Genomic DNA, 44,108 nt, shown 5'->3' on the forward strand with positions numbered 1-44,108 from the left:
CTGGCCATTGCTGGCCAGGGTGATGCTGTCGCGAGCAGCAAGGCTTTTGCGGTTTTTCAGCTCGCCTTTGGTTTTAGCCTTGAGCGTGGTGCCGGCGTAGACCGGCCCGTTCGCGTCGAGGCTGGCGGCCTTGATATCCACCGCGCCGCTGGCAGCCGCCTGGGCCATGCTCAAGTGGCCGTTGGCATCCAGTTGAATATCGCCGCCACTGGCCGCCAGCGTTCCGTCGAGCTTTACGCCCACACCGGCTTCGGTGCCCACCAGCTTGATGGCGCCCGCGTACATGCCGCCAAGCGCCGAGGAGTCGATAGCCAGTTCAGGTTTGGCGCTGCCGTCATCGGCACGTGCGGTGGTTTTAAGGCTTTGCGCATCGACGTCGTTACGACCGGCAATCACGGTGAGTTCGCGTGCGTTGATCTGCGCGTTGATCTTGGCCGAACGGGTGATGATCTCGAAACGGTCGACGTTGCTGGCGTTCAGGCCTTTGCCGTCGATGGTCACGGCGCCGCCATCCACCTGGTAATGATCCAGGCGACCGACTTTATCGATCACCGGTTTGCCGGTAGTCAGCGTGACGTTGGGGGTGTTGATAAACCCGCAGCCGTTGCAACTGATGCCATAAGGGTTCGCCACGATGACCTTGGCCGATTGCCCCGCCACTTCGGTGTAGCCACGCAACTGGCTGGGGCTGCCGCCGTTGACTTCGTTGAGGATGACGTTCGCCGCGCCGCCCTTGAGGTTCGGGTTGCCGACGATGATCCCACCCAGTTGAGTGTTCTGCAGCACACCCGTGGCGTTGTTGAGGATCACGCCATTGGGGCCGACGTTGTAGTCCTTGAATTGGTTATGGGACAAGCCGCTGCCATTGGGCGTGGCGATGTTCACCACCGGTACGCCGTTGCCCGCCTGGCCGACGCTGGTGCCCGGGCCGCTGACCACGATGCCGTCAGCATTGGCCAGCAGCGGCTGCCAGAACAGCGCGTTGGCCAGGACCAGCGCAAGGCCGCGTTGGGACAGGCTTTTCAGGGCAGAAGCAGGGCGAACATCCATATTCTTAAATCTCAAGGCAGCGGCGTTGAATTACAGGAAGAAATCCAGGCGGAAATAGATCGGCGCTTCGCGCTCGGTCACCACGCCAGGTCGCTCCAGGGAATGGGCAAAGGTCACACTGGTGCTGACGTATTTGCCGCGGGCGAACAGCTCGACGGAATTACTCGATACGCGCCCATGCTCGTCATCGTTGTAGCGATCGTTGCGAATCACGCCCTGGTCATAACCGACACTGGCGCCGTATTCGGCGAAGGCCGGACGCATCCAGTCCAGGGTGACCGGTCGCGCCCAGCGCACTTCGTTGCGCCAGTAGCCACCGCTGTCGCCGTTCAGTTGCTGGTCCTTGAAACCGCGCACCGAGTAGGACCCTCCCAGGCTCATGCGTTGCGGTGAATACAGGACGTCTTCACTGCGTTGCCCGGTGGCGAGGCTGGAAAAACTCAACGACTCACCCCACAACGTAAAGGGTTGCAGGTAGCTCATCGTGGCGGTGTATTTGCGATAGCGCGGCGTCGCCGTGAGGTTGCCCTGGGCGTCCCGTTCTTGCCGATTGCTTTGCGCGTCAAAGGCGCCGATACCGTTTTGCATGCCCACGTCCAAGTTGACGAAGGCACTGCCGATACGCCGGCCGTGGGTGAGGCCGACCTGGAGCTCGCTGAGACGGTTGCTGCTGGTCGGCAGGCGTGCGTCGAGCACGTAGTTGTTGGTGCGCAGGTGCGTCAGGCCGACGTTGACCGAGGTCTTGCTCACATCGTCACGATGGATCACGCGTTCGGCGCGCAGTTGGTGGTTCTGGCTGTCGCCGTTCTGCTTGAACTTGAAGTCATCGACCCTGCCGAAGGTGCGGTATTCACTCTCGCTGTAGCTGTAGCTGAAGTTCCACCAGCCCCACGGCAGGTTGTAATAGAGCATGCTGCTTTTCGAGGTTTTCTGGTGGTCGCTGAGGGCGTCGTGGCCGCCACGCAGAATCAGCTGATCGGCCAGGCCTAACGGGCTGTCCCATTCCAGGCCCGCGCCCCATTGCTGTTCGCCGGTACTTTTCTGGCCGTCGTTGTTGCGTGACAGGCTGGCACGCCAGGGCTTTTGTGGCGTGTTTTTGACCCGCACTTCACTGCCGCCGACCTGGCTGCCAGGGGTCAATTCCATCTGCGCCTGCTTGGAGGGTAAGCGACTGAGCTGGTCCACCAGTTGCTCGACTTCCCGCAGGTTCAGCGCCTCGCCGACCTTGCCGGGAAATGCCATCGCCAGTTCGCGATCAGTCACATTGCTGCCCTGTGCGCCCTTCAAACCTTCGAGTTTGCCTTCGACCACCAGCACCTGGAGATGACCGCTGGAGAGGTCTTGTTGCGGCAGGTAGGCACGGCTGGTGACCCAGCCCTTGGCGATGTAGTAGTCAGTGATGACTTTGAGCAATTCATTGAGCTGTGCAACGCCCAAGCACTGGCCGACATAGGGTTTGAGCAGCAGTCTGCGGTCGCCGCCGGACAGGCTGTCCGCGCCCTTGAGTTCGATGTCCTGGATGGGAAAGCAACGGGTGTCCGCCGGCAGCGCCGGGGCCTGGGGCTGGGTGCCTTTGCCGGGCAGGTCTTGCAGCTCTTCCAGGCGCCGGCGCTGCTCTTCGAGGAGGCGGTTCTGGCGGTCGCGGATCAGGTCCTGATCCCCAGGCGTAGGAGCGGCCGTGGCGCTGTTCAGGCTCAAATAGGCGAGCAGGAAAGTGCACAGCAGATACCGAGTCCGTGGCAGTAACAAAGACATGTTCGATCCATCGAAAATCAAGGGCCGGCAAACTAACATCGAACTTGCGCCAACTCAAAAACAAGAGTTAGTTGCACATTCGTACTAGTTAATCATGCAAGTTGTTGATTAATAACAACTAAAAATAATCAAAGAGATACATGGCCTGTCACTGGAATTATTATTCCGACAAGCGGCAGCACTATTGATCGCGATTCGTCGGACAACTTATAAATTGCCATTAGTTGGCCATCAAGTTATTGCCGAGATAGGTTAGTACCGGAAAAAGCAGAAAAGTTCGCGGAGGTTTTGTGAATTGGATCCCATTTGTCGGGATTAAACCGGATCGTTCCCACCTTGCGTGGGAACGATCTTCCTGCGTGTTTCTTAGCCAGCGTCTTTGTTCTGGTCCTTGCCAGGCACCAGGGTCAGCCCGGGCTTTTCCACATCACGGGAAACATGGGATTTGACCTGCGCCACACCACCGTCCTCATCGTTGTGGATCACCAGTACCCCAGGCCGACGCAGTTGCTCCAGGTCACCTTCGCCCAGACTGAAGCTCTCGCTCAGGTTCTTATCGGTGAGCGCCTTGGCCTCGGCGCGACGCTGGGCAAACTTGCGCCCTTTGCGTTGCTGGTAGCGCGCCCAGGTGACCAGGATCACGGCGTTGAACAATGCAATCCACAGGTACACCTGCAAGGTATTGAGCGCGGCAAAAATCGGCGCGTCGATACGCGGGCCATCGTGAGTCTCCAACATCGAGCTGATCCCACGTGCCAGCAACCAAATCAGGCCGGCCCAGGCCATCAGGGTCAACAGCACGTCGATGATCCACATCACCAGCCGTTGGCGAGTTCTGACCAGTTTCATGATCACGCCTCCTCTTCAGTGGGTTTGATGCCGCGATCCGGGCTGACCCAGCGCGCACGCTTCTGATGCTGGTTGAACAACACCTTGGGAAAACTGACCAGGGTGGTAAACAGGCTGACCAGCCAGAACACCATCGGGTACCACACGGTCCAGAACAGGGTTTTCCACAAGTCCTTCTCGTAGCGGCGGTCGATGATGATGCTCACGGCAAACTGCAGCAGACACACCATGGCCAATACCAGGCCGGTGAACGCCGGAGGCATCAGGGAGTCGACCGCAATCGCTTGAGGCAGCGGGATAAATTTACCCACGCCCCAGAAGATCACCGACAACAGGAAGGTGAACGCCCAACCGGTGGACAGGCAGTATTCGAACAACAGCGGCCACAGGTAGCGATGACGCCATTGCCAGATGCCACGGATATTCTTGAACAGCACCTCGGCGCCGCCCTGGGCCCAGCGCAGGCGTTGTTTCCACAGGCCGCCGACGGTTTCGGGCATCAGAATCCAGCACAGGGCGCGGGGCTCGTAGAAGATGCTCCAGTGATCGAGCTGCAGCTTCCAACTGACATCGATGTCCTCGGTGATCATGTCGGTGCTCCAGTAGTCGATGCGGTCCAGCGCCTTTTTACGGAACGCGACCACTACACCCGACACCGTGAAGATCCGGCCAAATACCCGTTGCGTGCGCTTGATCAAACCGATGATCGAAGAGAACTCACCGACCTGCACGCGGCCGATCAAGGTCGAGCGTGTGCGGATGCGCGGGTTGCCGGTCACAGCACCCAGGCGCGGGTTATCCAGCATGGGCGCCACCATGTAGGCCGCCGCGTTTTTATCCAGCAACGCGTCGCCATCGATGCACACCAGGAACTCGCTGCGCGCCGCCACGGCGCCCATGCGCAAGGCCACGGCCTTGCCTTGGTTCTGCGCCAGGTGCAGCACGCGCAGGCGCGGGTTCTCCAGCGCCAGGGCGTCGAGTACGGCGGCGGTGTTGTCCTTGGAACCGTCGTTTACCGCGATCACTTCGATGTTCGGGTAGAGCTGACCCAGTGCCGCATGGATGGTGTCGGCGGCGTTATCCCCTTCGTTGTAGCAAGGGATGATGATCGAGATCAGCGGGTTGCCGGCCAAGGTCGGCGCCGGGGTGTCTTCTTTCCAGGGCCAGTGGCGCTCCCAGTGCAGCCAGAAATACAGGCCGCCTGCGATCCACAACGCCGACATGAACAGCGGGTAGAAAAACACAAAGTCCATCAGGAACTGCCCGGTGACCAGGAAGATCAGGCCCAGGGGCACACCCAATACCAATGCCAGCACGAATAAAGCCAAGAGTCTGTCGAACATGGTCAAGGGTTCCATTGGTTGGAAAGGGCCGGACGCACAGTCTTCAGGTCCGGGGAGTTTTCCAGGAAGTTGTCCGGGTAGTAGCCAAAACTCGTGACACCCTGGCGCTTGAGTACACCCATCCATTCAGCCATTTGCTTGGCGTTGATGTCCGGTGCGGCCTGGGTGCGCCAGTCTTTGGCTTGCAGTTCGAACACGGTGCGCTCCATGGCACCGGGGCGTGCCTTGACCGTGGCGACCAGCTTCTCCAGCCAGGCATTGGAGTTGCTGTACTCCTGGCCTTCCATCAGCGGCATGGCCATGGGCGCGGTCCAGTCATAGGTCTGCAGGAAATCATCCAGGTTCTGCGCAAACCAGGCTTCGCTGCCGGGGTTGAGCATCGGCTCGGCGAAGATATTGCGCGCGGTCAGTATTTGCGGCCCACCGATGGCGCGGACCTTGGCAGTCAGCTCCTTGGTGAAGTCGATCAGGTAGCGGCTCTTGAAGCGGGTCCAACGCTGCATCACGGCCGTATCGGCACGCAGCGCCTCAATGGTGTCCGGCAGGCCCGCAGCGGCATAGGCCTTGAGCGCGGCGGGGCTGGCATCTTCGAAATCGTTGAACACCGCATCGTCGTGGTACAGCACGCCGTCGATGGCGTTGTTGCGCGCCAGGTCCTCGTAGATCTCACCGATGATCTTGCGCACCTGCGGGTCGAACGGCGACAGGCGTTTGTACTGGTCCGGGTCGAGGCCGACCTGGCCGGTTTTCGGGTCCCAGCGCGTTACGCGGGGCAGCTTGGGGTCGAGGGCGAAGCTGAGAACCGGCATCCACGCATACACGCTGGCATGGGCACGGGTGTGCAACTGCCAGGAGACGCGGTTGAACAGGTCGGCGCGTACCGGCAAGTGGCGGTTGGGGAAGTACACCGAATGCACCAGGCCGTCACCCTTGGGATCGGCGAAGGCTTGCAGGAACACGGTGCCCGCGCCCATGTCCACCACCCGTTGCACAAGCTGGTCGAGGTTGCGCGCCTGTTGGGCCGGGTCCGGGTCGTAGACGTTATCCAGGTCCACATGCAACACGCGCATCGGCGCCTTGGTTTGCACCGCGACCATGCTGTTGGCGAAATGCTCGCCATCCGGGTCGGAGGCGACCAGGAAGCGTGGGCTGTTCATCAGGTCACTGGAGCTGTCGAGGCCATCTTCCAGGGTCAGGGCCATCTGGTAGCCCTGCTCGCCAATGATCGCCAGCGAGGTGCCTTTGGCGGCACCGTAAGGCCACACCCACACCCGTGGTTTCTTGCCGGTGACGCTTTGGATCTTGTTGGAGATCGCCACCACATCAGCACGCATCCGCGCATCGAATTGCGCCTGGCTTTCATAGCGCCCGGTGGCCGGATCAAAACGCAGCGAGGTCGCCGCCGGCTCCAGGTTGCCCTGGGGGTTGGCCAGGATGCCCTTGTGGTTGTTGTCGGTGTGCGCGGCGATTTCCACCAGGCCCGATTGGGAGACTTCGCGGATCTGCTGCCAGGTCAGGAACTCGCCACGCGGCCGTGGCTGGCCAGCGAAGTCCACCGGTTGGTTCATCGGCGTGTCGATCCAGTAGCCCACCGGCGCCAGCAGAGCCGGCCAGCGATAGGCCCGCAGGATCGGCATCACACGGGTGTAGAAGCTCGAATAGCCATCGTCAAAGCTGAGCATGATCGCTTTGGGCGGCAACTCAGGCCCACCGTTGCGGGCCGCCAGGATCTGGTCGACGCTGACCGCCTTGTAGCCGTTCTCGCGCAGCCAGGCCAACTGTTCGATCAAACGCTCGGTGCGCACCGCCACCACCGCCTGATCGGGGTCGCGATCTTCGACGTCATGGTAGGCAATGCCCAGGAAATGGTTTTTCGGCCACGGCGCTTCGTTGGCCGGGGTCGGCCGCTCGGCGGGTGGAGTGAAAGGCGCGGGTTGCTGGGCACAGGCACTGGCCAGCATTACGCCCAGAATCAACAAGCAACGGCTGAGGACGGTCATGGTCAGGCTCTTCTAGAAACGGTAAGTGAGGTCGACGAGCAGACGCAGATCGCGTTCGCGATCACCGTCGTAAGGTCGGCTGATCAGGCTCAGGTTGGCGCCGGCTTCCAGCACATCGTTCCAGCGATAGCGTTGGCCGTAGCCCACCAGACCGATGCCACCGGTGGAATAATCCTGCTGGCTATACGTACCCGCACCGACCTGGAACTGCTGACTCCACTGGGTCTCGTAGCGGTGATAGAGCACATGATTGATGTTGAGGACAGGCAACACGGTGAAGTCTGACTTCGGGTTGAAGTAGATCGTGTCCTCCTTGCTGTTGCGGCTGGCACCCACTTCCAGGCCCAGGTCCACTTGCACCTTGGGCGAGCTGTAGAGGCCTTCGCGGCCGCTGAGCAAGGCTTCGAAGCGGTCGTTGCCGTCGCTGAAATGGGACGGGCTGAGGGTCAGTTTCCACTCGCGGCTTTCATTGGCGCGCCAGCGGATAAAACCGCTGCCGCCGTTGGCCGTGATCCCTTCATTCAACGCCCGCAGCGGCGTGGTGGACAGCAGGTAGCCGAGGCTGCCGCCGTATTGCCAGTTGTCGTTGATGTCGCGGGCAATCGACACGGCAGCGCCTTGTTTGGAGCCATCGCCGTAGGAGTGGTTGGAGACCTCGGCTTCAATGGTCATGTCGCGGGTCCGGCGCTCTACGCCGACCACTTGCCAACGGTGATGGCCAGTGCCCTCTTCAAAGTCGGCAGTGGCATAGCCGGCACCGGCGAACACGCGCCAATCTTCATCGATGGGCGGCGTGTAGATGCGGCTTTCAATGCCCCAGTCTCGACTACCCGAGACGGCACCGGCATCGCCGTTGTTGCCACCACCAAAGCTTTTCCCGGTGTAGGCCTCGACCCGCAGCTCGGCCATGTCGTGGACATCGCGCAGGCGTTGCAGGCGCTGCACCTGGCGGTTGTCCGGGTTACGGGCCACCACGTCGTCGGTAAGAATATCGAGCTGACGCCATTCCTGAAGGTCCAACGCCGTGAAGCCCTGGGACATCTCCAGACCGATGTCACGCGGGCTTTGCGCTTCGGTTTCCTTGAGTGAACGCTCGGCGCGGCGTGGCCAATCGCGGGCGCGGTACATCTCGGCTTGCGCCAGGCGCAGACCGATGCTGCCTGGGGCCTTGCCGACCAGTTCTTCAAGCGCCTTCTCACTGGACGGCAGATCGGAACCATAGGTGCCGGCCTGGGCGGCCAATTGTTGGGCGTCCATCCATTCATCGTTAGGGTTGCCGATCGGCAGCCCCTTCAGTTCAACACGCGGTTTCTGGTTGTCGGCCAGGTTCTTGGCAACCGCCCGCGCTTCATCCACCTGGTCGTTTTCGAGCAAGGCGTAGAACAAAGCGGTGCTGTCTTCAACACGATCGCCCACGTCCGCATCGGGCGCGCTCAGTGCTTGGCGATACAACGGCGCCGCCTTTTCCGGCAGGCGCTGGTCGAGGTAGGACGCAGCCACCCAACGCACTGCATAGGTGGGCAACTGCACACCTTCGGCCTGGAGGGTTTCGTACTCGCGGATCACCTCGGCGGTGCGTGCCCGCGCCTTGAGCGCACCCAGGCGGTCGATGCGCCAGCGCACCACGTCGTCTTTGGCCGTGGGGTCCGGGGTCCAGCGGGTGAGGAGCTGGTCATAACCCTGCAACGCGCGATCGGCGATGACATAGCGTTCTTTCTCGGTACGCGTGGCGAACTCGGCCATGCGCACGCGCTCGGCGGCCAGGTCACCTTCCAGGCGACGCTGGGTCACCGGATCGACAAGGCCGGGACGCTGGGCGGACAGGCGCAGTGCAGGCTCGGGCAGACGCGCCTTTTGCAGGGCGACCACGTATTCGCGGGCTACTTCTGGTTTGTCACCGGCGCGGATAAACGCCTGGTCGAATTCAAACAACGCGTCGTACTGCAAGCCCGCACGGGTCAGCGCGTAACCCAGGGCCATGCGCCGGTTGGGGTCATCGGGCTTGGCGGCTACCAGCGCACGGGTGCGTTGTACGGCTTCGCTGGCCTGGCCGCCGTCGGCCTGGGTAAGGGCCATGCCCAGCTGCAGGTCGATATTGTTCGGCTCCCGCAGCAACGCCTTACGATAGACCGCCTCGGCCTGCGCCCACTGCTTCTGGTTGCGATAGGTGCGCGCGACCGTGGCCAGCGCCTGGGCGGTCAAGTTGCGATTCTGACCCTGTGCCTCATACACCTTGAGCACTTCGGCATCCTGGCCGGCCCAACCGGCGATCACCAGGTGGTCGCTGATCTGGCCTGGCGTCTGGCGCTCGGCAGGCAGTTGGCGCAGTTGAGTCAAGGCGGGTGTGAAATTGCCGTTGCGCGCCTGGATGATCAGGGCGTCATAAGCCGGGTCGGCCATGGCGAAGGTGGGCATCAGCAACTGGCTGCACAAGGTTACCCCGATGAGCAGCCGTAACCGGCCTGAGGCACTGAGTGGGAGGTTTCGCAGCATATCGTGAGCTTCCTTACACACGGAAAGCTGTAACGATAGGTGGTCCTGAGCAATTTGCATCAGGGTGTCGGCGTCTCGTGACCCGACCTAGCTTTCCTGTATGAACTATCCCCGACGCCTGTATGAAAAAGGACAATTCATAACAATTGTTCAGAATTGCCCTACAAATCTGAAAAGCCAATGGGGGAGCGGGCTTGCCTGCGATGAAGGGTGGCTAATCGACATGAGTGCCGGCCTTTTGACCCTTATCGCGGACAACCCCGCTCCCCCATTAATTATTTCTGGGCGATGGCGAAATCTTTACTGCGCGCCGCCGACCGCACCGACCTTGGACATCACGAAACCGATGAACTGCTCGACGGTCATCTTCTGGCCGTTGAAGGTCACTTCATTGTTGGCGTAATGCAACTTGGACACCACGTCGCTGCCGACCAGGGTTGCCAGCTGTGTGCCGACCGCCATGCCGCTGACCATCTCGCTGGCCATCTGGGATTGCTGCTCGATGGCTTTAGGGTCGGTCACACCACCGACCTGTGCTTGCAGGGCGGCAACGTCGGCGATCATTGGCTTGGACAGGGTCAGGTTGGCGTCCAGCAGCGAGACCATTTGCTTGCCCAGTTCAACCGGTGGCAGCTCCATGGAGGTCGGTTTGGCCAGGTCCAGCACCAGGTTGAATTTGCTTTCGCCGTGGGTGGTTTTCAGCGACAGGTTTTCCAGCGCCAGGTGCGGCTTGGCGGCCAGCAATTGGTTGACGTTGGCTTCTGCCAGGGTCTGCTCGGCTTCGGTCAGTTGCAGCTCAGGCACCGGTTGACCGGCGGCGGCAGCGGCCTGCACCGGCTGCATTTTGTCTTGATACAGCTTGGTCAGCACCAGGCCGGACGGCACGTCGATGTTCTTCAAGCTCAGGGCCATGGCGGCAGAGCCGACCGGTTTACCCTGATAGCCAATCTCGTCGATCTTGTAGTCGACGCGACCGGACATGTTGTTGTCCTTGATTTCGCTGGTGTCTTTTTGCTCGAAGCCCTTGAGGGTCAGCACGGCTTTCTGCGGGCCGAAGGTAAGCTTGGTATCGCTCAGTTCTACGGTGTTCTGTCCGGTGTAGAAGCCGAAGGTGGATTTTTCCAGGTTGCTGGCCACGGTCAGGCCGGCGAGCTCGGCGTTGAACGGCGCGCCATTGGCGTCGACTACATCCAGCTTGAGGCTGTTCATGTAGCCATCCACCTTGACCTTCTTGCCCTCGGCGGTGCTGTCGAAGTCCAGGTTCAGGCCGGAGAAGCTCACCGAGGAGGTCTCGTCCTTGAATTCCAGCGGCAGCAATTCGAGGTTGCCGGTGACCGAGCGGCTGTAGCCGATATTGGCCACGCCTTTGAGCGGCGACACGTCCTTGGCGGCGGCGAACCATTTGTCGGTGGTGGCGTTTTTTTCCAGCTCATAGTGACTGGTGGCCATGACCGGCAGCCACTTCAGCGACACCAGGCGCGAGAACGGCAACGGGCCGTGTTCGATATGGTCGACAAACAGCAGCTCAGGGTTCGGGTTCTGCTCGCCGAAGAACGAGCCCTGGCCCTTGAGGCGGTAGTGCGCGGTGCTGCTGAACAGGCCACGGTCCAGGGACACCAGCTCCAGGGCAACGGTGCCGTCGACGCCAGCCATGGAACGTTGCAGTTCCTTGTTGGCGTCCTGCACCGCCGTTTGCAGCACAGGCTCCAGCTGCTTGCCGGTGTACCAGGCACCGCCTGCACTGACGACGCCGACGGCGACAACGAAACCCAAAAGAACAACGGCTGGCTTATTCATGAAGTGACCTGATCAAATCCTGTGAGAAGTGGGCTGTCTTCCTTGAACCCCGTGGGGGATTGGCTCAAGCCCGCCGAAAACGGGGGAAGATTAGCACTGGCGGCCGCGAACGGCCCAGCTTTTCAGAGGGATCAGATCAGCACTAGTTCAGGAATACTCCAGCTCAATTTCATCCAACTGGTGGTCGAAACTCTTCAGGCGTGCCGTCCAGGTGTACACCAGCACCTCAAACTCGCGGTGTATCACGGCATTGCCGGGGGTGTCGGCCTTGGGGTCGCAGAAGTCCAGTTGGTAGCGCTCACGGGCCATTTGCGTGGCCACGTCGGACAATTCCCGCGCGTTATTCAGCCAGTGCCTACCGTCCGCGACTTGCTGATCGAGAGCCACGCACTGTTTCTTCAGGACTTCGAGGCTTTTTTCCAGGGGCGTGCCGGTCAGGTCGCCCATGACTTCCTGAAAGGTGCGCCCCGGTTGCCAGTAGCTGCCCCAGAAGTAGCGGTCGAACACGGTCTCAACGCGGCGCAACGCGACCTTGGTGTCCCAGATCGCCACGCGGGTCTTGCCTTGTTCGAGGAGTTTTTTCTTCACCCGTTGGTTCTGGTAGGAGGCCCAGGCCACGACGCCGATGGACAGGGTGCCGATCACCAGGCAGGCGCTGTCGAGAAACACCATCGCCTTGTCGAGTTGGTGAGCCAGCATGACGCCGTAGAAATAAGCAGCCGATAACAGCACCAGTGCGAAGAGCACGCACCAGAAAGCGGGAGCATAAGGGTTTTTCATTATTGGAATCCCCATGAGCAAACGCGAGCAGTGTCAGGCGAATCGTCACGGCGATCCGCCTGTCAAAGCATAGCTATTTGCTCAGGGTTTGCTGGCCGGCGCAGGTTGCGTTCGTCCGCTTTCCCAGCCGCCGCCCAGGGCCAGGAACAGGTCGATCTGGCTCATGGCAACCTGGGTGTTGGCGGCGGCCAGTTGCGCGCGCATGCTGGTGTGGGTGCCGGTGGCTTGAAGATCGGCCAGGAACGACGCGCGGCCGGCCTGGTAGAAGCGGTGCGTCTGGTCGGCAGCTTCTTCCGACGAGGCTTCGGCTTCGGCCAGCGCATCGCGCCGTTGCAGCAACGCGGTGTATTGCGCCAGCCCGGTCTGCGTTTCGCGAATGGCGTTGAGCACCACACCATCGAAGTGCGCCAGGGCGCCCTGGGTCGCGGCTTCGGCTTCATGGATACGGGCACGGGCGCCGTTGGTCGGCACCGTCCAACTGATCAGCGGGCCAAAGCCCCAGCGGTTGGTAGCGGGTTCGCCAAGGTTGTCGAGGATACCGACCGTACCCACCGTGGCGCCGATGCTGATGTCCGGGTACAACGCGCCGGTGGCCACGCCGATCCGCGCCGTAGCGGCGGCCAGTTGGCGCTCGGCCTGGCGCACATCGGGACGGCGCTTGAGCATGGCGGCGCCATCCCCCACCGGCAACAGTTGGGCGATGTGCGGTAACTCGGCGCAGCTGCTGGTGCCGGCGGGCAATTGATCCACCGGCTTGGCCAGCAACATCGACAAGCGAAACAGCCCGGCCTGGCGCGCGGCGTCATAACGCGGCATATCGGCGCGCAACGACTTGAATTGGGTTTGCGAACGGGTGACCTGGGTTTCGTCGCCACGGCCGGCGTCGCGCAGGCGCTGGGTCAGGCGTGTGCCTTCGGCTTGCAGGTCGAGCGAATGCTGGGCGATGGCCTTTTCTTCATTGGCGGCGCACACCTGGGTGTAGGAACGCACCACGTCGGCCACCAGGGTGATACGCGCGATATCCGCCGCAGCTTGCGCGGCGTCAGCACTGGCCTGGGCGCTTTCGATGCCGCGTTGCAGGGTGCCGAACAGGTCGAACTGATACGAGGTGCTGATACCCACGCTGCCGATATTGGCGACCGGCACTTTATCCGCGAGCAAGAACGCTTCGCCCGACTCCTGCAAACGCTGGGCCTCAGCCTTGGCGCCGGCGCTCCAACCGCCTGCGGATTCAGCTTCCTGGGTCTGGAAGCGCGCGCGTTGCAGATTGGCGGCGGCGACGCGCAGATCCGTGTTGGAGGCCATCGCCTGGCGCACCAGCTCATCCAGGCGCGGGTCCTTGTACAACCGCCACCAATCCGCCGGCACCGGTGCCGACACCACGTTGTTGCCTTCACCGGCGATCGTCCCTTGCAGGTCGCCACGATTGACCGCGGCTTTATCCGGCAGCGAGTAATCCGGACCCACCGCCTGGCAGGCCGACAGCAACACACCCAGCGCGGCGGTGGCCAACAGCTGCTTCATGGCTGGTCTCCGTCTTTGACCTTATCGCCGATGATCGAGACGGTGGCCGTACGCCCGGCGATCATGCGGAAGTCCGCCGGCACATCATCAAAGGCAATGCGCACCGGAATCCGCTGGGCCAGGCGCACCCAACTGAACGCCGGGTTGACGTTGGGCAACAGGTTGGAGCCGCTGCTGCGGTCGCGGTCTTCGATACCGGCAACGATGCTCTGCACATGGCCACGCAGGCGAGCGTTGTCACCTATCACGCGAATGTCCACCGCCATGCCGACGTGGATGCCGTCGAGCTTGGTCTCTTCGAAATAACCATCGATATGGAAGGAATTGCTGTCCACCACCGACAACACCGGGCGCCCGGCGGTGACGAACTCCTGGGTACGCGGCGCCCGGTCGTTGACGTAGCCGTCCACAGGGCTGCGGATCACCGAGCGGTCGAGGTTGAGCTGGGCGGAATCCACCGTCACCTGGGCTTCGGCCAGGGCCGATTGGGCACGGGCTACACGGGACTGGCTTTCTTCCAGTTGCTCGCTGGGCACCAGGTTGCCGAGACCGCGGTTACGTTTGTACTCGCGCTGGGCCTGGGCCAGGGTTTCCTGGCGGTCGGCCACGGCGGCCTGGGCTTGGCGCAACGCCAGCTTGAAGCGGTCCTGGTCGACGGCAAAGAGCACTTGGCCCTTGGTCACCAACTGGTTGTCGCGCACGTCCACGCGCTGGATCAGCCCGGACACGTCCGGCGCGATCTGCACGATGTCGGCACGGATGTGGCCGTCACGGGTCCAGGGGGCAAACATGTAGTACATGACCATGCGCCACACCACGACGACCGCAAACGTCACGATCAACAGCGTGAGGACTACACGGCCGATGGTCAAAAAAGGTTTTTTCATGTCATCAGGTATCGACTGAGTGAGTCCACCGCGCCCAGCAACAGCGCGTAGAGCCCCACATTGAACAATGCCCGGTGCCAGACCAGGCGATAGAAGTGGAGACGGGTCAACAACCCGTGCACCACCAGGAACAACACGTACGTAATGCCCATCAGCACCAGCAGCGTGGGCAGGAACACCCCGCTGATATCCAGATCACCGATCATAAAGGCGCTCCATCAGGCAGCGGCGCTTCCATCTCGGTGCCGCCAATAAATTCCACGCCCGGCAGCAGCGACAGGCGCAAGCCCGCCAGCGCATGCAGCAGATGCAGGCGGGTGTCGTCTTCGTCTTGCAGGCCCTGGCCGTTGAGGGCGCGGCGCGTGCGGTCCAGGGTCATCAGCAGACCGCTCGGCGCGGGCAAGCGTTCACCGGCCTTGAGGCACGCCTTGAAGTAACCGCCCACACCTTCGACGACCTGGTTGAGCAGCACCCGTGGCACGCCGAGAATGCGCGGCGAATAGGCGAGCAGATCAAGCAGGTTCAGCGCCACGCGCAAATCGCGCAGGGCGGTGCCGGTGTCCTGGTTGATCAGGGCCAGGCGCGGCAGGTGCTGCATCAGGCGGTCAAGCATCTGCGCGGCCATGTGCCGGTGTTCGGCCAGGGTCGCAGGCTCGGTGAGGCTGACGATGTCGCGCCAGCTGAAACGCGTCAGGCGCTTGGCCGCCAGCTCAGCGCCAAAGGGCCGTGCGATCAGTGTCCACACAAAGGCGAACAGCAAACCCACCGGCCCCGCCAGGTTGACGTTGGCGAAGTTGAGGAAGTCGGCGTCATAGGCGCCCTGGATGCTGATGAACGACGAGGTGTTCACCAACGTCAGCAACATGCCCAGGTAAAAACGCGGCTGCACGGTGAGCGTGCCGATGCAGATAAACGGTACGGCGAACGCCAGCACCAGCATCGGAAAATCATGCAGGTTGGGCAGCACCAAAAACAGGTAGAGACTGGCGAACAGCACCGACATGGCGGTCCAGAAAAAGAACCGGTAGATCTGCGGCGCCGGGTCGTCCATCGAGGCAAAGAAGCTGCAGGCGACGGCGGCCAGGATCACGGCGCTGCCGCCGTCGGTCCAACCGAGCAGGATCCACAGCACCGAGGCAACGATGATCGCGGTGACCGTCGAAAACGCCGAGTAGAACATCAGCCCACGGTCGAGGAACGGCGTGAGCCGGCCCAGGCGCCAATGGCGGTACACAGCGCGCCAGGTGTCCTGGCTTTCGCACTGGATGGCGGCTTGCAGGCTGCGGCAGTCTTGCCACAGGTCGATCCACTCTGCGAGGCGGTAGAGCGCGTTGGAGAACAGCAGCGTGTGCCGGTCATCCAGCGCTTCGCCCTGGGGTTGAGCGGCGTCGACCTTGTCGCGTAGCACGCGCCAGCGTTCCAGGGGTGCTTGCTCGGTAGTGCTTTCCAGCCAGGCGTTGGCTTCTTCCAACAAAGGCTTGAGCTGATCAAGAAACTCCGATGCGCGATGCTCGATGGCGTACACGGCATCATCCAGCGCATCGATGACCGGCAACAGGTGAATCATGCGCCCGCGCAGTTCCTTGGTGTTGCGCACCGTCTGCGGCCGGGCGCCTTCGTGGGGCAACTGGCCGATCATCAATTCGAGGGTGTTGAAGGTAGTGACCATGCCGCCGCGCAGGGTGCTGATTTCTTCAGGCTCAACGTTGCGCGTCAGAAAGCGTTGGCTGTAGACCTGAGCGTCGGCAAACCACTTGGCCACCGAGCCATCGAACACCGGCATCAGGCGGCGCGGCCAGAACATCGCGCCGACCACCGCTGCCACGGCGATACCCAGGAAGATTTCTTCGGTGCGCGCCTCGGCCACATCCCACACCGCCAGCGGGTTATCCACCACCGGCAAGGCGATCAGCGGCAAGGTGTAGCCGGCCAGCATCAGCGCGTAGTTGTTGGCGGTGCGCAGGTGCATGGACAGAAACAACAACGTGCCGGTCCACAAGGCAATCACCACCACCAGCAGGTAGGGCGATTGCACGAACATCGGCACAAAAATCACCGCCGCCGCCGCGCCCATGAACGTGCCGATGGCGCGGTACAACGCCTTGGAACTGGTTGGGCCGACAAACGGGCTGGAAACGATATACACCGTGGCCATCGCCCAGTACGGACGCGGCATTTGCATGAGCATGGCGATGTACAACGCGATCATCGAGGCTGCAAAGGTGCGCACCCCGTAGAACCAATCACGGGCGGGCGGGAAACCGGTAAAAAATCCGTTCAAAGCGACGCCGCCTCGAAGGCGCGCAGCACTCGCAGCGCGGCTTCCATATCGCCGTGGGGAATGTCGGCCAACACTTCCTTACGCAGGCGCACAAGCTGCACTTCCACCGCTTGCACCAGCTCGCGGCCACGCTCGGTCAGGCTCAAGGCCTTGGCGCGACGGTCATGCACGTCTTCGGTGCGGCACACATAACCGTCGGTGCACAGGCGGTCGAGCAGGCGCACCAGCGACGGGCTTTCCATCCCCGACGCCTGGGCGACCTTGACCTGATGCACGCCATCGCCCAAGCGGCCGATCATCAACAACGGCACGGCGCAGGCTTCGGAGATGCCATAGCTCACCAGCGTGGTCTGGCAGATTTTGCGCCAGTTACGGGCACCCACCACCATGCTGCTGCTGAGGTTCATCTGGAGTTGTTCGAGGGATTGAGGCACTGGATAGTTCGCATACAGTTAGTTTGCTAACTATCAATATGGTGGATGGATCCAAATGCGTCAAGTTTTGAAACAATTTAGCGGATGGGTGGTGGGGGGTTGGGGTAAGTAAAGCGGGTTTGGGCGCGGGTGCCGGATTTTGATGAGAAGCGACGAGGGTGCAATCGGCCGAATTGCTCTAAACCGTTAGTCGCCTCCTGCCTGACCTCACTTCTATTGGTAATTACGATGTATATACTTTGTACATACCATTTCGAGACCTCAACTGTGACCAAATTAGCCGTCTTCACTATGAAACTGGAATCAGAGTTGCGCGACCAATTCATGGCAGAGTGCGAAGCCTCGCATCGCCCGGCGTCGCAAATCGTGCGCGAAATGATGCGTCAGTTTGTGCAGTCTCAACAGGAGACACGGGAATATGACGAATTCTTACAACGCAAAGTAGATGCCTCGCGCGCGTCCATTCGGGCAGGCCGAGAGATTTCCAACGAAGACCTGGAGGCCGAATTTGCAGCGAGGCGCGCTCAAGTAGATAACCTGGAGTGAGGGTTACCTGGACGCCCGAGACCGGGCAGGATCGTCGAGAAATCTGGGATTTTCTATTCGATAAAAACCCGCAGGCCGCTGCCGACATGGACCGGCGTTTTAGCATCGCAGCAGCTGGCTTGGCCCAAAACCCGGAAATTGGCCCCTCAGGTCGAATCTCTGGAACGCGCGAGGTCACTCCCCATCCGAGTTACCGGCTCGTTTATCAACTTGAGCCAGACGTGGTGAGGATTGTGGCTCTGGTGCATACCGCTCGCCAGTGGCCTCCAGAAAGTGGCGTACCCCATTGATTCCTCAAGCGAACGGAGGCTGAGCACTTTCATCCTCGTTTACCCGCCCCGCCTCCTCCTCAATAAACTCAAACACCTCCTCCGCCACGCTGTACTGAAACTGCTTGCGCCGATGTTTCGAAACCTTGCCCTCGTTGTCCAGGCACATCATCACCAGCTTCGACAAATCACTGCCGCGCACGTCATAACGCTGGTTCACGGCTTTGATCACGCGGTCGTAGCGGTCGAGGAATTCGGTTTCTTCACGCAGTTCCACTTCCAATGCCCGTCGAGCCATTTGCAGAGTGAATTCGACACAGCGGGTGGCGTCCCAGTAGCGGTAAATCGACGGGTGGCCGATGAACTCAAAAGCCATTTCATCGCCATCCAGCCACGTGACGTTCCAGAATTCCCGCGTGGGTTGGGAGAACGCCTTGAGCGCTTCCAGATAGGCCGCCTCTTCGTGTTTCATCGCAACGGAAACAGGCAACAACAGCCCGTTCTCCAGTGCGCCGTAGTGGCAGAGTGTCTGGTGGATCAGGAAGCGGGACAGCCGCCCGTTACCGTCCATGAATGGATGCAGGAACACAAAGCCGAAAGCCGTGACGGCAGCCGCCACCAATGGGTCAACCTCTCTGACAGGCTGATTGGCGAATGCCATCAACTCTTCCATCAGTTCCTGACAGAGTGCCGCAGCAGGCGGCACATAGCTGACACCCGCTGCGCCACGTAAGCCGTTGTGCAGGTGGTTTTGTTCATGGCGGAATGCGACGGCTTTGTCGAACGGATTGGAAACGGTGCTGTTTTGCAGCTCGACCAAGTAGTCCTCGGTCAGCAGGCGCCCTTCGTGAGCCTGGCGCAAAAGTTGGACGAATCGACGGGACTTTTCTTCGCTGGGTTGTTCTTTTTCGATGGCGAACGAATCGCGGGTTTCGTGGAGATAGGCCCACTGGATCGCGCGGTCCATCATTTCGGGTGGGAGCGTGGCCATGAAGGATTTGGCGCGACCCAAGATGTCGAGACTCAGTAGAGCGTCAATTTCAGGTGTACGCTCGACCGTCGCACAATACGACAGGGAACCCAGGCCATTGAAGTCGATACGCCATCGGGAGTTTCGCGTCGAAGGTCCTGTCACGTAGCGCTGCGGGTCAAACAACGGAGCAACACGACTGTTGATCGCCTTGCTGTAATCCAGGCGTTGGAGGGTCAGCCCCTCCCAGAGGTAGCAGACTTTTCGGATGAACACGCCGTTGGGGGCTTTTTCAAGCTCTCGCATCAATTGGTCTGCTGTAACGACTTCAAGCGCCTGAGCCAGGATGCCAAGATTGATGCCTTCGTGCTTTAGGGCAAAAAGAATATGGTCGAGTACTGAGTCCGCGGAAGGCGCAACGGCGTGAGGAACCGCCAGGCAACCGCCGATCATCGAGATGCGGGTGACTGGCTTTATCATCGCGATACGGCCAGGCGCAATAGCTTTCAATCCGAGGGATTGGTGCAGATGGGCATAACCAACCAGAGACATCGCGCAACCTCAGAAAAAGTTCACTCACGCGATTAAAGCCTAGTTTTTTTCAACCCTCATCAGATTTTTTCAAGTTTTGCCATTTTTACTAAGTTTTTTACACGCCCCGCCCACCCCGCAACATCAAATTCAACTCATCCACCACTTCCGCCCAATCCGCATCCTCCAGAATCTCCTCGCGTAAAAACGCCTTCTGGCTGTCCGTCCAGAAAAACGCATCCGCCAGTTTCAGCTCCGGCTTGAGCGGTGAGTGAACCGCCACAAACTTCTCGATACTCACCGGGTCATCCGGCAAACCCAGCTGTTTGAACAATGACGGCAAGCTATGCACGGGCGATTCCATGGCGGGCTCCTGATAGAAAAGTATCAACCCAGTCTAGCGGCAGCCCTCGGGTTGTGCCGACGGTACGTTGCACAGCACGAACAACCGCGCCCGCGCGCCGCCGCCATCCTGGCGACTGAGTTCGCGCCAGCCTTCGGGCAGCGGGGCGAAGTCGTCGGGGGCTTCGTTGCTGCTGATCAGCCATACACGGCGGGTCTCTGCGGGCAGTGCCGACAGGTGGTCGAGGTAGATGCGCCCGCCGTCTTGGTCCACCAACGTGCCAAAGCCGTAGGCATTCGGCCGCGTGGGCGTGCCGTCGGGTTTGGGCGGAGTGTAGAGCTGCAACTGGGCGTCGGTCTGGTCGTAATACACGTAGCTGAGGTACCACATCATGTCGCTGAGGACGATGCGGTCGTCCTCCTGATAGTTGCGGTTGACGAATTCCACCGGCACGTTGAATTGGTCGTGTTCATCTACCGTGAAGTTATTCTTCAACCCCACCAGTTCCACGCCGACAAACAGCACGAACAGCGCCGCCCCCAGCAGTGAAAACCGCGATGGCAGACGATCGATGGCCATCGCCAGCAAGATCGGCAAACCCAGGGCATACACCGTCAGGTAACGTTCGATAAACACCGGGGAAATAAATGACACCCCGTAGACCAACAGCAGTGGCAACAGGAAAAACAGCGCCAACAGGCTGGCCGGCCGATAACGCTCACGGTCACACCAAGCGGTGGCAACGACGACAGCCACCAGCAGCAACGGGAACAGCCAGAACAGCGGCGACCAGAAACCGACACCTTCATCTTGAAGCACAAACTGCCAGATCATCGACGGCAGGGAGAACAGGCTGACCGGCTCTTCCCAGCCAATATCACCGCCCACCTTGAGCTGTTCGACATGCTGCACCAGGTCCAGCAGGTTCGGCAGCCACGGCAGGTACAGCAACACAATCGCGGCGTTGGCCACCCACCAGGCCGGGCGTGTGATAAGCCGCTGGTCACGCGGCATCGTGCCAGCCAGCACACTCAGATAGGCCCAGTGCACCAACACGCACAGTGCAGTGAAATAATGGGTGTAGAAACCGGCCGTCATCAAGACGACATACGCCGCCAGATACCGCGTGCGCTCGGGTTGGCGAACCCAGTACACCAGCGCCAGCGTGGCGCCCAGCAACCACACGCCCAGCAGCGAATACATGCGCACTTCCTGGCTGTAGCGCACCGCCGTCGGCAACAGCGCCAGCAGGATCCCCGCCAGCACCGCCGCACGGCGGGTGGACAGTTGCCGCGTGAGCCAGATGCCCAGACCCACGGCCACCACGCCGGGAATGGCACTCATGCCGCGAATCGACCAGATGCTGTCGCCGAACAGTTCGATCCAGCCGCGCAGCAGGAAGAAATACAGCGGCGGGTGCACATCATGCGCCGCGTGGAACCACAAGTCGCCCAAGGCGTATTCGCTGAGCAACAAGCTTGAACCCTCGTCGCCCCAAATCGCCGCCGACGTCAGGTTGTAAAAACGCAGGGCCATGGCCAGCGCCAGGATCGGCACCCACCAGAGACGACTGATCCAGCCGACACCTTCCCAACTGAGGCGACTGAGCGCGGGTAACGTCCCGACCTTTTCGTTTTGCTCTACCACAGACCGACGCACCTCGATTCCCCTGATTGCCCAAGCGCAAACACCGCCACTCTAGGACAAAAGATCCAGGCTGGCTGCTGGAATCAGACAAATCAGCAATTTGTGCAGGGCTTCTCCGAAGCAACCGTAGGAACACGCTATTATTGCCCCCCTCCAAGGACTCAGGATCAAGGACACGTCATGCGCATCGGTTTTCTGTCACCTCTGGCACTGGCACTGCTTGCCGGCATCACCCAACAGGCCCAGGCCAGCTCTGACGACTCGTGTTACCCCGATTGGCGTGTCTCGCGTGACAGCCTCGATTCCTGCAGCAACCTGCCCTTCCTGAGCCCCGGCAACGACAGTCGCGTCAACCTGCGCCTGCTGCTGGCGGACAAAAAGGCCGAACCGCTCACGCCCAACGCCCTGAGCGAAGACGATCTGTCCCAAGGCTTCGGCCTGGTGCCCTTCCCGGTCTATCGCCTGGCGCCTATTCCCGCGACAAACGATGAGCCCGACAACAAGCCGGACGACTCGCGCACCGCCGAACTCGACACGCTGCTCAAGCCCCTGGGCATCCAGCGCGACGAGTACAAGACCGCAGGCGAAGCGTTCCTGACTGGCGAAGGCAGCCGTTGCCGCAGCAACGATGATGACAGCGCCACGGCCTTCATCAGCCAGGTGATCAAGGCCGACATGCCGGCAGCCGAGCGTGAGTTGCTGGTAAAGGCGCGCTTGCAACTGCTCACGGCCTGTTCGTGGGAAGGCCAGGTGGTGGACGCCCAGCAGATCCAGTCCCACGACGGCCAACTGTTCCGTACCTACCTGCAAGCCGCCGCCGACTTCTACAGCGGCCGCTTCGGTGACGCTGAGCGCGGTTTTGCCGCCGCCAGCACCAGCCAGGTGCCTTGGCTGAAGGAAACCGCGCTGTACATGACCGCACGTACCTCCTTGAACCAGGCCCAGGCTGAAGCCTTTGACGAGTACGGCATGCCGCAGCTTGAGCATGTGGATAAGTCCGCCCTGAGTGATGCCGAAGAAGGCTTCCTCGGTTACCTGAAAACTTATCCACAGGGCGACTACCTGGCCTCCGCCCGTGGCCTGTTGCGTCGCGTCTACTGGTTGGCCGGTGACAACACCAAACTCGCCGAGGCCTTCGGCTGGGCGATGACCGAAGCGACTGACGCGCAGCGCAATGTGTCGCTGGATGATCTGGTGGAGGAAGCCGACCTCAAGCTGTTGATGGTCAATAGCGAGACCGTCACCACGCCGATGATCCAGTTTGTCAGTGACCTGATGGTGATGCGCGGTGGCAACCAGCCCGCCCTCTCTCGCGCCGACCTGGAAAAGCAGAAAGCGGCGTTCGCCGGCGCGCCGCAGCTGTATGACTACTTGCTCGCGGTGTCTGCGCTGTATACCGAGCATCAGCCGGACGCCGCGCTGAAACAATTGCCCCAGAGCGTTCCGTCGAGCCTGAATTACTTCGCCTTCAGCCAGCAGACCCTGCGCGCCCTGGCCCTGGAAGCCAAGCAAGACTGGAAAGGCGCCGAAGCGCTCTGGCTGCAACTGCTGCCACTGGCAAAACTGCCGTTGCAACGCGACCAGCTTGAGCTGGCGTTGGCCCTGAACTACGAGCGTAGCGGCCAGTTGGCCAAGGTGTTTGCCGCCGATTCACCGATCAGCGCCAAACCGGTGCGCTACATCCTGCTGCGCAACGTCGCCGGTCCTGAATTGCTGCGCCAGCAGATCGCCGGGGCCAGCGACCCGCTGGAGCGCCAGACCGCGCAATTCGTGTTGCTCTACAAAGACCTGCTGCGCGGCCAGTACGCCACCTTCGCCGACGACCTCAAGCAACTGCCAGCCGCTGCCCCGGACGACAAACTGGGCACCAGCCTGGGTTATGTCTACAGCGCCAGCCAGACCTTGAAGCTGTTCCAGTGGAACGGTGACAAAGCCGAGTCCGGCTACGCCTGCCCGAGTATTACGCAAATCGCCGCGACCTTGCAGGCCGATGCCAAGAACCCACAGGGCCTGAACTGCCTGGGGGAATTCATCCTGCGTAACGGCCTGGACGGCATGCCGCTGGAGCAGGCACGCGCCGCCGGCAGCCTGGGCAGCAGCGCATCGGACTTCAAGGGTGAAACCTTCTCGCGCCTGGACGGCTACAAACAGGTGATCGGCAACGCCAAGGCCCCCAAGAACGACAAGGCCTACGCCCTGTTCCGCGCCATCAACTGCTACGGACCTTCGGGCTACAACAGTTGCGGCGGCGTCGACGTGCAGCCGGCCGTGCGCAAAGCCTGGTTCCGCCAGCTGAAAACCAGCTACGCCGACACCCAGTGGGGCAAATCGCTGCAGTACTACTGGTGAGGCAGCTGTGGCTCGGCTTGCTGTTGCTGGCAAGTCCGGCCTTCGGCGCCGTCGACGCCCGCGACTATGACGCTTTCTGGCTGTGGAGCGGCGTCACGCCACAGCCGGTGCTCAAGCAGGCGAAAAGCCTGTACATCCTCCAGGGCCAGATCAACTCCACGCGCCGCGCGCCAGGGCGCGGTGTGCAGATGATCGCCCAAGGCATCAGCGTGCCACGCCTGACCCAGGGCGACATCTGGATCGTCTACCGCGCCCACACCCTGCACTGGCCCGAGCCGGTCTACCGCCAACTGTTCGGCCAAGTGCAACGCTGGCGCGACGCAGGCAACCCGGTGGTCGGCATTCAGATCGACTTCGACGCCCGTACCCAGTACCTGCACGAATACGCCGACTTCCTGCGCGACCTGCGCCAGCGCCTGCCCGCTGACCTGCGCCTGAGCATCACGGGCCTGATGGACTGGAGCAGCAACGCTGACCCGGCTGCCATCGCCCAGCTAAAGGGCGTGGTGGATGAAGTGGTGGTGCAGACGTACCAGGGGCGCCACAGCATCCCGGATTACGCGGCGTATTTGCCACGGATGAACCGGTTGGGGTTGCCGTTCAAGATCGGCTTGATTCAAGGCGGGACGTGGGAGGAACCGAAGTATTTGCAAACGAGCGAGTGGTTTCAAGGGTATGTGGTGTTTTTACAAAACCCTTGAAATGCCGTTCCCTTATCCGGCGCCCCAGACGGTAACAAGCAAGCCCCATCCCAGTAGCCCGACACCTACTCCCAGCCATTCGGCGCGTGTCAGGCGTGCGTTTCCCTCTCCCTCGGGATCCTGCTCCAAGTGATTGATCGCGCACTGCAGTTGCAACGCCAACGCCACCTGCAACACGGCGATGCAGGCAACGACAGCCAATGCGGCAAACGGTGACAACAGCCACAGCACGGTGAACGGCAAGCACCCTCCCAGAAAGATCGCCGCCGCCAGGCAGCGAGGCCACCAGTAAAAGGCCGACTCGCCCTGCTCCAGTTCTCGCATCACGCTGAGGATCAGCGAACAGAAGTAGCACGCCGGAAACATCACCCGAACCCACGGCCACAGCGTCTTGCCGCTGGCTTGCTGATACAGCGTCCATTGCTGGTAGAGCCAGTAGGCAAAGTAGCCGCCCAGGGTCAGCAGCACCAAGACGAGGAGTTTGCGCGGGGCGACCACGAGGAATACGGGTTCGCGAACCGGCATCCAGCTCAGGCGGGAACGTGGTGGGGCATAGGGATCTTCAGCGACAGACATAGGCCGTATCTCGCGAGGGTAGCCAGCCGAAAGCTAACGCTCGCGAGACGTTTAAAGTTCACACCCGACTCAATCAGGACGTGTCCTACAACCGACTGCATACCAGTCGTAGGTCAGGCTCGACACCACCGTACGCCCTTCGCCGTAGTAGCAATCCAGGTCACTGGCGCACTGCGACACATAGGTCTTGTTGGTGAGGTTCTGCACGTTCACCACCCGTTTCACACCTTGATTTTCAGCGGGTACACCGATTCCCACCCTCCACCCAACGCCTTGTACAACCCAACCATCGCCAGCGAAACGCCCGTCGAGCTTTCCACCCACTGCTCCTGCGTGGCCAGCAGCGCGCTTTGCACGGTGAGTACGTTGACGAAATCCACCACGCCTTCAACGTACTGCTGCTGCGCGGTGCGCAGGGCAATCTGGTTCTGGCGCACGGCTTCGGCAAGGCTGTCGCGGCGCAGTTGGCTGGCGTTGTAGCGAGTCAGTTGGTCATCGATTTCATGCCAGGCGCGCAGCACGGTTTGTTGGTACGCCAGCGCTGCCTCTTGTTGCTGGGCTTCACGCAGGTTCAACATGCCTTGCAGGCGCCCGCCATTGAACAGCGGCAAGCTGAACTGCGGGCCGAAGGCAAAGGCGCGGGATCCCCAGGAACCGAAATCCGAGAGCTGCATGGCCTGGGAGCCGAGGCTGCCGGACAAGGTAATGCGTGGGTAGAAATCGCCCTTGGCCACACCGATGCTCGCAGTGGCGGCGTGCAAGCGCGCCTCGGCCTGGCGGATATCCGGACGGCGCTCAGCCAGCTCCGAAGGCAGGCCAATCGCGACTTGGCGCTGGGTTTGCGGCAGCGCGGCGTCTTTGGACAACTGCGCGTGCAGCGCTTGTGGCGGCTCGCCCATCAACAGGCTGAGGGCATTGATGAGCTGGTCCTGGCGCTGTTGAAGATCCGGCAAGCGCGCCTCGATGGCGGCGACTTGAGCGGCGGCTTCGGCGACGTCCAGGTCCGTCGCCACGCCGTCCGCCAAGCGCAACTGCGACAGCTTGAGGCTGTGGCGGGCAACGTCGAGGTTCTGCTCGGTGACGGCGCGGGTGTTTTGCACGCCGCGCAGTTGGATGTAGTCCTGGGCGGTCTCGGCCAGTACCGACAACAGCACCGCGCGACGATCGTTTTCGGCCACTTGCAAGGTGGCGTCGGCGGCTTCGGTTTCGCGTTTGACGCGGCCCCAGAAATCCAGCTCCCAAGAGGCCGAGAAGCCCATGTCCCACTGGTTGAATGCCGAACGGCCATTGTTGCCGGACGGGTCGCTCAAGCCTTTGCCGCTGTTGCGTTGGCGCAGGTAATCACCGTTGGCATTGACGTTCGGATAACGCTCGGCGGTGGTCACTTGGCGTACCGCGCGGCTTTGTTGCAGGCGACTGCTGGCGAGTTTCAGGTCGAGGTTATCGGTGAGCGCACGACGTGTGAGCGCCGAGAGTTGCGCGTCGTGGAACACGTCCCACCAGCGTTCCTGCAACGGCTCACTGACCGCACGGCTGGCGGCCTGGCGGCCTTGGGGCGCGCCCCATTGGGTCACTTGCGGGTTCTGAGGCGTGTGGAAGTCCGGACCGACCGTGCAGGCGCTCAGGCTGATGAGGCTCAAGGTGAGCCAGGCCACTCGTTTCATTGCTGGGCCACCTCGCGCTGCTGCGCGGCCGGCGAGGTGTCGACGCTGGCTTCCACCGACATGCCGACCCGCAGACGCTCAATGTGCGCCTGGTTGGGTTCGAGGACGATCTTCACCGGAATGCGCTGCACCACTTTGGTGAAGTTGCCGGTGGCGTTGTCGGGTTTGACCGAGGCAAACGTCACGCCCGTCGCAGGCGCGAGGCTCTCCAGATGACCGTTGAGCAATTCACCGTCGAGGCTGTCGACACGCACCTGCACGGCTTGGCCGGCATGCATATGGGAGAGCTGGGTTTCCTGGAAGTTGGCGACCACGTAGGCCTCTTCCAGCGGCACGACCGCGAGGATCTTGCTGCCCGGCGTCACATAGGCGCCCACCCGCACTGCACGCTCGCCGACCATGCCATCCACCGGCGCGACGATGCGCGTGTACGACAGTTGAAAACTGGCCAGTTCCAGCGCGGCTTGGGCGCGTTTGAGCCCTCCTTCGGCGGCATCACGCTGGGCGGTGAGGATTTCCACCTGCTTGCGTTCCGCCGCCAGCACGGCCGTGGCATTGGCCAGGCGCGCGGTGGCCTGGTCGATGCGGGTCTTGGCTTGCTGAGCGTTCTGTACAGTGCCGGCGCCGACTCCGGCGAGGTGGTTGTAGCGATTGAGTTCGTGTTCGGCGAAGGCCATTTCGGCGCGATCCGCCGCGACGGTGGCCTGGGCCTGGGCGATGACCGAACTTTGCCGCTCCAGGGTCGCCGTGGCGTTTTTCAGTTGGGCCTGGGCGACCAAGGTATCGGCGTCGGCCGCCTGGGCGGCAGCGCGGAAATCGCGGTCGTCGATCAGCGCCAGCAGTTGCCCGGCCTTGACGCGCTGGTTGTCTTCCACCAGCACCTCCTTGATAAAGCCAGCCACGCGCGGCGCGACCAGGGTGAAGTCAGCGGCGACGAAGGCGTCGTTGGTGGTCTGGCGCTTGCTGCCCAGCACGCCCGGCGCGACCAGGTACACCAACACGCCGACCGCAAATACGGCGATGACGGAGACGGCAATTTTGTCTTTGCGTTTCATGAACAGTCCTTTCTATCAAGTCGGTGCGCGGGGCGGAAAGATCCGCGTGGGCATCCAGAAAATCAGCAGGATCAACGCCACTGCGACCGCAGCCATGACGTAATACAGATCCGAAGAAGTCAGCACCACGGCCTGCTCGTGCAGGCGGTGCGCCAGGCCCGGCGCGTCGCCTTCAGCCAGGGGTGAGTTACCCAGGCGGTCCACCAACATCGTCGAGTGGAAGTGCAGGCGTTGGGTGGTGAGCGTGTCGAGCACGCCAGTAGCAATCACGGCGGCCAGGCCCTTGATGGTGTTGAACCAGGCGGACGCGAACGGCCCGTCCATGGGCTGGATGCTGCCGGTAGAAAGCATCAGCAGCGGCAACACGGCCATCGGCTGCCCGAAGATCTGCAGCAGGTACAGGCCGTAGAAATCGTCACGAATCCACTCTGAGGTCAGGTGCGCACTGCCCACACAGCACAGCACCAGCATGCCCAGGCCGATCCCCAGCACCCAGCGGCAATCAACCCAGCGCAGGTTGCACAGTGCCGCCACCAGCGGCAGCGCGATCAACTGTGGGATCGCCATCAGCAGCATCACCGGCGCGGTTTGCAGCGGGCGGTAACCCTGGACCTGGGCCAGGAAGCTCGACGGGATGATGATCACCGAGGTCAGCACCATCAGCACGCCCGCCAGCACGATCAGGGCGAATGACAGGTTGCGCAGGCCGAGCATCTGCAATTTGAAGAACGGTATCGGCTGCGACCATTCATTCACCATGAACAGCACCAGCAATAGGCTGCCGCCACACAGCAGGAAGGTGATCAGGCCCGACTCGAACCAGTCCAGCCGATTGCCTTGCAGGATGCCGATGACCAGCATGCAGATCGCCGGGAAGCCCAGCAGCAAGCCACGCCAGTTGAACTGCTGGAATCGCTCCAGGCGCAGCGGATCCTGCGGCAGGCCGTAGGCCACGGCAACCATGGCCAGCAGGCACGGCGCGACGATCTGCCAGAACGCCCACTGCCAGCCGACGTACTCGGTCCACAGCGCCGCCAACGGCGTGCCGAGGCTCGGGCCGAAGGTGGCCGTGAGCGCGTAGCCGGCCAAGCCGTACAGCTTGACGTTGGCCGGCAGGAAACGCAGGGCCACGGTCATCAGCATCGGCGGCAACGCGCCACCGGCCAGGCCTTGCACGGTGCGCAGCACCAGGAGGCTTTCGTAGTTGGGCGCGAACGGACACAAGATGCCGAGCACAGTGAACAGGCCGATGGCGCACAACGTGAAGCGACGCAGCGAAAAGGTCACCGAACACCAGGGCGCAAACGCCATGGCCGCCACGGAAGTCGCGGTGTAAGCCGCGACCAGCCAGGTGCCTTCGTCAAAACCGATGTACAGCGCACCACGGATATCCGCGAGGGCCACCTTGGTGACCATCTCGTTGAGGCCAGAGACCAGCACCGCCAGCAACACGCCGACCAGCCCGACGATGATGCGCGGGCCGAATACGGGTGGGGTCATGGCAGTGGGTGTGGCTGCGGCCGCAAGGGTGGGGGCAGCGAGGGAGGTCATGAACAGGTAACTCGGAATGTTAAATACCTGAGCAGTTTAATCAGGCACACACATGACAAAAAGTTACTTGTTGGAAGGATATAAGTGCGTCAGGCGCAATGATCAGACTGGCTGCGCTTCAAGCCAGGTGGCGTGGCAACTCTCGCGCATGGTCTCGCGCAGCCATTTGTGGGCAGGGTCTTTGTCGAATCGCGGGTGCCAGGATTGGGCCAAGACCAGCGTCGGCAGCGAGATCGGCAACGCGAACGAGCGCAGGGGCAGTTTCAGGCGATTGGCGCTCAACAGCGCTTCCTTGGGCACCGGCAGCAGCAGGTCGGAATCGGGCAGCATGAACATCGCACCGTGAAAGCCAGGGGCGATCATCGCCACGCGGCGCTCCAGGCCCTGGGCATTCAGCGCGGTGTCGATCGGCCCACGGGCAATGCCGCGCCGCGAGATGCTGATATGGGAATAGCTGGCGAAGCGTGCAGCGGTAATTTCTTCATCGAACAACGGGTGGTCTTCCCGCGCCAGACCGACAAAGGTGGTGGAGAACAGGTTCTGCACCTTCACTTCTGGGGTGACCGGCATTGTGTTGCTCACGCGCAAATCCAGGCGGCCTTCACGCAGGGCTTCGTCGTCGGTGTCGCCCTCGGGCACGAAGCACAGCTCGCACAGCGGTGCCATGCGCTCCATGGTGTCGAACAGGCGACCGCCATACACGCCGATGAAAAAGTCATTGGCGCGTACGCTGAAGCGACGGCGCAATGTACTCAAATCCACTTGGTCCGCCGAACGGAACAGCAGCGCCGCCTGCTCCACCACGTTGCGTACCTGGCCTTGCAACTGCAGGGCCTTGGGCGTCGGCACCAGGCCGCGACCGGCGCGCACCAGGATCGGGTCACCCACCGCTTCCCGGATCCGCGTAAGGGTGCGGCTCATGGCCGCCGGGCTGAGGTTCATGCGGCGCGCGGCGCCGACCACGCTGCCTTCGTCGAGCAAGGCGTCGAGGGCGACCAGCAGGTTCATGTCCGGTAGTTGCATGCCAAGCACTCGTGATCAACAGGGCGTGAATCGAGCGCAATCGTAGCAGGCTTTACAGGTAGCGCCTGAGGTTACTGGGCAGGTATTTCGCGTAGGTGGATTTGGGGTGAGCCTGGCACTTGCGCACGATGTCCGGCAAGGCGTTTTCCAGCTCGTCGGCTCGGATCAGGCCTTCGTTGTAGTCGCTTTTACCGCTTAACGCCGGAAACATCACTGCTACGCGGGTGATGGCAAAACTCTTCATTTGTACGAGCGGGCGGGAGGGATGATCGCGGCGGAACGCACTGAATTCTTCGTTCAGTGCGCTGCAGGATTGATAGGTCGTTTCCATGAACGAAAGCTGAGAGCTTTTTGTTCTGAGCGCTTCAGGCGTAAAGATCATTTCATTCAGCGCGTTGATCACTGCTGGCTGGTCGGCATTCACTGTCCAGGGTTTGAAGCGCCATTGCTTGGCCGCCTCCACGCCGGCTGTGCCGAACTCAGGCTGGGTGGCGCTAAGCGCTTTTACATCGCTGACCGAACCGTCACTGTGGATGTTCAAGTTGATGCGTGCGTGCCCCGGGAGGCTGATCAAGTACGAGGGGTAGGTGGGCTTGGGCATGGACACCGCTTCGGGGACGAACTCCGCCAACACCGAGGTCGATAACAACAAAGCCGCAGCCAAGACAAAAAAACGCATAGTCGTAAATCCCTTTACCAAACCGGTTCGACGCCATCGCGGCGCCGAATTCTGGCGGGATTATCGAAGCCGGACAGGGCTAAGAGCAACCATTCCTATTTAAAAACGGCGGCTCTTCCAACTTCATGCAGTCAGCGCTGCATCCCCCAGCGCTTCACCGTCAGCCGCTCAAAGGTGTCAAACACCAGGTTTTCCACGAGCAAGCCGATCAGGATCACCACCGCCAGCCCGGCAAACACCTTATCCGTGTACAGCTCGTTGCGGTTCTGGAAGATGTACCACCCCAGGCCGCCCTTGCCGCTGGTGGCACCGAACACCAACTCGGCGGCGATCAGCGTGCGCCAGGCAAATGCCCAGCCGATCTTGAGCCCCGCCAGGATCGACGGCAGCGCCGCCGGAATCAGGATGAACAGCACAAACCGCATGCCCTTGAGGCCATAGTTGCGACCGGCCATGCGCAGGGTTTCGGACACGCCGAGGAACCCGGAATAGGTGTTGAGCGCCAGCGCCCACAACACCGAGTGCACCAGCACAAAGATCAGGCTGTTCTGCCCCAGGCCGAACCACAGCAGCGCCAGCGGCAACAACGCGATGGCCGGCAGCGGGTTGAACATCGAGGTCAGGGTGCTCAACAGATCGCGGCCCAGTTGGGTCGACACCGCCAAGGTGGTCAGGGCGAACGCCAGCACGATGCCAATCAGGTAACCCTTGATCAGCACCACCAGCGAAATGCTTACCTTGCTCAGCAGTTCGCCGCTGAGCAGGCCGTCATAAAGTGCGGCCGATGTCTGCAAGAAGCTCGGCAACAGCAGGTCATTGTTCTGATAACGCGCAACCGCTTCCCACAGGACCGCAAGCACAATCAGGATCAGGCCCTTGCGCAGCCAGCCTTGTTGCCACAGACGTTGGCGCAGGGGCAGCTCGCGTTCCACGGGGACGCTGAGCAGTGGTTCGAGCGTGATTTCATATTCCTGGCGCATGGATATTCCCCTTAATACGCGATGCGGATATCAGCGAAACCCAACTCACGTTCGGCCTCTGGCGCTTCATCGAACAACAGGCGATGAATGCGTCGCGCCGACGCCTGGAACTCCACTCCACCGAGGCTGTGCAGGTCGTATTGATGGCTGTGGATTTCCGCGCGTACGCGCCCAGGATGGGGCGACAGCAACAGGATACGGTTGCCCACTACCAGCGCCTCTTCGATGGAGTGAGTCACGAACAACAGGGTGAAACGCACTTCGTCCCAAAGCAGCAGCAGTTCTTCCTGCATCTTGCGCCGGGTCAGGGCGTCGAGGGCGGCGAAGGGCTCATCCATCAACAGGATTTTAGGCTGCATGGCCAAGGCACGGGCGATGGCGACACGGGCCTTCATTCCGCCGGAAAGCGTGTGGGGATAGGCATCGGCAAACGCCGTGAGGCCAACTTTGTCGAGGTAGTGCAGCGCGCGCTCTTCAGCTTCGGCGCGCTTCAAGGTTTTCGAGGCCAGCAGCGGAAACATCACGTTCTGTTTGACGGTTTTCCACGGCGGCAACTGGTCGAACTCCTGAAACACCACGATGCGGTCCGGGCCCGGTTGCTCGACCTTTTGCCCCAGCAGACGGATCTCACCTTCGCAGGGCTTGATAAACCCGGCGATGGACTTGAGCAAGGTGGATTTGCCGCAGCCCGACGGACCGAGCAGGACATAGCGGTCGGCGGGATCGATCTCGAAACTCACCTGATGGGTGGCCCGCACCACGCGCTCGGGGGTGCGGTATTCCAGGCTGACGTTATCCACCGCCAGTAACGGCAAGGCGGTGTTCAGGTTGCTGGCCGTGTGGCCTTGCAAGGGCGCGTTCATCTCAACTTCCTTGCAGGGGCTTGGCATCCTGGAAGAAGTAGTCCTTCCACGATTCAGGCTTGTTCTTGATAGCGCCGACGCGGTAGAGGAATTCCGCCAGCGGATAAGTATTCTTGGGCGTGACGCTGAATTCGAACTGCGGGTTGTCGATGATTTTCAGCAGTTCGGCACGGTCAATCTTGGCCTTGGTCACGCGGATATAGGTGTCGGCCGCAGCCCCTTTGTCGTTCTGGGCGAACTGCGCGGCTTCGGTCAACGCCTCAATGAATGCCTTGTAGGTTTTCGGATTGTCATTGCGGAATTTCTCAGTGGCGAACAGCACCGTCGGCGAGTTCGGGCCGAGCAGATCGTAGGTGTTCAGCACCACATGCACGTTGGGGTTGGCCAGGGCCTGGTCCTGGAACGGCGGGTTGGAAAAATGCCCGGTCAGCTCGGTGCCGCCAGCGATCAGGGCGGCGGTTGCATCCGGGTGCGGGACGGCAACGGTGTATTTGTCGAGGCGATTGAACTCCTTGTCGCCCCACTGTTTGGCGGCGGCGTATTGCAGGAAGCGCGACTGCACAGAAACGCCGACCGCAGGCACCGCGATGCGGTCCTTCTCAGTGAAATCGGCGATGGTCTTGACCTTGGGATTGTTGCTCACCAGGTAGTACGGGAAGTTACCCAGGGACGCGACGGCCTTGACGTTCTGCTTGCCGTGGGTGCGGTCCCAGATGGTCAGCAGCGGGCCAACGCCAGCACCGGCAATGTCGATGGAACCGGAGAGCAGCGCGTCATTGACGGCGGCGCCGCCGGACAGCTGAGTCCAGTCGACCTTGATGTCGATACCTTCCTGCTTGCCGTATTTTTCGATCAGGTTCTGATCGCGCACCACGTTGAGCAATAGGTAAACGATGCCAAACTGTTCGGCGATACGGATCTCACCTTCGGCCTGCGCGGCTGTCGGTGTAACAAGGCTGCCAGCCAGCAGGCTGACGCCCAGGCCGACGGTTGCGGCCAGCCGTGCGAATGGAATTTTCCTGGACATGGTCGTGCTCCGAATCAGAAAGGCGCGTCGCCCTGAATGGTGGTGCGAAACAGCTTGCGGCGCAGATGGCTCGGGCAACCGGCGGCCAGGTGGATCAGCGAGCGGTTGTCCCAGAACACCAGGTCGTGGGGCTGCCATGGGTGGCGGTAGATGTTTTGCGGCAACACGCTGTGGGCGTAAAGCTGGGCCAGCAGGTCGCGACTTTCGTCTTCCGGCAGACCGACGATGCGTGTGGTGAAACCCTCGCTGACGAACAGCGCCTTGCGGCCGTTTTCCGGGTGGGTACGCACGACGGGGTGCACCACTTGCGCAACCTGGGCAAGCTGCTCGGGGGTCAGTGTGGGGCGCCAATTGCCTTCGAATTTGGTTTCGCTGTAGCGCGCGGTGTAGGAATGCGCGGCGCTGCGGCCTTCAACGGCGGTGCGCAGATGCGCGGGCAGTTGGTCCCAGGCTTTGTGCATGTCGGCGAACAGGGTGTCGCCACCTTCAGAGGGCAGCTCTTGGGCGTGAAGCATCGAGCCCAGGCTCGGCAGTTCTTTATAGGACAGGTCCGAATGCCAGAATTTGCCGGCGTCTCCCAGGCCGATGGATTGACCGTTTTCGATGATGTTGGAGACGATCAGAATTTCCGGGTGGTTGGCCAGCAGGAATTGCTTGAGCACGTGGATCTGCAGCACACCGAAGCGGCGGCTGAAAGCGATCTGCTGTTCGGGGGTGATGCGCTGGTCGCGGAACACCACGACGTGATGGTCCAGGTGCGCGCGGTGGATACGTGCAAAATCCTGGTCGTTGACCGGTCTCGACAAGTCCAAGCCTATGATCTCGGCGCCGACGCTGCCGGGCAATGGACGAATCTCGAAGGTTTGGGCGGTAGCGTTCGCTGTTGGAACAGTAGAGGTGGCGGACATGAGGTCACTCCCGGTCAGACAGGAGATTGACTTTATAGATATAAGAACGGCTATTTAAATACCGTTAATGAATATCGATATGCGGGAATGTTCCGGCTCAACCTCATGCTGCTTGGCCCTGGGGAATAAATTACAGCAGTAAAGTGTTCAGTCCATAACACCTGATGCTGCAATTGTCGGCGCTTGAAGCAGGCTGGATGAACGTGGATGCGTAAGGCGCCTTAAGTGCTGGCTGTGGGCGCTGGGAGCGCTATGTTGAAACGCTTACAAGCCGAAACTGTGCCCGTTTGACAAGCTTACGGACAGTCTCTAGTGTGCATTGGATCCAATTAGCCACGTCCATTCGAATAAGGAGGATAGCGTAACCGTGACGCAGAAGCCGACCCCTTTGAACAGCATCAAGATCAGCGGACCTATTCCCGCCCATCTCGCGCGTTCCGTAATTGAAGAAACCTTGCGCAACGCCATCCTGGATGGTCGATTGCCCTGTGGTACTGCCATGCGCCAACAGGAGTTGGCCAGCCTGTTCGGGGTCAGCCGCATGCCGGTGCGTGAAGCCTTACGCCAGCTGGAAGCCCAGTCACTGCTGCATGTAGTGACGCACAAGGGCGCCGTTGTTGCTCCGTTGATCGAAGACAACTCGGCCGAGACCTATGAACTGCGGATGTTGCTGGAGTCTGAAGCGTTGCGCCTGTCGATTCCTTTGCTCACAGACACCGATATCGTCGAAGCGGAGGCCTTTATTTGTGCCCTCGAACAAGAAAAAGACTACTCAGAGATAGGACGCCTCAATCGCCTGTTTCACATGGCACTTTATGGCAAGGCCCCGAACCAACGGCTGCTCAAATTGGTGGAGCACGGTTTGAACGAAGAGGAGCGTTTCCTGCGTTACAACCTTGAGGCCATGGGGCTGGGCGAGACATCCCAGGAAGATCACCGCGAACTACTGAACCTCGTGGCGCAGAAAAAAACCCAGGAAAGCATCCTGACCCTGCGCAACCACTTGATGCGAGGCATGGAGGTGATCACGGCATACCTCAATGGCTTGGATGCCCCCGCCAAGAAAGGCACGTACTAAGGCGTCATCCCCTGCTGCGGGGCGAACTAAGTAACGGTTGGCGCCCCGCCCCGGAAGAAACTTCCCACTGCCAACAAAGCAACCAGCTTACAGCAAATACTATTTAGAAAAATTTCTAACACATTTGTATGCCCGCCAAGTTGTTTAATCCGCTTATTATCTTTTATTACTAAACCAGACACTTCGCTAGACGTTGCAGCCCCCATATCGAGCTCTCCTGCACGCCAGCAACTGGTCTACTGCTACTCACCTCTTGCCAACTACAAATACTCATCGCTGTTTTTCACAGCAGACGCGGCAACTTATAGGCACCAACCATGCATCAACCGTTACTTGAAACAGTAAAACTTCAGTTATGCGGGCATCCGTTATTTTCAGAAATAACTTCCCTGCGAAAGTTACAACTTTTTATGGAAAGCCACGTATTTGCTGTCTGGGATTTCATGACCCTCGCCAAGCGGCTGCAACAGGACCTGACCTGCACTAGCCTCCCCTGGCTGCCGCCTGCCGACCCACACGCAGCGCGCTTGATCAATGAGGTCATACTGGGTGAGGAATCAGACCTGCATCCCGAGACAGGCTATTGCAGCCACTTCGAACTCTATCTGGAGGCGATGGCGGAGGTAGGGGCCAATACCTCGTCGATCAACCGCTTCGTTGCGCTGCAACGTCAAGGCCTGGAAGCAACTGCCGCCTTGCAGGCGATCGAGGTTCTTCCCGGCGTCGCTCGCTTCGTCAGCGATACATTGCAGCTTGCGCTAAATGCGCCTATCCATTGTGTGGCGGCCACCTTCCTGCATGGTCGCGAGCATGTCATCCCAGGAATGTTCGAGCGCATCCTGCAATCTGATGAGTTCATCCATCGCCAGGCGCCTATCTTGTGCGCCTATCTCAAGCGTCACATCGAACTGGACACCCAGGATCATGGACCGGCGGCAGAGCAGTTGCTCGAGCGCCTGGCCAACGCTGACCCGGCATACCCGCAACAGGCCAACGACTCCGCGCTCGCTGCCGTGGAGGGGCGTATCGCGTTGTGGGATGAGGTTCGCGCCTCACTGCAGGAGGTGCACCCATGAACGGCACCGACTACCAACCCATTGCCCACGACTGGGAGCGCCGAGCAACCATTCGCACACGCCCGCGCCGCTTGCTGGAGAGCGATGACAAGCTGATCTATCCCCTGTGCCGCCAGCCCTTGGTACTCAGTGCGACCTTTCTTGAACACTGCCCGCAGTGGCGCGATTTTGTACTGGTGCAGAGCTTCTACAAATTCATCAACGACGTGGTGATATTCGAGACCGAGATCGTCGACGAGACCGCACGCAGCATCGCCAAGAATCGCTTCTCGGTGCAGTTCCCGCTGATCTGCCGTATTGATGCGATGACTGTCGTTGTGGACGAGGACTACCACGCATTGGTTGCGTTGGATTTCCTGCAGCAAACCGTGGCCATGACCGGTATACAACCGTTGGAACTGCCCAGGGAAATCGAATTGAGCCGCGCGCTGCCGGCGGCACAGGCACAGGCGCCAGCTCACCTGCGCGATGCCGTCGCGTTGATTGGGGTGGCCATTGCCGAAAACACAGTGACTCACGATGTGGCCGCGTTCTCCAAGGACACCAGTGTCAAAGCCTCCATCCGCGGCCTGATGGCCGACCACCTATTTGATGAAGGCCGCCACGCACAATTCTGGGTACGGCTCGTACGCTTGTATTGGCAGGCCGCGAGTTCGGACGACCGCAACAGCATTGCCAAGGTGCTGCCGGTTCTACTGGCCCAGTACCTGACGAACGACCTGCAAAAAGATTTCGACCTGTACGTGATCGAACATCTCGACATCAGCACCCACCTGCGCAGCGAATTACGCGATGAAGTCGCGGCGCTGGCCTTCCCCATCACACGTCAGCATCCATTGATGGCCAATATCCTTGGCTTCTTCCAACACAGCGGTTTGCTGCAGACGCCAAGTGTGGCGCAAGCGTTGAACGATTACCTGCCAGCGTCCGGGAGGGTGGCATGAGGCGACTGACCATCAGCTTTGCCGGCGCCAGCAACGCCTTGCGCGCTGTCAGGCAGGAGTTGGAACAGTATGGGCATATGTCGAGTGATGAAAGCGTCGACCTGTGGATCGAAGACGGCAGTCAGTCGCTGCAAGACCAAAACCATCACACGCCAGGCTTAAGTCTACGCCTTGGGGTTGGCCCGTTAACCGGCTATGGGCTGCCCGCTCTGCAGCTGCGCGCCTATGGACCTGACCGACAGTTCGTGGCGGTACTGAACATCGCCGACGAGCCCAGTGGTAATGGCCACAGGCTCCGCCAGCAGGTAACGCATGCGCTGGTGGAATGGGTCGCGCTGCACGTCAGTGGTTTCGCACGGGCCCCTGGGCAGTTCACGCTGAGTGGCGTCGCCAATGACTGGCCTGAACAAGGTCTGGAAGTACTGGAAGCGCTGGCATTCACCCACCGCTTCAACGACACCGCAGACCCTGCTGTGATGGAGGAGGCCAGGTTGCCGTTGATCAACCGGTTGCAGGCAAGTTTTTACACTTTCGCAGACCGGGCCGCCTTGAACATAGGTGCCAGCGAAGTGACCTATCGTCACCTGCATGCTCGGGCCTCAGCAATCCAGCAACAATTACGCCCCTTGCTGGAGACTGCGCAGACGCCAGCAGTGGTGGGGGTGTGCCTGGAAAAATCTATCGAACTGTATGCCAGCATTCTTGCGGTGCTGGGCTGCGGCGCAGTGTACCTCCCGCTGGATCCGGAGCACCCGACTCATCGCCAGCAGACCATGCTCGACATCGCAGGCGCTCGGGTATTGCTGGATACCGGCCAGCACCCATTACGCGGGCGTTTGACTTCATTGGATGTCAGCATCAACGACCACCGCGACGCCGCCATCGCACGCCCATTGGTGCACGTTCGCCCTCATGTCGATGCGCCCTGCATGATGTTTTTTACATCAGGCACCACCGGCCAACCCAAAGGCGTGTTGCTCAGCCAAGCCAACCTGGCACATTTCACAGCATGGTTCAGGTCCTGTGTGAGCCTGGATGAACAGGGCCGCGTGTTGCAGTTCTCGCCACTGAGCTTCGATTCATCACTGATCGATATTTTCCCCGCCCTGATAGCGGGTGCCACGTTGATTGTCCCCAGTGCAGAGCAACGACAAGACCCTCAGCAACTGCTGGAACTGCTCCATCGGCAACGCGTCACTCACGCCTTTCTGCCGCCTGCGCTGCTGAGCATTCTGCCGCTCGGTCAACCGTTGGGCCTGACGCACCTGCTGACCGGAGGTGATGTGTGCGAACCTCATGTGATCGAACATCTGGCGAAGCAGTGCCAGCTTCACAACCTCTATGGGCCTACGGAGGCCACGGTGCTGGTCACCCATCGGTCGTTGCGCCCCAGTGACAGCAACCGCAATCTCGGCCACCCCATCGCCAACAGCCAGGTTCTGATCCTTGATGAAGACCGGCAACCGGTGGATGAACAGGTGATGGGCGAGGTGTATATCGTCGGCCCTGGCGTGAGCCTTGGGTATGTAAACGCGCCACCACAGGCCAACAGCCCTTTCGTGGAGCTGGCAATCCCAGGTGGCCAGCTCTTGCGTGCCTACCGTAGCGGCGACCTGGCACAGTGGACTGCCGACGGGATCGTGATGGGGGGACGGCGTGATGACCAAGTGAAGATCCGTGGTTTTCGGGTCGAGCCGCAGGAGATTGAACAGTGCTTGCGCACCAGCCGGTTGTATCGCCAGGTGGCGGTGGTGATCGACCATGACCGCAGGATCCGTGGCTTTGTCGCCCAACCTGAACCTGGGGCTACCATAGCGGCCCTGCAGCAACACGCGCGACAGTGGCTGCCGGACTACATGCGACCCGGTTTCTGGGAAGTTTTGCCACGCATACCGTGTTCCAGCAACGGCAAAATTGACCGCTCGGCATTGCTGGCAATACCGCTCCAACCTACTTTGCAGGCTGCCCGGAGCGCCGTACAAACCCCGCTTCAGATCCAATTGACCCGCTTGTGGATCGAGCTGCTGGCGTTGCCCGTGGGAGAATTGTCTATTGACGAAAGCTTCTTCGACCTGGGCGGCCATTCGATTTTACTGTCGACCCTTTTACTGCGTTTTCGCGAACAATTCGGCCGTGGCTTCTCGCTGAATCACTTCATTGAGGCGCCGACGATTCGTACGCTCGCAACATTGGTGGAGAACGGCGAACCACCCGGGGCCCCCTACAGCCAGGCGATCCGCGACGCTCAACAAGAGTGGCCACTCAACACGCTGCCCGCGGCTTGCGTGGGCGATCCTTACAAAATGATCGTTACGGGGGCCAACAGTTTTGTGGGTGTCCATATCGTCGAAGCATTGTTGGCCACTGGAGCAACCGAGATAGCGTGCCTGATACGCGAGAAACCCGGACAGTCGGCAATGGCACGATTCACCCAAGCGTTACGCGAGTATCGTCTGGAACATCTTGACCTGAGCAGGGTGCGGGTACTTGCGGCTGATATCAGCCTGCCTCGATTGGGTTTGGCCAACGATACCTATGAGACCCTCGCTAAACGCTTTGGCGTGCTGGTGCACAACGCGGCACAGGTCAACCATGTGAAGGACTACGCATCACTGACCAGGGACAACGTTGACCCCATACTCGAATGCCTGCGTCTGTGTGAGACGCACTGTAAGAAGGTCTTCAACTTCATCTCAACACTTTCAGCTTCCAGCAGTATCGACGCCCAGGGCTATGTCCTCGAAGCGCCCGCCGCGACTACGCTGCCGCTGTACATCAAGAATGGCTACAACTTGTCCAAGTGGGTCGCCGAACGGCAATTGAGGCACGCTGTGGACCGCGGGGCCTGGGTGAACATCTATCGTCCCGGCAATATCAGTTTCAACAGCCTTACAGGCGTCTGCCAGCCGCAGAAAAATCGCCTGATGCTGATGCTCAAGGGATCACTGCAATTGGGCCTGCTACCACGACTGACGTTGAACTTCGACCTGATGCCAGTGGACTTTCTGGCTCGTTTCATCGCGTTCCACTGCGACCGTTTTCAAGCCGATCGGTGTGTGTTCAACCTGCACAACCCGCAGCCTTTGAGCTGGGCGCATTACTTGGATGCCTTTAGCCGTGCAGGGCACCGTTTCAGGCGGGTGAGCGTTGCGCAATGGCAACAGTCGCTACGAACGGTCAGCCAGGACAACGCTCTGTTTGGCGTGCTTGGTTTTTATCTCGACCGTCTCGACGAAGATATCGGTGACACCTCAATGATTCGTCACGACAACGCGCGACAGGGTGTCCAGCAGATGGGGGCCCACTATCCAGAAAAAGACCCGGCGCTGTTGAGTAAAGGCTGCAACTACCTCAAGGCCATAGGCTTTCTTTAAACACCTAAGGACAACCTTATGAAAGCGCTGCAACCCGATACATTAATTCGCAACCCGAACGGCCTGCCGATAGTGGCATCTGTCGTGATCGACTGCCCTGCCCCTCGCCTGTGGGACATGGTGGGACAATTTGCCCGATTCGATGTGTTCATTCCTGACCTGGCCCATATCGAAATGAGGGGCACAGGTGTGGGTGCCTTGCGTACAAAGCTATTCCGCGATGGCAACTGTGTGGTGGAGCAGCTTAATAGCCGGGACGAGCAGGCCATGCAAATGACCTGGACCACGATCTACAACACCCTTGGGGTGGCCAGGTTGTGGGCGGCGATCCGTGTGGAAGCCCTTGGAGCGGAGCGTTCCAAGGTGGTATGGACAATCATTGCCGAGCCCGCCGACAGGACGAATACAGGGTTTGAACAGTTTGTGCGTGGCTTCGCCGAGAATGCCCTGGAAAATGTCCGCCGGATACTTGGCTAAGCGGCAGGGGCGAGTTAAATCGCTCCTGCCGGATCAATCAACGGGTCAGATCTTGAAACTGTCGACCAATTGCTTCAATCGATTCGCCTGTTGCGACAGCGCATCGCAGTCTTTCAGGGTTTCATTGAGGTTGGTCACGCCCTGCTGGTTCAGCAGATTGATCTGGTTGATATCCACATTGAGAGTTTCCACCACGGCCGTCTGTTCTTCAGTAGCTGCAGCTACGGACTGGTTCATGCCGTCGATCTCGACAATCCGCTGCGTCACGCTGACCAGGCGCTCACCTGCCTGGTTCGCGACCTGTACGCTTTCTTCGCTGGAGGCCTGGCTGGCATTCATGGTGGTGACCGCTTCACGCGAGCCCACTTGCAGCGAAGTAATCATTTTGTGGATCTCCTCGGCCGACTCCTGGGTGCGGTGAGCCAAATTGCGCACCTCGTCAGCGACCACTGCGAAACCTCGACCCGCCTCACCGGCACGGGCCGCCTCGATGGCGGCATTGAGTGCCAGCAAGTTGGTTTGCTGCGAGATACCTTTGATCACATCAAGAATATGGCCGATGTTGTCGGTGCTGGCGTTGAGCGTCTCAATCTGGGTGCAGGACAGGCTGATTTTCTGCGACAGCTCCGACATTGCCAGGATGGTTTGCTCCACCACTTTGCGCCCGTCGTCGGCTTGCTCACTGGCGCCGCTGGCGTGCTGTGACGCATCGGCGGCGTTACGTGCGATTTCCTGGGTGGCCGCGCCCAGTTCGTTGATCGCTGCCGCCACGCTGTTGGTACGGGCGCTTTGCTCGTCAGAACCAATAATCGAGGCATTGGACGAGGCCATTACGCGTTGGGACAAATCGTGGACCTGACGGGTTGCGGAAGACACTTCCGAGATCGAAGCGTGGATGCGTTCTACGAACTGATTGAAGGCACTGCCGACTTCGCCGAACTCGTCCTTGCTAGTCACAGCGAGGCGACGGGTCAGGTCGCCCTCACCCTGGGCGATGTCTTGCATCGCTACGCCCATGGTGGTGAGCGGGCGCAGCAAGACTTGAATCAGCAAGCTCAAAAGCACTGCAATCGCGACCACGGCGATCAGCATGGCAATCAGTGCAGAAGTGCGGAACTTGCCTAACGGTGCGTAGGCTTTGTCTTTATCAATCGACAGACCGATATACCAATCTGCACCGGGTAAACCACTGATAGGAGTGAACGACAGGATGCGGTCCTGGCCATTGAGGACGACGTCCTGGTTCACCTTCTCGATGCGTACCTGGGTGCCGGGGTAGATGTCCTTGAGGTTCTTCATCACCTGGTCCTGATCAGGACTGACGATGACTTGGCCATCGCCGCTGACCAGGAACGCATGACCGATACCGCCGAAGTCCACCGAGTTGATGATCTTCACCAGGGTCTGCAGGCTCAGGTCGCCACCGACTACGCCGAGCAATTCGCCATTCTTTTTCACCGGCATGGCAATCGTCACGATCTGCCCACCCACTGCTGCCATGTAGGGCGGAGTGAGCATGGGTTTGTCGGCTGCCACTGCCTGCTTGTACCAGGGACGCTGACGGGGGTCGTAGCCGTCAGGCATTTTTGCGTCCGGACGCTGGGTGAACACACCGTTGGTTTGGCCAACGTAGGTGAATTGGAAGTTTGAGGTAAATGCCGGTTGATCGACCAGGCCAGGCAGATCAGCTCCACTGCCTTGGTGAGCGACGTTTTGCGTGAGACTTTCAAGCACCAGTATTCGACCGCTAAGCCAGTTCTGCACACTGCTGGCGGTGAGCTCACCGGATTGTTGGATGGACGACTCCAGGTTCTGCTTGATGGTGCTGCGTTGCAGGTAGTCGTTGTAGAGGGTGAATAACGCGAAGGCTAGAACCACGACGCCTGACGCGGCCAACAGAATTTTATGACTGAACTTGAGATTCATTTCATCGACTTCTTTTGCCAAAGGGGGGTGAGCGTGCCGAGTGGAACATTCCATGTAACGGTATAGGCGGACTCTCGGGCCGCTCTATTTCGGTGCACGCATGGCTCGTCAGGCTTTCGGCCAAGGTTTGGCAAATCTTAGGTATTTGTGAGGTATTTCCTGTTTTCACGTAGGAAACCGACCGGCGGTACATGTATGCGGCAGGGTTACCAAGCGTGGTAATTTTTGGCCCTAAACGACAAAACCCCTGTCTGCGTTAGCAGACAGGGGTTTCGGAATTCAATCTTGACGATGACCTACTCTCACATGGGGAAACCCCACACTACCATCGGCGATGCATCGTTTCACTGCTGAGTTC

General features: G+C 60.5%; 37 protein-coding genes and 1 rRNA gene (1 of these 38 only partly in view). 9 read left to right on the top strand and 29 right to left on the bottom strand.

The window, feature by feature from the left end:
• The 13 genes from ACP7BX_RS27265 to ACP7BX_RS27325 form a co-directional block, all read right to left on the bottom strand.
• Positions 1–1,050 carry the start of a hemagglutinin repeat-containing protein gene (locus ACP7BX_RS27265; RefSeq protein ID WP_426130713.1) on the bottom strand. The gene continues 7,473 nt to the left of window position 1, outside the view, so only the first 1,050 of its 8,523 coding nucleotides appear in the window; it begins with the start codon at positions 1,048–1,050; its stop codon lies off the left edge, out of view.
• A 30-nt stretch (positions 1,051–1,080) separates the two neighbouring features.
• On the bottom strand, positions 1,081–2,805 hold the full coding sequence (locus ACP7BX_RS27270; protein WP_426130711.1) for a ShlB/FhaC/HecB family hemolysin secretion/activation protein: 1,725 nt from the start codon (positions 2,803–2,805) through the stop codon (positions 1,081–1,083).
• A 366-nt stretch (positions 2,806–3,171) separates the two neighbouring features.
• Positions 3,172–3,654: a poly-beta-1,6-N-acetyl-D-glucosamine biosynthesis protein PgaD gene (gene pgaD / locus ACP7BX_RS27275; protein ID WP_314524228.1), complete on the bottom strand. Its 483-nt coding sequence runs from the start codon at positions 3,652–3,654 to the stop codon at positions 3,172–3,174.
• Positions 3,655–3,656: 2 nt separating this feature from the next.
• Positions 3,657–4,997, bottom strand: a complete 1,341-nt coding sequence (pgaC, locus tag ACP7BX_RS27280; RefSeq protein WP_426130709.1) for a poly-beta-1,6-N-acetyl-D-glucosamine synthase — start codon at positions 4,995–4,997, stop codon at positions 3,657–3,659.
• Between the two features lie 2 nt (positions 4,998–4,999).
• The gene (gene pgaB / locus ACP7BX_RS27285) at positions 5,000–6,997 is read right to left on the bottom strand and encodes a poly-beta-1,6-N-acetyl-D-glucosamine N-deacetylase PgaB (protein ID WP_426130707.1); all 1,998 of its coding nucleotides are present in this window, start codon (positions 6,995–6,997) and stop codon (positions 5,000–5,002) included.
• 12 nt (positions 6,998–7,009) lie between these two features.
• Positions 7,010–9,490 (bottom strand): poly-beta-1,6 N-acetyl-D-glucosamine export porin PgaA, encoded by a 2,481-nt coding sequence (pgaA, locus tag ACP7BX_RS27290; RefSeq protein ID WP_426130705.1) that lies wholly within the window; start codon positions 9,488–9,490, stop codon positions 7,010–7,012.
• Between the two features lie 300 nt (positions 9,491–9,790).
• Complete coding sequence (locus tag ACP7BX_RS27295) at positions 9,791–11,287, bottom strand: YdgA family protein (protein ID WP_426130703.1); 1,497 nt, start codon at positions 11,285–11,287, stop codon at positions 9,791–9,793.
• A 147-nt stretch (positions 11,288–11,434) separates the two neighbouring features.
• A complete protein-coding gene (locus ACP7BX_RS27300) occupies positions 11,435–12,067 on the bottom strand; it encodes a hypothetical protein (protein WP_033900124.1) in 633 nt (210 codons plus the stop codon).
• A gap of 81 nt (positions 12,068–12,148) precedes the next feature.
• Positions 12,149–13,591: an efflux transporter outer membrane subunit gene (locus ACP7BX_RS27305; RefSeq protein ID WP_426130701.1), complete on the bottom strand. Its 1,443-nt coding sequence runs from the start codon at positions 13,589–13,591 to the stop codon at positions 12,149–12,151.
• Positions 13,588–14,478, bottom strand: coding sequence for an efflux RND transporter periplasmic adaptor subunit (locus ACP7BX_RS27310; RefSeq protein WP_038842430.1), 891 nt, complete (start codon positions 14,476–14,478; stop codon positions 13,588–13,590). The genes ACP7BX_RS27305 and ACP7BX_RS27310 overlap by 4 nt, the downstream gene beginning before the upstream one ends.
• Complete coding sequence (locus ACP7BX_RS27315) at positions 14,475–14,684, bottom strand: DUF1656 domain-containing protein (protein ID WP_010214247.1); 210 nt, start codon at positions 14,682–14,684, stop codon at positions 14,475–14,477. Before ACP7BX_RS27315 ends, ACP7BX_RS27310 begins: the two co-directional genes overlap by 4 nt.
• Positions 14,681–16,759: an FUSC family protein gene (locus tag ACP7BX_RS27320; protein WP_426130698.1), complete on the bottom strand. Its 2,079-nt coding sequence runs from the start codon at positions 16,757–16,759 to the stop codon at positions 14,681–14,683. The genes ACP7BX_RS27315 and ACP7BX_RS27320 overlap by 4 nt, the downstream gene beginning before the upstream one ends.
• Positions 16,756–17,166 (bottom strand): MarR family winged helix-turn-helix transcriptional regulator, encoded by a 411-nt coding sequence (locus ACP7BX_RS27325; RefSeq protein WP_314524219.1) that lies wholly within the window; start codon positions 17,164–17,166, stop codon positions 16,756–16,758. Before ACP7BX_RS27325 ends, ACP7BX_RS27320 begins: the two co-directional genes overlap by 4 nt.
• Positions 17,167–17,460: 294 nt before the next feature.
• Here ACP7BX_RS27325 and ACP7BX_RS27330 point away from each other — a divergent pair, with 294 nt between their 5' ends.
• Positions 17,461–17,739 (top strand): hypothetical protein, encoded by a 279-nt coding sequence (locus ACP7BX_RS27330; protein WP_033900182.1) that lies wholly within the window; start codon positions 17,461–17,463, stop codon positions 17,737–17,739.
• Positions 17,736–18,029: a type II toxin-antitoxin system RelE/ParE family toxin gene (locus ACP7BX_RS27335; protein WP_426130696.1), complete on the top strand. Its 294-nt coding sequence runs from the start codon at positions 17,736–17,738 to the stop codon at positions 18,027–18,029. Before ACP7BX_RS27330 ends, ACP7BX_RS27335 begins: the two co-directional genes overlap by 4 nt.
• Positions 18,030–18,033: 4 nt before the next feature.
• Here ACP7BX_RS27335 and ACP7BX_RS27340 read toward each other — a convergent pair whose 3' ends face one another.
• From ACP7BX_RS27340 to ACP7BX_RS27350, 3 genes are all read right to left on the bottom strand, one after another.
• Positions 18,034–19,530: a Fic family protein gene (locus ACP7BX_RS27340; protein ID WP_426130694.1), complete on the bottom strand. Its 1,497-nt coding sequence runs from the start codon at positions 19,528–19,530 to the stop codon at positions 18,034–18,036.
• Between the two features lie 97 nt (positions 19,531–19,627).
• The gene (locus ACP7BX_RS27345; RefSeq protein WP_033900115.1) at positions 19,628–19,873 is read right to left on the bottom strand and encodes a DUF2789 domain-containing protein; all 246 of its coding nucleotides are present in this window, start codon (positions 19,871–19,873) and stop codon (positions 19,628–19,630) included.
• A 33-nt stretch (positions 19,874–19,906) separates the two neighbouring features.
• Positions 19,907–21,511 carry a glycosyltransferase family 39 protein gene (locus tag ACP7BX_RS27350; protein WP_426130692.1) on the bottom strand — a complete coding sequence of 535 codons (1,605 nt, stop codon included), beginning with the start codon at positions 21,509–21,511 and terminating at the stop codon, positions 19,907–19,909.
• 168 nt (positions 21,512–21,679) lie between these two features.
• On the opposite strand from ACP7BX_RS27350, the gene ACP7BX_RS27355 reads away from it, so the two are divergent.
• Both ACP7BX_RS27355 and ACP7BX_RS27360 read left to right on the top strand, forming a co-directional pair.
• The gene (locus tag ACP7BX_RS27355) at positions 21,680–23,848 is read left to right on the top strand and encodes an outer membrane assembly lipoprotein YfiO (protein ID WP_426130690.1); all 2,169 of its coding nucleotides are present in this window, start codon (positions 21,680–21,682) and stop codon (positions 23,846–23,848) included.
• Positions 23,845–24,549 (top strand): DUF3142 domain-containing protein, encoded by a 705-nt coding sequence (locus ACP7BX_RS27360; protein ID WP_426130688.1) that lies wholly within the window; start codon positions 23,845–23,847, stop codon positions 24,547–24,549. The genes ACP7BX_RS27355 and ACP7BX_RS27360 overlap by 4 nt, the downstream gene beginning before the upstream one ends.
• 12 nt (positions 24,550–24,561) lie before the next feature.
• Here the strand turns inward: ACP7BX_RS27360 and ACP7BX_RS27365 are convergent, their stop codons facing one another.
• From ACP7BX_RS27365 to ACP7BX_RS27415, 11 genes are all read right to left on the bottom strand, one after another.
• A complete protein-coding gene (locus ACP7BX_RS27365; protein ID WP_426130686.1) occupies positions 24,562–25,125 on the bottom strand; it encodes a hypothetical protein in 564 nt (187 codons plus the stop codon).
• A gap of 69 nt (positions 25,126–25,194) precedes the next feature.
• Positions 25,195–25,332 (bottom strand): hypothetical protein, encoded by a 138-nt coding sequence (locus tag ACP7BX_RS27370; protein WP_426161329.1) that lies wholly within the window; start codon positions 25,330–25,332, stop codon positions 25,195–25,197.
• A gap of 14 nt (positions 25,333–25,346) precedes the next feature.
• A complete protein-coding gene (locus ACP7BX_RS27375) occupies positions 25,347–26,789 on the bottom strand; it encodes an efflux transporter outer membrane subunit (RefSeq protein ID WP_426130684.1) in 1,443 nt (480 codons plus the stop codon).
• A complete protein-coding gene (locus ACP7BX_RS27380; protein WP_033900096.1) occupies positions 26,786–27,844 on the bottom strand; it encodes an HlyD family secretion protein in 1,059 nt (352 codons plus the stop codon). Before ACP7BX_RS27380 ends, ACP7BX_RS27375 begins: the two co-directional genes overlap by 4 nt.
• A 15-nt stretch (positions 27,845–27,859) precedes the next feature.
• The gene (locus tag ACP7BX_RS27385) at positions 27,860–29,395 is read right to left on the bottom strand and encodes an MFS transporter (protein ID WP_426130682.1); all 1,536 of its coding nucleotides are present in this window, start codon (positions 29,393–29,395) and stop codon (positions 27,860–27,862) included.
• Between the two features lie 102 nt (positions 29,396–29,497).
• Positions 29,498–30,418, bottom strand: a complete 921-nt coding sequence (locus tag ACP7BX_RS27390) for a LysR family transcriptional regulator (RefSeq protein ID WP_033900092.1) — start codon at positions 30,416–30,418, stop codon at positions 29,498–29,500.
• Positions 30,419–30,470: 52 nt separating this feature from the next.
• Positions 30,471–31,097, bottom strand: coding sequence for an energy transducer TonB (locus tag ACP7BX_RS27395; RefSeq protein ID WP_314524200.1), 627 nt, complete (start codon positions 31,095–31,097; stop codon positions 30,471–30,473).
• A 131-nt stretch (positions 31,098–31,228) separates the two neighbouring features.
• Positions 31,229–32,077, bottom strand: coding sequence for an ABC transporter permease (locus tag ACP7BX_RS27400; RefSeq protein WP_038842392.1), 849 nt, complete (start codon positions 32,075–32,077; stop codon positions 31,229–31,231).
• 11 nt (positions 32,078–32,088) lie between these two features.
• On the bottom strand, positions 32,089–32,940 hold the full coding sequence (locus tag ACP7BX_RS27405; RefSeq protein WP_426130679.1) for an ABC transporter ATP-binding protein: 852 nt from the start codon (positions 32,938–32,940) through the stop codon (positions 32,089–32,091).
• A gap of 1 nt (position 32,941) precedes the next feature.
• Positions 32,942–33,967 (bottom strand): ABC transporter substrate-binding protein, encoded by a 1,026-nt coding sequence (locus tag ACP7BX_RS27410; RefSeq protein WP_314524196.1) that lies wholly within the window; start codon positions 33,965–33,967, stop codon positions 32,942–32,944.
• Between the two features lie 14 nt (positions 33,968–33,981).
• Positions 33,982–34,875, bottom strand: a complete 894-nt coding sequence (locus ACP7BX_RS27415; RefSeq protein WP_426130677.1) for a TauD/TfdA dioxygenase family protein — start codon at positions 34,873–34,875, stop codon at positions 33,982–33,984.
• A gap of 367 nt (positions 34,876–35,242) precedes the next feature.
• On the opposite strand from ACP7BX_RS27415, the gene ACP7BX_RS27420 reads away from it, so the two are divergent.
• From ACP7BX_RS27420 to ACP7BX_RS27440, 5 genes are all read left to right on the top strand, one after another.
• Positions 35,243–35,953 carry a GntR family transcriptional regulator gene (locus tag ACP7BX_RS27420; RefSeq protein ID WP_426130675.1) on the top strand — a complete coding sequence of 237 codons (711 nt, stop codon included), beginning with the start codon at positions 35,243–35,245 and terminating at the stop codon, positions 35,951–35,953.
• Positions 35,954–36,270: 317 nt separating this feature from the next.
• Positions 36,271–37,029: a DUF3050 domain-containing protein gene (locus ACP7BX_RS27425; RefSeq protein WP_426130673.1), complete on the top strand. Its 759-nt coding sequence runs from the start codon at positions 36,271–36,273 to the stop codon at positions 37,027–37,029.
• Positions 37,026–37,973 carry a diiron oxygenase gene (locus ACP7BX_RS27430; RefSeq protein WP_426130671.1) on the top strand — a complete coding sequence of 316 codons (948 nt, stop codon included), beginning with the start codon at positions 37,026–37,028 and terminating at the stop codon, positions 37,971–37,973. Before ACP7BX_RS27425 ends, ACP7BX_RS27430 begins: the two co-directional genes overlap by 4 nt.
• Positions 37,970–41,347 (top strand): amino acid adenylation domain-containing protein, encoded by a 3,378-nt coding sequence (locus ACP7BX_RS27435; protein WP_426130669.1) that lies wholly within the window; start codon positions 37,970–37,972, stop codon positions 41,345–41,347. Before ACP7BX_RS27430 ends, ACP7BX_RS27435 begins: the two co-directional genes overlap by 4 nt.
• An 18-nt stretch (positions 41,348–41,365) precedes the next feature.
• Positions 41,366–41,824 carry an SRPBCC family protein gene (locus ACP7BX_RS27440; RefSeq protein WP_314524188.1) on the top strand — a complete coding sequence of 153 codons (459 nt, stop codon included), beginning with the start codon at positions 41,366–41,368 and terminating at the stop codon, positions 41,822–41,824.
• A gap of 45 nt (positions 41,825–41,869) precedes the next feature.
• On the opposite strand, the gene ACP7BX_RS27445 is transcribed toward ACP7BX_RS27440, so the two are convergent.
• Together ACP7BX_RS27445 and rrf are read right to left on the bottom strand one after the other, a co-directional pair.
• A complete protein-coding gene (locus ACP7BX_RS27445; RefSeq protein ID WP_314524187.1) occupies positions 41,870–43,750 on the bottom strand; it encodes a methyl-accepting chemotaxis protein in 1,881 nt (626 codons plus the stop codon).
• Between the two features lie 283 nt (positions 43,751–44,033).
• Positions 44,034–44,108, bottom strand: a 5S ribosomal RNA gene (rrf, locus tag ACP7BX_RS27450); the annotation flags it as partial.

Origin of the sequence: Pseudomonas sp. DWP3-1-3b3, assembly GCF_049896305.1 — a bacterium.
Classification (GTDB): domain Bacteria; phylum Pseudomonadota; class Gammaproteobacteria; order Pseudomonadales; family Pseudomonadaceae; genus Aquipseudomonas; species Aquipseudomonas azotoformans_A.

Bases quoted from the DNA above. Each gene is read 5' to 3' on its own strand.
- ACP7BX_RS27270 (WP_426130711.1), bottom strand. From the start codon at position 2,805: ATGTCTTTGTTACTGCCACGGACTCGGTATCTGCTGTGCACTTTCCTG.
- pgaD (WP_314524228.1), bottom strand. From the start codon at position 3,654: ATGAAACTGGTCAGAACTCGCCAACGGCTGGTGATGTGGATCATCGAC.
- pgaC (WP_426130709.1), bottom strand. From the start codon at position 4,997: ATGTTCGACAGACTCTTGGCTTTATTCGTGCTGGCATTGGTATTGGGT.
- pgaB (WP_426130707.1), bottom strand. From the start codon at position 6,997: ATGACCGTCCTCAGCCGTTGCTTGTTGATTCTGGGCGTAATGCTGGCC.
- pgaA (WP_426130705.1), bottom strand. From the start codon at position 9,490: ATGCTGCGAAACCTCCCACTCAGTGCCTCAGGCCGGTTACGGCTGCTC.
- ACP7BX_RS27295 (WP_426130703.1), bottom strand. From the start codon at position 11,287: ATGAATAAGCCAGCCGTTGTTCTTTTGGGTTTCGTTGTCGCCGTCGGC.
- ACP7BX_RS27300 (WP_033900124.1), bottom strand. From the start codon at position 12,067: ATGAAAAACCCTTATGCTCCCGCTTTCTGGTGCGTGCTCTTCGCACTG.
- ACP7BX_RS27305 (WP_426130701.1), bottom strand. From the start codon at position 13,591: ATGAAGCAGCTGTTGGCCACCGCCGCGCTGGGTGTGTTGCTGTCGGCC.
- ACP7BX_RS27310 (WP_038842430.1), bottom strand. From the start codon at position 14,478: ATGAAAAAACCTTTTTTGACCATCGGCCGTGTAGTCCTCACGCTGTTG.
- ACP7BX_RS27315 (WP_010214247.1), bottom strand. From the start codon at position 14,684: ATGATCGGTGATCTGGATATCAGCGGGGTGTTCCTGCCCACGCTGCTG.
- ACP7BX_RS27325 (WP_314524219.1), bottom strand. From the start codon at position 17,166: ATGAACCTCAGCAGCAGCATGGTGGTGGGTGCCCGTAACTGGCGCAAA.
- ACP7BX_RS27340 (WP_426130694.1), bottom strand. From the start codon at position 19,530: ATGTCTCTGGTTGGTTATGCCCATCTGCACCAATCCCTCGGATTGAAA.
- ACP7BX_RS27345 (WP_033900115.1), bottom strand. From the start codon at position 19,873: ATGGAATCGCCCGTGCATAGCTTGCCGTCATTGTTCAAACAGCTGGGT.
- ACP7BX_RS27355 (WP_426130690.1), top strand. From the start codon at position 21,680: ATGCGCATCGGTTTTCTGTCACCTCTGGCACTGGCACTGCTTGCCGGC.
- ACP7BX_RS27365 (WP_426130686.1), bottom strand. From the start codon at position 25,125: ATGTCTGTCGCTGAAGATCCCTATGCCCCACCACGTTCCCGCCTGAGC.
- ACP7BX_RS27375 (WP_426130684.1), bottom strand. From the start codon at position 26,789: ATGAAACGAGTGGCCTGGCTCACCTTGAGCCTCATCAGCCTGAGCGCC.
- ACP7BX_RS27380 (WP_033900096.1), bottom strand. From the start codon at position 27,844: ATGAAACGCAAAGACAAAATTGCCGTCTCCGTCATCGCCGTATTTGCG.
- ACP7BX_RS27385 (WP_426130682.1), bottom strand. From the start codon at position 29,395: ATGACCTCCCTCGCTGCCCCCACCCTTGCGGCCGCAGCCACACCCACT.
- ACP7BX_RS27390 (WP_033900092.1), bottom strand. From the start codon at position 30,418: ATGCAACTACCGGACATGAACCTGCTGGTCGCCCTCGACGCCTTGCTC.
- ACP7BX_RS27395 (WP_314524200.1), bottom strand. From the start codon at position 31,097: ATGCGTTTTTTTGTCTTGGCTGCGGCTTTGTTGTTATCGACCTCGGTG.
- ACP7BX_RS27400 (WP_038842392.1), bottom strand. From the start codon at position 32,077: ATGCGCCAGGAATATGAAATCACGCTCGAACCACTGCTCAGCGTCCCC.
- ACP7BX_RS27405 (WP_426130679.1), bottom strand. From the start codon at position 32,940: ATGAACGCGCCCTTGCAAGGCCACACGGCCAGCAACCTGAACACCGCC.
- ACP7BX_RS27410 (WP_314524196.1), bottom strand. From the start codon at position 33,967: ATGTCCAGGAAAATTCCATTCGCACGGCTGGCCGCAACCGTCGGCCTG.
- ACP7BX_RS27415 (WP_426130677.1), bottom strand. From the start codon at position 34,875: ATGTCCGCCACCTCTACTGTTCCAACAGCGAACGCTACCGCCCAAACC.
- ACP7BX_RS27425 (WP_426130673.1), top strand. From the start codon at position 36,271: ATGCATCAACCGTTACTTGAAACAGTAAAACTTCAGTTATGCGGGCAT.
- ACP7BX_RS27430 (WP_426130671.1), top strand. From the start codon at position 37,026: ATGAACGGCACCGACTACCAACCCATTGCCCACGACTGGGAGCGCCGA.
- ACP7BX_RS27435 (WP_426130669.1), top strand. From the start codon at position 37,970: ATGAGGCGACTGACCATCAGCTTTGCCGGCGCCAGCAACGCCTTGCGC.
- ACP7BX_RS27440 (WP_314524188.1), top strand. From the start codon at position 41,366: ATGAAAGCGCTGCAACCCGATACATTAATTCGCAACCCGAACGGCCTG.
- ACP7BX_RS27445 (WP_314524187.1), bottom strand. From the start codon at position 43,750: ATGAATCTCAAGTTCAGTCATAAAATTCTGTTGGCCGCGTCAGGCGTC.